Here is a 53666-nt window from a genome sequence, read left to right on the forward strand (position 1 = left end):
GCCGAGACATCGCTGCGGCCCTGGTACTTCTCGCCATACAGCCAGGCCGACAGGCCGGTGAGCAGCACGAACACCGGGGCGCACAGGTGGGCCAGGGTGCGGCTGGCGAACAGCGACGGGTCGGTAGCATCGATGGTCATCGGGTCGCTGACCTGGCGGTGCAGGAAGAAGGTTTCACGCACGTGGTCGAGCAGCATGAACAGGATCACCAGGCCGCGCAGGGCATCGATGCTCTGCAGGCGCTGGGTGAGCTGGGTGGGGAAGGCTGAGGCGCTGGTCATGGAAGGCGGTCGCAGGCAGGAATGATTGTCAAATGAAACGTTATCTTATAACTATTTCATTTGCTGTTGATAGCAGTTTTTGTGTTGCCTGTGCCCGCGAAGAGGCCGGGACAGGCGGCTCAAATCAGAAGGTGTAATCCACGGTAGCGAAATACGACCGTGGCGCCCCCATCACCCACTGCTCGCCACTGAACACCGACGCCACATATTCCCGGTCGAACAGGTTGTTCACCTGCAACCCCAGGCGTACATCCGGCAACACCTGCCAGCCGATGTCGGCATCGACCACGGTATACCCCGGCGCACGCTGGCTATTGGCCGTGTCGGCATAACGCTCATCTACATACCGTGCGCCAATCCCGGCATCCACCTGCTGGCCGAAGCCCTTGCTCAGCCACAGGTTGGCCGTGCGCCGCGGCACATTGGCCGGGCGGTTGCCGGCGCGGTCCTGGGCCACGCCATCGACCACCTCGGCGAAATCATCGTACTTCGCCCGCACCAGCGAAGCATTGGCCGATACCTGCCACTGCTGCCCCAGGGCCAGTTCCAGCGACGCCTCCAGGCCGTCGGAGGTCTGCTGCCCGGCCTGTTGCGCCTCGTGGGTGAGCGGGTCATCCACCAGCAGCTTCTTCTTGACGGTATGGAACGCCGCCAGCGTCCACTCGCCACGGCCCTCCCAGAAGCGCTGCTTGAGGCCCAGTTCGGTCTGCTTTGCCTCGGTCAGGTCATAGTGCATCTGTGACGGGCTGAGGCTGACCAGGTTGTCAACGCCATCCTCGCTGGTGGAGTACTGGCCATAAAGCGACAGGTCGTTGGTGACTGCAAACACCAGCCCGGCGCGCCAGTTGCCGCCCTGCAGGCTGCGGTCACTGCGACTGCCGTCGACCAGGTTGTCGAGGTCGATGTGGTTCTGGTCGCGGCGCACGCCGGTGACCAGCGACAGGCGTTCGCTGAGCTGCAGGCGGTTCTCGGCGAACAGGGCGAAGGTGTGGGTGCTGGACAGCGTCTGCGGGCGGGTTGGCGAGTCGCTGTGGAACCAGCCTGGGGTCGGCTGCCATGGGTCGATAGAGTCGCCGCCCACGTCGTTGTACGGCCGGTTGCTGTCGATGTTGAAACGCACCTTGTTGTACTCGACACCGACCAGCGTCTTGCTGGCAAGGCCGAACAGGCTGTGGTCGAAGGTGAAGGTCTGGCGGTCGCCGATCTGCTCCTGGTTGTGCTTGATCTCCAGGTAGCTCTGGCGCTCCAGCAGTGCGCGGTCAGCGTCCCAGCTGTAGTTCTCGGCATTGCGCCAGTGGCGACGGCTCTTGATGTAGTAGAGCTGGTTGCTGGCGCTGAGGTGGTCGTTGATCGTCCAGCCCGTGGTGAAGCGGGTCCACTCGTCGTGGTAGCGCTGCTCGTCATTCTGGACGTTGTAGTTCTTCTTGCGCAGGCTGCTGCGGTAATGGCCGTCGATCAGCGGCGTGCCGTAGTAGTTGGCGGGCTGGGCGTCGCCGCGCTCGTGGGCGAGGGTGAAGCTCAGGTCGTCGCTGGCGTCGAAGCGCAGCGCGGCACTGAGCGCCAGGCTGCGCGAGTCGGTGCGGTCGACCCAGCCGTTGCCGGCCTGCTGGTTCAAGGTCAGGCGATAGCTCAGGCGTTCGCTGAGGCTGCCGCCGCTGTCCAGGCCCAGTTGCTGGCGGTCCCAGGAGCCGTAGCCCAGGCGCAGGCGGTTGTGGATGTCGCCAGCGAAGGGTTTTTTCGGGATCACGTTGATCACTGCGCCGGTCGCGCCTTCGCCATAGAGCACCGAAGCCGGGCCGCGGATGACGTCGATCTGCTCGACCATCCACGGGTCGACCGGGAAGGTCTGGGTACCGGCCCCGGTGTACAGGCGCGCGCCGTCGAACAGGGTCATCACCGAGCCATGGCCGGTGAAGCCGCGCGCCGACAGGCCGGTGCCGCCATCGCCGGGGTTGCCGATGAAGGTGATGCCGGGCGAGCGGGTCACGGCGTCCTGCACGGTGAGGTTGTTGCGCTGCTCGATCTGTTCGGCCGTGAGGCTGCTGGTGCTGGCCGGGGTTTCCAGAGCACTGAGGTTCAGCCGTGAACCGGCCTCGCTGGGCGTAGCCAGGTCGACGCGCTGTGGGTCACGGGTATCGGTGATGGCCGTGGAAGGGAGGTTCAGCACAGGTTCGTCGGCCAGGGCTGGCAGGGAAACGGCCAGGCAGGCCGCCAGGGGGTGAAGCTTGATGAATCGGGACATGTCGTTCCACTACTGCAGGAATGAATGGATCCCGGTGGAAAACACGCAAAGGCGCACCGCGTACGCAGGCGCACGCGGATACCGGCCTGCGCCCGCCCACCGCGGGTTGCCAAGTGACGCTTCAGGCCGGTCTCCGGGCTTGCGAGGGTCGTGAGGCCTTCACCTTCCCATGCTGGCGCACAGTGGTGTGTCGAAGGCATCGCTCGCTTACCGTTGCGGGGGCAGCGCCGGACTTGTCGTGAACCACGACGCACCGGCTTCCCGTTTCACCCTGCGCACGGCGGCGCAGGACACCTGAAACTGGCGCGCATCTGACCATCGAATGGCCGGCGCGTCAAATGCGCGTGTCAGCGCCCGCGGCGGCGCGACACCCGCGCTTCGATGTTCTTGCGCCCGATCAGCAGGGGGGGCTTTTCCACCACCGGCTCATCGGCCAGCCACTTGTACATTACCAGGCAGTCGACCAACCCCAGGCGGGCATGGCGATAGGCTTTGGGCAGGCGGCCAACGGTCTCGAAGCCGAGCTTGGTCCACAGCGCCACCGCCACTTCGTTGCTCGCCACCACTGAGTTGAACTGCAACGCCAGGAAGCCTTCCTGGCGCGCCAGCTTCTGCGAGTGCTCGCACATCAGCCGGGCCACGCCACGGCCACGGGCGGCCGCGCAGACCATGTAGCCGCAGTTGCCGACATGGGCGCCAGGGCCGGCGGCGTTGGCCTTGAGGTAGTAGGAGCCGAGCAGCTCGCCATCGGCCTCGGCCACCAGGGTGTGCAGAGGCAGTTGCAGCCACAGCTGGCGCGCCTGCTCGACGTCCAGTTCGGGGTCGAAGGCGTAGGTTTCGCGGGCCTGGACGATGGCCTGGAAGGTCGGCCAGAAGCGCTCGAAGTCGTCGGGCGTCATGGGGCGGATGTGGATCATGGCGGTTCCTGCAGTGGCTAGGCCGCCAAGTCTGGGTGGCGCGGCGCCGTCGCGCAAGGGCGGCGACGCCGTTGGGCTTCAGCCGTTGGCCTTGCCCACCGCATCCATGGCGCGGGCCGAGTAGACTAGCGCGGCCCCGGCATTCATCGCCACGGCCACACCCAGTGCCTCGGCGATCTCTTCACGGGTGGCGCCGTGCTTGACGGCTTGCTGTGAGTGCACGGCGATGCAGCCGTCGCAGCGGGTGGTGACGGCCACGGCCAGGGAAATCAGCTCGCGGGTCTTGGCGTCCAGGTGGTTGGTCTTGGCACCCGCGCCGCTGGCGGTCATGTAGCCGGCTACGGTGTCGGGGGACAGTTGCTTGAGATCGCCGATGCCGGCCATCAACTGCTTACGGTAGGCGTCCCAGTCCATCATGCTCATCGTCTTCACCTTGGCAAGGTTGCGGGAGGAGCTTTCAGGCTAGTCGAATTTGCGCCTGCCGCCGGTTGCCGGCGACAGGTTGCAGGGGCAGCATCAGATGTAGACGAACACCAGCACCAGGGCCGCGACCACCAGCCACTTCTCCAGGTAGTAGCGCATGCGATTGCGCTTCTTCAGCGCCTTGCCGCGCTCGCGGATCTTGTAGATGCGCGTGAACAGGCGGTTGATGCCGCCGGTCTTGTCGCCGGCGTCGTTGGGCGCTGCGGCGGCGGCCATGACGTTGCGGCTGAACCAGCGGTTGAACGCGGTGGCCCAGCGGTACTTCAGCGGGCGCTCGATGTCGCAGAACAGGATGATGCGGTTGTGCTCGGTGGTGTTGGCCGCGTAGTGGATGTAGGTCTCGTCGAAGACCACGCCCTCGCCATCACGCCAGGAGTACTTCTCGCCGTCCACGTCGATGTAGCAACCGTCATCGTTTGGCGTGTCCAGGCCAAGGTGGAAGCGGTACGAACCTGCGTACGGGTCACGGTGGCGGACCAGCTTGGCACCCGGTGGCAGGGTGGCGAACATCGCCGCCTTGACCGTGCCGATACCTTGCAGCAGCTCGGTGGTGCGTGGGCACAGGGTCATCGCCGACGGGTGGCTTTCGCCGTACCACTTAAGGTAAAAGCGCTTCCAGCCGGTCTTGAAGAACGAATTGAAACCGACGTCATCATAATTGTCGGACTTCTTGATCTCGCCCACGTGCAGCAGCTGCTGGCCTTCGGCACGAATCTCCTGCCAGTGGTCCATGAGCGGCTGCAGTTCGGGGAACGCCTCGACCGGCAGGTAGGGCTTGGCCGGGTGCTTGGAGAACAGGTACAGGAAGCTGTTGACCGGGGCCAGGAAGCTGGAGTGGTCGCCCAGCTGGCGGGTCAGCTTGTGGCGCACCCGACCGCGCAGGTGAACATAGGCGATCGAGAGGACGAAGATCAGTACGAGTGCAATTTTCATGGACGGTTACTTGTCGAAAAATGGCCATGCGCCATGGCATAAGCTCGCCAGCATAAACAATCATGGGGGTAGTTTGTACTTATTGTTACGAAAGCGCGGGGCGACTTAGGTGTAATGTCCTACAGTCTTGCGCAAACGATTCATGCCAAGGAGCTCACATGGTTCAGGTTGATCGCCCCAGCGGCGCCCCCTTCAAAAGGTTGTTCTTCGCCTTGCCTGTCAGCGACGCCCAGCGCCGTGCGATCAGCCAGTGGCGGCGCGGCCTGGAGCTGCGCAGCGGCAAGCCGGTACCGAGCGAAAACTTCCACCTGACCTTGCTGTTTCTCGGTGATGTGGATGCGGCGCAGGTGCCGGCCATCTGCGCGGCGGTGGACAACCTGGCGCGGCCGGGCGCGCCGTTGCGCCTGCTGCTGGACCAGCTGAAGACCTGGCAGCGTGCCAATGTGCTGGTGCTGGAGCCGCAGGAAACGCCCGCCGCCTTGCGCCAGCTGGTCTATGGCCTGCAGCAGGCGTTGCTGCCGATGGGCTTCGAAGAACAGGCCCGTGAGTACCGCCCGCACCTGACCCTGTCACGGGACTTTCGCGGCCAGGCCCCGGAGGCGGCCGCGGCGCCCGAATTCCATCTCAGCGCCAGGCATTTCGCCTTGTACGAGTCGCGCAAGGGCCGTTACTGGCCGCTGGCGCAGTGGTCGTTGGCGCAATAGCACGGCTAGTTTCCAGGAGGTGAGGCGATCTCTGCAGGAGCGGGTTTGCAAGTCAGACCGGCAGGCTCTGGTAGGGCTGTTCATCCCCTGGGCTGCGGGCAAACTGGCGCTTGTACTCGCGGCTGAACTGTGAGGTGCTCTGGTACCCCACCCGATGCGCCGTCTGCGCCACTCCCAGCCCTTCACCGATCAGCATCTGCTGCGCCTTGAGCAGGCGCAGGCGCTTGAGGTACTGCATCGGCGCCATGTCGGTGCAGCGTTTGAAGTGTTCGTGGAAGGTCGACACGCTCATGTTGGCGCAGGCGGCCAGGGACTCGACACTCAGCGGCTCGGTGTAATGTTCGCGCAAGTGCATGAGCGCCGCGCCGATACGGGCGAAGTGCCCCTGTTGCTCCACCAGCGCCCGCAGCACCCCGGCCTGGGGGCCGCGCAGGGCGGTATACAACACCTCGCGGATGCGCGCCGGGCCCAGCACCTTGGCGTCGACAGGGTCCTGCAGGCAGTGCAGCAGGCGCTCCACGCACTCACGCATCGGCGCATCGAGCGCCGCCGAGGTCATCGATTGTGGCGTCTGCGCCTGTACTGCCGGGTCGGGCGCCAGGTCCATGCTCTGCACCAGTTCGCCCAGCACACTGCGGTCGATGTCCACCGCCACGCCCAGTAGCGGTTGGTCGGCGGTGGCAAAGGTTTCGCACATGAACGGCACCGACAGCGCCTGCACCAGGTAATGGCCGGCACCGTATTCCAGGGTACGCGGGCCCAGGCGCGCCAGTTTGCTGCCCTGGGCCAGGATCATCAGGCTCGGCTCATAGATCTGCGGGCTGCTGGCCACGTAGTGGTCCCAGCTCAGCACCTGCACCTGGGGCAGGTGCGTGGGCACGAAGCCCGGGCGGGTGGCCAGGCTGCGGATCAGCGAACATAGATGGGTGTTGGCGTCGACGTGGCGGGTCAGTTGCATGATGAACCAGGGCAGAGAATCAGACAGTTTCATGATCGCAGATTGGCTGGCCAGCGCCAGATGGCCGCTGACAGGTTCGGAGAATCAGGCATGGATGCCGGAGAATCAGCCGTGGGCCGGGAGGAGGATGGCGAGCAGAATGCGCGCCCTGAATCGTTTCACTTCCCTGTGAGGTCCTGCATGTACACCGCCATCGGTTACGCCGCCCAAACCCCGACCAGCCCTTTGGCCCCCATGACCTTCGAGCGCCGCGCACCGCGCCCGGACGATGTCGCCATCGACATCCTCTACTGTGGCGTGTGCCATTCCGACATCCACCAGGCGCGCAACGAGTGGGGCATCGCCGTTTACCCGCTGATGCCTGGCCACGAGATCATCGGCCGGGTCACCGCCGTGGGTGACAAGGTCACCTCGCACAAGGTCGGCGACCTGGTCGGCGTCGGTTGCATGGTCGACTCCTGCCGCCACTGCGAGGCCTGCGCCAAGGACCTGGAGCAATACTGCCTGCAAGGCCCGACCATGACCTACGCCACCCCGGACCGGGTCGACGGCAGCAACACCATGGGCGGCTATTCAAGCAGCATCGTGGTCAGCGAGCACTTCGTGGTGCGCATTCCGGTTGGCATGGACCTGCCCAGCGCGGCGCCGATCCTCTGCGCGGGCATCACCACCTACTCGCCGCTCAAGCACCATGGCGTCGGCCCCGGCCACAAGATCGGCATCCTCGGCATGGGCGGGCTAGGCCACATGGGCATCAAGCTGGCCAAGGCCCTGGGCGCCGAGGTGACTCTGTTCACCCGTTCCCAGGCCAAGGCCGAAGAAGCCCGCCGCCAGGGCGCCGACCACGTGATCGTGTCCACCGACGCCGAGCAGATGCGTGCCGCCGCCGGCCGTTTCGACTTCCTGCTCGACACCATCCCGGTGCAGCACGACCTCAACCCGTACCTGGAGACCCTGAAGTTCGACGGCGTGCACATCCTGGTTGGCCTGATCGAACCAATCGACCCTGCCGTGCATGCGGCCAACCTGGTGATGAAGCGGCGGGTGCTGGCCGGTTCGCTGATCGGCGGTATCGCCGAAACCCAGGAAGTGCTGGACTTCTGTGCCGCGCACGACATCCGTTGCGACATCGAAATGCTCGACATCCGCAACATCAACCAGGCCTATGAGCGCATGATCGCGGGTGATGTGAAGTACCGCTTCGTGATCGACATGGCAACCCTGCAGGGCTGAACCTGGCGATAGCCTGGCCTGGCCCTTCGCGGTTGTGAGGGCCAGGTTTGACGCGTACCATGCGGGCAATCCTTCCAATAACAAACCCGTGCCTCAGCGCGGCCGATACTTGGCCCCTGACGCGCGTCCTTTCGCCTTGCCTGCGGAGAACAGATTCCAACCCATGAACGGACCCATCCCCACCCACCTGCCCCCGACCGCAGGTGGCGGCAGCTGGCTGAGCGTGATCGCCCTGGCCCTGGCGGCCTTCATCTTCAACACCACCGAGTTCGTCCCGGTGGCGCTGCTCAGTGACATCGGCAGCAGCTTCGACATGACCACCGCGCAGGTCGGCCTGATGCTGACCATCTATGCCTGGGTGGTGGCGCTGGCTTCGCTGCCGATGATGCTGCTCACCCGCAACATCGAGCGCCGTCGCCTGCTGCTGTTCGTGTTCCTGGTGTTCATCCTCAGCCACCTGCTGTCGTGGTTGTCGCAGAGCTTTGCCATGCTGCTGGTCAGCCGCATCGGTATCGCCCTGGCCCACGCCGTGTTCTGGGCCATCACCGCGTCGCTGGCGGTGCGCGTGGCACCGCCAGGCCAGCAGGCCAAGGCGCTGGGGTTGCTGGCGACGGGCACGACCCTGGCGATGGTGCTGGGTATCCCGTTGGGGCGCGTGGTGGGCGAGGCGCTGGGCTGGCGCATCACGTTCCTCAGCATTGCCGGGGTAGCGCTGGTGACCATGCTGTGCCTGATGAAGTCGCTGCCGTTGCTGCCGAGCCAGAACTCCGGCTCGCTGCGTAGCCTGCCGATCCTGTTCAAGCGCCCGGCCCTGGTGATTACCTACCTGTTGGTAACTCTGGTGATCACCGCGCAATTCACCGCCTACAGCTATATCGAGCCATTCGCCCTGCATGTGGCGCAGATCGGTGGCGAGCGCACCACGCTGTTGCTGCTGCTGTTCGGTGGCGCTGGCGTGTTCGGTTCGCTGCTGTTCAGCCGTTACAGTGAGCGCTTCCCCCATGGCTTCCTGGTGGGTTCGATCGGCGTGTTGGCGGCTTGCCTGCTGTTGCTGCTGCCGTTGTCGGGCAATTTCTACGTGTTCGCAGCGTTGAGCATGTTCTGGGGCGTGGCGATCCTCAGTTTCAGCCTGTCGCTGCAGTCCAAGACCTTGAAGCTGGCCTCCGACGCCACCGACGTGGCCATGGCGCTGTTCTCTGGCATCTACAATATCGGCATCGGTGGCGGGGCGTTGCTGGGCAGTATCGTCAGCAGCCAGATGGGCGTGGCGGATATCGGTATGGTGGGCGGTAGCGTTGCGGTGGTCGGGTTGGCCCTGGCAGTGGCCAGTACCCGGCGGTTCCGGGAGGCACTGAACCACTGATAACCTGCACCGGCCTCTTCGCAGGCTTGTCCGCGAAGAGGCCGGTGTAGACAGAACGAGATTCAGTTCAATACCGCAGCCCAGGCCGATACCAGCAGCAACCCGGCCAGTCCCCGGTTGAACCACAGCAACCGCCCTGGCGCCTGCAACCAGCGCGCACTGCCTGCCCCAAGCATCGCCCACACCCCCATGCACGGCACGGCAATCAGCAGAAACACCAATGCCAACTGCCACACCGGCAGCGTCGGCGCGGCAAATACGCCAATGACGGCCACCGCCATCATCCACACCTTCGGGTTCACTACCTGCAACGACGCCGCGCTGACCGCGCCGAACGGCTTGCCGCCTGTGGTATCCAGCGGCTCGCCAGCACTGCGCAGCATGCGCCAGGCCAGCCAGCTCAACCACAGCACTCCGGCCCAGCTCATCGCCTGCTGGGCCCACGGATGGCGCACCAGCGCTTCACCCAGCCCCAGGCCGACCAGCCACACGATTGCCGCCGCCGCACCGCAGGCTGCCAGCATCGGCGCCAGGCTCGCGCGCAGACCTTGCCGGGCGCCGTGGGCGAGGATCAGCAGGTTGGTCGGCCCCGGGCTGATGCTCGAGACCAGGGCGAAGAGAATGAAGGGCAACAACGATTGCGACATGGGAACGGCTCCGAATGATCAGGCCCCCATGGTCGCCATTGGCAGTCGGTCAGTCTGGAAGGTTTGAGCAACGGCGGCGGTAATCGGCCGGGGTCAGCTGATAAGCACGCCGGAACCAGCGCCCCAGGTGGCTCTGGTCGGCAAAACCCAGGGCCATGGCCACCTCGGCGGGGGTCTGACCGAGCGCGAGCAGGCGACGAGCGCGGGACAGTCGCAGCTGGATCAGGTAGGCATGCGGTGCCAGGCCGAAGGCAGCCTTGAAGGCCCGGGTCAGGCGGAAGCGGTCGACCCCGCAGGCTTGGGCAACCTGCTCCAGGCTGATGTCCTGGTCGAAATGGGCATGCAGGAAATCACGCGCCCTCTGTGCGGTCAGTGGCAGGCGTGGGTCGGGGTTGAGGCGCTTGCGCCAGTGCAGGTGGCTGGTCAGGGTGGCCAGCAGCGCGTCCATGGCGGTCTGGCGCACGATACGCAGCGCCTGGCCATGCACCGCCTGGAACGCCAGGGCGGTGGCGTGGGCCAGGTGTAGGTCGTGGCACAAGGTGTCGGCGAAGCTTGGCAAGCTGTCGCCGGGTGCCTGCTCGAACAGCGCCCGCAGCTCGCTGTCCAGCCAATTCGGTTCAAGGTACAGGGTCGAATAGGTGAAGCCCTCGGCGGTCGGCGCGTGGCCGTCGTGAAGGTCACCGGGTTCGAGCAGGAACACCTGGCCTGCGGTGCTCTGGTGGCGTACCCGGCGGCAGTTGAACTGCTGCACGCCCTGTTCGGTGAAGCCGACCAGAAAACTGTCGTGCCAGTGCGGGTCGTAGGCGTGGCCGACAAAATGCGCACGAACCGACTCGATGCCGGTGTCGGCGTCTTGCTTGAGGTCGATCCAGTTGCTCATGGCGCTGCGCTGCTGACGGCTAGGGCAGTTCACCTTACTCCAGATGCGCCAGCCGGTTTAGAACAATTGTGCAGGCTGCAGCGCGGCAAAACGCTCGCGCAGCCACAGGTGCAGTTGCGTTACTGCAGGCGACAGCTGCTTGCGGTGCGGGCACACCAGCGTCACCGGCGTGGCTTCGCCCTGATGGTCCGGCAGCAGGATTTCCAGCTCACCGGCGGCGATGTTGGCGCTGACGTCCAGCCACGACTTGTAGACGATGCCTTCGCCCTCCAGCGCCCAGCGCCGCACCACGTCGGCATCGTCGCTGACCAGCGGCCCGCGTACCTGCACGGTGCGGTTGCCAAGCTGCCACTTGTCGAACACACGATTGTGCTGCAGGTACAGCAGGCAGTCATGCTGCTGCAGGTCATCGGGCGTGCGGGGGCGGCCGTGGCGGGCCAGGTAGCCAGGGGAGGCCACCACCACGCGGCGGTTCCAGGGGGCCAGCGGCAGGGCGATGTAGTTGGCATCCTGGTTGAGGCCATAGCGGATGGCGATATCCACCGGGTCACGGCTGAAGTCCGCCATCTGGTCGGAGAGAAAGAAGCGCAGGCTCAGTGCCGGGTGCTCGCGGCGAAAGGCGCTGAGCCATGGCAGCAACAGGTTGCGGCCGATATCGGAAGGTGCGGACACCTGCAATACCCCGCGCAAGGTGCTGTGGCTGGCGTGCAGCTGTTCATGGCCCTGGCGCAGGGTGTCCAGCACGCGCTGGGCGGTGGGCAGGTACAGCTCGCCCTCGGCGGTCAGGCGCAGGCTGCGGGTGGTGCGGGCGAACAGGCGCACGTCGAGGTCGCGTTCCAGGCGCTTGATCGCGGCGGCCACTTGCCCGGGCAGCAGGTCGGCCTCATGGGCGGCGGCGGTGAAGCTGCCCAAGGCGCTGCTGCGCACGAACAGTTCGAGGTCGGTAAAACGGAGCATTTTCACTCCAGCAGTGAAAGTGTTGCTGCATTCTGCCGCTTTTTCAGGTTTTCAGGAAAGATAAGATGCGCGACAGATCCCGTTTCTTTGATTGGAGTTGCAACATGGATACCGTCTCCCTGGCCAAGCGCCGTTACACCACCAAGGCCTACGATGCCGCTCGCAAGATTCCCCAGGCCACGGTCGATGCGTTGCTCGAACAGCTGCGCCACAGCCCGTCCTCGGTCAACTCGCAGCCTTGGCATTTCATTGTCGCCGACAGCGCCGAAGGCAAGGCCCGCCTGGCCAAGGCTACAGACGGTCGTTTTGCCTACAACTCGCCGAAGATCCTTGATGCTTCACATGTGATCGTATTCTGCACCCGCACCGAGATGACCGAGGCGCACCTGAATGCAGTGCTTGACCAGGAACAGGCTGATGGCCGCTTCCGCGACGAGCAGGCACGGGCAGGGCAGAACCAGAGCCGTCGCGGCTATGTGGACCTGCACCGTTTCGATCAGAAAGACCTGCAGCACTGGATGGAGAAACAGACCTACCTGGCCTTGGGTACCGCGCTGCTCGGTGCAGCGGCCCATGGCCTGGATGCCACGCCGATCGAAGGGTTCGACAGCAAGGTGATGGATACCGAACTGGGGCTGCGTGAGCAGGGCTACAGCAGCGTCGTGATATTGAGCCTGGGGTATCGTAGCGAGGCGGATTTCAATGCAGGGCTGAGCAAGTCGCGTCTGCCGGCTTCGACGGTGTTTACCTTTCTGTAACAGTGTTGGGTGATGGCTGTTCGCCACGGCATTTGCAGCGCCTGTGGGACCGAGCGCCGCTCGATCTCACTGGCGCTGAAAGCCTCGAGGCATGCACATCAGTCCTACCACAATGCCCCCGAGGCCGCCGTCAAAGCCCGTCCAATCACCGCGATCGCCGTGTCCACTTCGGCCTCGCTGGTAAACCGCCCGATACTCATGCGCACACTCTTGCGTGCCCGCGCTTCGTCCAACCCCAGCGCCAACAGCACATGCGAGGCGGCGTTGCTCGCTGAGTTGCACGCTGAGGTAGTCGACAGCGCCAGTTCACTGGCCAAGGCCATGCTGTTGAAGCCGTTGGCTTCGATGCACAGGTTCAGGGTGTGAGGAATCCGCTGCTGGGCGCAGCCATTGAGGCTGACCCCCGGCAATGCCAGCAACCCTTCATGCAGGCGCTTGGCCAAGTGTTCGATACGCTGGTGCTCGCTGTCACCCGGCTCGCCGGCCAGGGCGAAGGCACTGCCCATGCCGACAATCTGGTGCGTCGGCAAGGTACCCGAGCGCAGCCCTTGTTCATGCCCGCCACCGTGGATCTGCGCACGCATCAGCTCACGGGCGCGAGGCCCGACATACAGCGCGCCGATGCCTTTTGGCCCATACACCTTGTGCGCCGAGAACGACATCAGGTCCACCGCCATTGCCTGCAGGTCAATGGCCAGCTTGCCGACCGCCTGGGCCGCATCCACATGCAGCAGGGCGCCATGGGCGCGAACCCGTTCGCCGATGGCTGCGAAATCGGTGACCGTGCCCAGTTCATTGTTGACGGCCATCAGCGACACCAGGCGGGTGTCCGCGCGCAGCGCTGCCTGCACGGCGTAGGGTTGGATCAGGCCGCTGGCGTCCGGCGCCAGACGGGTGATGGCCCAGCCTTGGCGCTCCAGTTCGTTGACTGTATCGAGCACGGCCTTGTGCTCCAGCTGGCTGGTGATCAGGTGGCCCGGCTGGGCCATGCCCTGGGCGATGCCTTTGAGTGCCAGGTTGTTGGACTCGGTGGCGCCCGATGTCCAGACGATGTCGTCGGCCCGTGCGCCGACCCGCTCGGCCACTTGCCGGCGTGCCTGCTGGACCACCTCGCGTGCAGCCTGGCCGTAGGCGTGACCACTGGATGCGGGGTTGCCGAAGTTAACCTGGCGACCGAGGCAGGTGAGCATGGTTTCGATGACCCGGTCATCGACCGGAGTGGTGGCGGCGTAGTCGAAATAGAGCGGGGCGCTAGGCATGGGGCGGGTCCGTGCAATGGTGCCGTGATGTCGGCAATCGTTGCATCAAGCCTAAGCGCTGGGGAGAAAATGATTTTGCCTTTTATGCTGTAGATGTCCGCTCAATGGAGAATATTTTTCTCTATTGATAGATCAATTGGAAATGTAATTTCTCTCAGTGGGCCCTTGGCGAGCCCACTGGGCCAAGAGGGCATCAGGCAGGCTCCAACGCACGTTCTTCTTCGGCCACCACGCGCTCGCACAATTCGATGATCTGCTCGCGCATCCAGCGGTTGGCCGGGTCCTGGTCGGTGCTTTCGTGCCAGTACAGGTGTGTCTCCAGCGCAGGTACCTCCACCGGCAGCGGCTGGAAACGCAGCTGATGACGGCGGGCGAAGCGCTCGGGCACGGTCATGGCCATGTCGGTCTGCTGTAACACCTGCGAAGCCATCAGGTAATGCTGGGAGCGCAGCGCGACCTTGCGTTGCACGCCCATCTTGCCCAGTGCCAGGTCGACGTAGCCCAGGCCGTTGCGGCGGCTGGAGATATGGATGTGGGTCATGCCCAGGTAGTTGTCGAGGGTAAGCTTGCTATCGGCCAACGGGTGGCCCTGGCGCAGCGCGCAGACATAACGGTCCTGCATCAGCTTGACGTGGCGCACTTGCGGGTCGGTGTTCAGCGGCGCATCGACGGCGAAGTCCAGGCGCCCGGCGGCCAGTTCCTTGGTGGTTTCGCGGCGCTTGCACAGGAAGCTTTCGATCAGCACCGCCGGGGCCAGGCGGCGCAGGCGCTGGAACAGTGGCGGCAGGATCACCGCCTCGGTGAGGTCGGTCATGCTGATACGGAAGGTCTTGTTGGCCTGTTGCGGGTTGAAGATGCGGCTTTCCTGCACCGAGGTGCGCAGCAGCGCCAGGGCGTTGCGCACCGGGCCGATGATGTTCTGGGCCATGGGCGTGGGCACCATGCCCTGGGCGGTACGCACGAACAGCGGATCGTTGAAGGTTTCGCGCAGCCGCGACAGGGCATTGGACACTGCGGGCTGGGTGATGCCGACGATCTGCCCGGCGCGGGTCAGGTTGGCTTCGGTGTAGATCGCGTCGAAGACGATGAACAGGTTGAGGTCGACCTTGCTGAGGTTCATGGCGCCGCTCTTTGTTGGAGTTATTGGTCGATCATATATCGGTTATGAATGTTTATACACGCGGAAAATAGACTAGGTAGATTGAGTCAGGCTGCTCTAGGCTCTGCCCATGTACTTCGAACCGTGAAGGTAACCCCGATGGATTTCGCCTATTCGCCCAAGGTCCAGGCACTGCGAGAGCGCGTCAGCGCCTTCATGGATGCTTACGTCTATCCCGCCGAGCCGGTGTTCGAGCGCCAGGTCGCCGAGGGCGACCGCTGGCAACCCACCGCAATCATGGAAGAGCTCAAGGCCAAGGCCCGGGCCGAGGGATTGTGGAACCTGTTCCTCCCGGAATCGGAGTACGGCGCCGGTCTGAGTAACCTTGAGTATGCGCCGCTGGCTGAGATCATGGGCCGTTCGCTGCTGGGCCCGGAGCCGTTCAACTGCTCGGCGCCGGACACCGGCAACATGGAAGTGCTGGTGCGCTACGGCAGCGAGGCGCAGAAGCGTCAGTGGCTGGAGCCGCTGCTGCGGGGTGAGATCCGCTCGGCATTCGCCATGACCGAACCGGACGTGGCTTCTTCGGACGCCACCAACATGGCTGCCACTGCCGTGCGTGACGGTGACGAGTGGGTGATCAACGGTCGCAAGTGGTGGACGTCCGGCGCCTGCGACCCGCGCTGCAAGGTGATGATCTTCATGGGCCTGTCGAACCCCGACGGTCCGCGCCATCAGCAGCATTCGATGGTGCTGGTACCGACCGATGCGCCGGGGGTGAAGATCGTCCGCCCGTTGCCGGTGTTCGGTTATGACGATGCGCCCCACGGCCATGCCGAAGTACTGTTCGAGAATGTGCGGGTGCCTTATGAGAATGTAGTTCTCGGCGAGGGGCGTGGTTTCGAGATCGCCCAGGGCCGCCTTGGTCCAGGCCGTATTCACCATTGCATGCGTTCGATCGGCATGGCCGAACGGGCGCTGGAGTTGATGTGCAAGCGCTCGGTCGAGCGCACGGCCTTCGGCCGGCCCTTGGCGCGCCTGGGTGGTAACGTCGACAAGATCGCCGACTCGCGCATGGAAATCGACATGGCGCGGCTGCTGACGCTGAAGGCGGCGTACATGATGGACACCGTTGGCAACAAGGTCGCACGCAGCGAGATCGCGCAGATCAAGGTGGTGGCGCCGAACGTGGCGTTGAAGGTGATCGACCGGGCGATTCAGATGCATGGTGGGGCAGGGGTGAGTGGTGATTTCCCGCTGGCGTACATGTACGCCATGCAGCGCACCCTGCGCCTGGCCGATGGCCCGGATGAGGTGCACCGGGCGGCCATTGGCAAGTACGAGATCGGCAAGTATGTGCCGGTGGAGATGCTGCGCGGCACAAGGTGAGGCAAGCCGGTACCGGCCTCTTCGCGCCGAGACGCTGCGAAGAGGCTGAAGCTGGATCACTGCGTCTTGAGGTCTACCATCAGATCCTTGGCCGCCTTGGTGGCCAGTACACTCATCAGCTTGCTCATCTCATCTTGGCGCCCCACGCCAGTGTCTGAGCCCCCCATCATCACGCTGGGCACGGGCGCTCGTGCCGCAGCTTCAGCCCAGACGCGGTTGATCTGCACCAGCGCGTCCAGCTTGTTCTGCAAGGCCCCGTCCGCCTTCAGGGAAGCCTCACGGGCATGGGCCTCGGCGTCGGCCGTGATCCGGGTGGCTTCGGCAGTGACCCGGGCCTTGTCGCGCAGCAACTCGGCGGTCTGCTTGTCGATCTCGGCGCGGCGTTTTTCCCGCTCGGCGTTGATCAGGGTGAGCTGTTTCTCTGTTTCGGCCTGAGTGGTGCGCTCGATCTGCTGGCGCAGGCTTTCCTGGCGCTTGGCCTCGACGTCCTTGGCGCCGCGGGCGGAGACCAGCTCCTTTTCTTCCTCTTCCTTGAGCCGGTTCTGCCGCGCCACTGCCAGTTCCGCCAGCGCCTGTTGCACCCGCACCATGCGCTGCTGGTATTGGGGGTTCGGGTCGATATGGGTCACCCGGGCATCGACCACCTCGACGCCGAACAGGCGAAATTGCTGCTGCTTGCGTAATTCCTGGCCGTCCTTGTCGAGCTTTTTCTCGATGACGAAGCGGGTTGCGCTGTTGTCGCCGAAACTGCCTTGCTCGGTGCCGGACTGCAGGATCGCCGTCTGTGCTGGGTAGTTGTCGCGCTGTACGCGGATTTCCTTGCGACTGGTCAGGTACAGACCGTTGCGCAGCTGGTTTTCGAACTCTGCGCCAAAGTGGCTGCGATTACCGGCGTAGTAATCGTCTGCGCTCATCAGCGATGCGGTGGCCTGCAAGGTTTCCTTGATCGCCGGCAACAAGGCGCGTTGCAGGAAGTTGTCCGGCGTGCGGTACTCCTGGGCGATCTTCAGGAAGGCATCGCCCGAAGGCAGGCGGAACTGGGTACTGAATTCGGCCTTGGCGTCGACGTTGCCCAGGAACACGATGGGCAGGTTCTGGATGGTCACCGCGGGCTGCCCGCTGCGGCTGTCGTCCTGGCTGTCCACCTGCAGGGCCGACTGAACCCCGATGGTGCGCCGCCAGGCGGTACTGCGGCCGAACCACTTGGTGGCGTAGCCCACTTCCTCGACCACTTTTTCCTCGCCGAAAATTGTGCGCACGTGGGTCATCTGGCCCGCTTCGTTGTAGAACAACACCGCGTTGAACAGCACAGCGAAGGCGCCTCCTGTGATTACCGGTATTGCAACTGTGGCGATCAGCTTACGACTCACGCGGAATTGGGGGAGGTCAGGTATCGGAAGTTTTTGCATGGGGCACTCCTTCAGGGGGAGTGTGCATGCTGGCCAAGTGTAGCAACGCTATAAAGTCGGGAAACCCAACTTATGCTGTAGGACGTTTCCATTAAGATAATGCGGAAAATTCTTCAGGTGCTTTCTGAAAGATAAGTTCACTGACTTTGTAGGAAACTTCTAATTTTCCGTTTCAAGCACTAAAGGCCCTTGAGCAGCTGTTAGGTTTCAAACCTCACAAATGCACAGTGAGTATTGCCGATGCGGGTCAATCTGGATGGCAGGGGCCAGGCGGTCGATGGTGATGTCACGACCACGGGGGCCGTTTGCATTGCCACGGGTACCGGGTACACGTCTGATGGGCGCGAGGTACTCAGGGAAGGTGACCCCACTACGGAGTGTCCGCTTTGTGGGCAGGAGGGGATGGTCGCCGAAGGGGTGGAGTTCTTCATCTCTTCCGGCAGGCGGGTGGCGATGGATGGCGCACTGGTCGTCTGTGCCTGTTCGCCTGGCAGCAACCGAGTGGTTGCACCGCTGAATCAGGCGCCGCCTTCGAGGTATGGCAGGCCAGCTATTCAAGTGTCCGAGGCTCACATCGAGCACTTTGCGCAATCGGCGATGACATCCATGCCCGGCTCGCTGGAGCCGGGATTCTATGTGGTGCCCCGGCAAATGTCGTTCGCGCAGGTGCTGCTGCAGTTGCAGGCGCACGACGGCACGCTGCCGATCTCACGCCTGCAGCGGCTCAACCCCACCTTCGAGCAAGGGTTCAAGGCCGGGGAGATTTTCGTTATCGGCGATCCCGACAATGGCACTGCCTGCACCCGCGAGGAGGCCCAGTTGATGGCAGCCGCAGAGCATGCGCGGCGGGCACTGGCGGCGCTGGATTTTGCCGAGTCGGATTTCATGATGCAGCATCAGGCCGAGATAGCGGGGTTGCTCGGCGATGCCAGCCAATCGATGGGGGTGGGCAAGGACATGCTCGATCAAGGGCTAAAGCAAGTCAGCGGAACATTGACCAAGATCGAGCAACTGCATCAACGCGAATTCTTGCGCCATGGCAATCTGAACAGCCCGGGTTTCTATGCTGAGCGGCGGCAGTTGTTGCAGCAGCTCGACGGGCAGCTGAAAGCGGCATTTCTCAACAAAAAGCTCAATCTTGGAAGCTATGAGAAATTGAAGAAGAGTTTGAACATCTCAACCAAAAGCCTTGTGCATCATTGGTCGAAAGCGGGCGGCCCGGGGCAGATACCGGGGTATGCCACGCATCTGGATAAGGTGGCGAAGCTTGGCAAGTATCTCAAGTATGGCGGGCATGCAGCTATCGGGTTAGGCGGAGCTTCGTCTTATCTGAAAGTACAGGAAGTGTGTAGCGCTGGTGAAAGCGATGCTTGCAGGAAGGTCCGTTTTACTGAAGCTGGTAGCTTTGGCGGCGGCTTGGGAGGTGGCATGCTTGGGGTCTGGGCTGGAGGCGGCGCCTCATACGCGCTATGTGGTGCCTTCGCGGTCGGTTCAGCTGGGTTTGGTGCTCCGTTATGCGGGATTCTTCTGGTGGGAGCTGGGTCTGTGGGGGGCGCTATCGGAGTCGGAGCATTGGGAGAAAGGGCGGGAGAAATGCTCTATCAGGTGACCGATGATTGATTTTGAAAACTGGTCGCCATTCTTGAAGCTGGCCTTCATGATTGTTCCTTTTTTCATCGGAATGCTGGGTGTTGCCATTAATTTGCAAGTTGCACTTTCCAAGGATTTTAATGTGGCTTTGTCTTCTATTACGAGCAATCCGTACCTTGAGCAGATGAAAGTGGTTTGGTGTGCGGGGAATCTCAAGTCGCGTTTTCTGCTGATGAGCACAGTTGGAAGTTTGGTGACTTTTCCTGGGCTGCATTTGCGAAGAGGGTGGTTAGATGAGTCGGAACTCAAGGGGTTTCCGACTGCTTTGAGAAGAAAACTTAAATTCGCATTTTGGCTATCCCTGCTTGGCTTATTTTGGTTGGTGGTCGCTTATATTGTAGTTATCTTATGATTCTTCTTCAGACCCGCAACTGCGGGTCTTCCTCCTTTTTCGCTGCCTCGTCTTTCCCGCCCGATACCTGTTCCAACGCCGTACCGTCCACCAGCACCTTCTCCCCCCGCGTCTTGATCAACGAAACCACCACCCCACCCAGCAATAACCCGAACGTCACCCCCAACGACAGCAACGCCGGCACCTTGCCCACCATGCCGTGGTAGAAGATCTTGCAACCAATGAAGATCAACACCAGCGCCAGCGCATACTTGAGATAGACGAACCGGTGCATCAGCGCCGACAGGGCAAAGTAAAGCGAGCGCAAACCCAGGATGGCGAAGATATTCGAGGTGTAGACGATGAACGGGTCCTGGGTGATGGCGAAGATCGCCGGCACGCTGTCAACGGCGAACACCAGGTCGGCCAGTTCGATCAGCACCAAGGCCAGGAACAGCGGTGTGGCATAACGCAGGGCCTTGCTTTCGCCGGGCGGCGTCAGGCGCACGAAAAAGTGCGAGCCATGAATCTGGTCGGTCACACGCATGTGCCGGCGGACGAATTTCAAGATCGGGTTGTTGGCCAGGTCGGGGTGGCTGTCCTCCTTCGACAGGGCCATCTTCACCCCGGTAAACAGCAGGAAGGTGCCGAAGATGTAAAGCACCCAGGCAAAGTTCTGCACCAGCGCCGCCCCCACGCCGATCATGATCGCACGCAGGAACACTACGCCAAGAATGCCCCAGAACAACACGCGGTGCTGGTAGCGGCGGGGGATGGCGAAGAAGCCGAAGATCATCGCCATGACGAACACGTTGTCCATCGACAGCGACTGTTCGACCAGGAAGCCGGTGTAGAACTCCAGCGCCGACTGTGCGCCCAGCTCATGCCAGACCCACAGGCCGAACAGCACGCCGACGCTGAAATACCCCGAATACAGCAACAGGCTCTCGCGCATTTCGATTTCGCGATCCTGGCGGTGCAGCACGCCCAGGTCGAGGACCAGCAAACCGATGACGATGGCCATGAACACCAGCCACAACCATGTGCTGGTGCCAAGAAACGGGGAGGTGAGGAATGTCTGCAGAGCTGTCATGAGCCCCTCCTTGAATGTCGACGTTGCCATGTGAGCGCAACAGTGATCCGACATCACGGCTCGGCAGCCGTCAGAGGGGCCCGGTATCACATGAGCTTGAGCCTAGACCCGTTTGCCAGTGATGCCGAATGGTGAGCTGTTACATTTCTTTGCCTGTCAATAGACCCAGACTTCCACCCGCCGGTTACGCAAGCGCCCTTGTTCCCTGTCGTTGCCGGCGATCGGCAGCTCGTCGCCCATACCGGTCACTTCCAGTACTTCGACGCCAGCCCGTGCCAGCTCGCGACGAACCGCCTGGGCCCGCAGCCGCGACAGCAGGGCCGCGCGACCGGGTGTTTCCTTGGGGTCGCCAAAGCCCACCAGCACCGCCTTGCTCTGCAGCTTGCCGGTCTGGCGCAGGTACTCGGTGACCCGCTGCACATCGCGCAGGGCTTTGTTGTCGAGGCTGGCACTGCCTTCCTGGAAGCGGAAATTGACGCTCAAGCGTTGCGCCTGCTGGGCCAGGCTGCGATAGCGCGGCGGCATGTCGGCCTGCGCCGCTACCGGTTGCGCCTTGACTTGCTGCGAGACGAAGCCCTGTTCGGCGACGATGGCCTGGCCGGCCGCGGTCTGGGCGAAATCGGCCAGCGCTCGGGCCTGGGGGTTGGTATTGGCTGGCAGGTAGAAGTACAGCCGCCGCGACAGCGGGTAGTCCTCGCTGGCGACCAGTGGGCGGTCAGGCAGCATGGCCGGTGCATCGCCCTCGGCCACTGCCAGGACCTTGGCCCCGTGCACCGCTGCCAGGCTGCTGAAACCGATGGCGTGACGATCCGCGCCGACCCGTTCGGCCAGTGCTTCGCTGGACTCGAAGCGCTGCGCCTGCCTGGCCAGCTCGCCATGGTGCGGTTCCAAAACCAGTGCCTTGAAGGTTTCATAGGTCCCGGAGCGATCATCGCGGGCGTACAGGTGAATAGCGCCACCTGCCACGCCCAGTTGCTCCCATCGCTGGATCTGCCCGGAGAAGATCTGCGCCAGTTGCTGGGTGGTCAGTTGTGGCAGCGGGTTGTCGGGGTGAACGATGACCGCCACGCCATCCAGGCCGATGACCTGTTCGGCGCTGGCCGAGCGCAGGTCGCCTAGGGCCTTGAGTTGGTGCACTTCGGCATCGCTGACGGGGCGCGAGGCCGCCGCCATGTCTGCCCGGCCCTGGCCGAGGGCGGCAAAACCGGTGCTCGAGCCGTGGGCGGCAATGTCGATACGCAATGGCTGGCCTTGCGCATCGCGGGCCTTGATCACGGTTTCGTTGGCCACCGCGCCTGGCAGTTGCTCGATGTCCGTCGCCTGCTGCGCGCGCAGCTGCGCTTGCACCAATGCCGGCAGCAACGCCGCGCCAATGGTGTTGGAGCCCTGCACACGCAATGGCGCAGGTTCGGCCTGGGCCGTCAGCGTCAGCAGGGGAAGCAACAGGAGGAGCAGGCGGGGCATGCCGGGCAACCTTTGGCATAGAGTTGCCCGGCAGATTACGACGGTGGTGTGACCGAAATGTGACAGTCAGGCGGCATCCAGTGCATCGACAATGGCCTGGCCGACCGCCTGGGTCGAGCGGCTGCCACCCATGTCAGGTGTGGTCGCACCGCTGGCGATGACGGCTTCGATGGCTTGCAGGATGTCATCGTGTGCCGCCTGGTAACGGGCGTCAGCCGTTTCCTTGCCGAGGAACTCGAGCATCAGCGCGCCCGACCAGATCATGCCGATCGGGTTGGCGATGTTCTTGCCGAAGATGTCCGGCGCCGAGCCATGCACCGGCTCGAACAACGACGGGAACTTGCGCTCGGGGTTGAGGTTGGCCGACGGCGCGATGCCGATGGTGCCGGTACAGGCCGGCCCTAGGTCGGAGAGGATGTCGCCGAACAGGTTGGACGCCACCACCACGTCGAAGCGCTCCGGTTGCAGCACGAAGCGTGCGCAGAGGATGTCGATGTGCTGCTTGTCCCAGGTGATCTCCGGGTAGTGCGCGGCCACGGCGGCGGTGCGCTCGTCCCAGTAGGGCATGCTCACGGCCATGCCGTTGGACTTGGTGGCCGAGGTCACGTGCTGGCGCGGGCGATTGTGGGCGAGCTCGAACGCGTATTCGAGGATGCGGTCGACGCCACGGCGGGTGAACACCGATTCCTGCAGGACGAACTCGTTGGCCGTGCCTTCGAACATGCGCCCACCCAGCGACGAGTATTCGCCTTCGGTGTTTTCCCGCACCACCACGAAGTCGATGTCGCCAGGCTGCTTGCCGGCCAGCGGGCAGGGCACGCCGGGGAACAGGCGCACCGGGCGGATGTTCACGTACTGGTCGAAGTCGCGGCGGAACTTGAGCAGCGAGCCCCACAGGGAAATGTGGTCGGGCACCTTGTCGGGCCAGCCGACCGCACCGAAGTACAAGGCGTCGAAGCCCTTGAGCTGGTCGAACCAGTCGTCCGGCATCATCTGGCCATGGGCCAGGTAGTAGTCGCAGCTGGCCCATTCGAAAAACTCGAACTGCAGGTCCAGGCCATGCTTGCGGGCGGCGGCTTCGAGCACGCGGATCCCTTCCGGGAGCACTTCATTGCCGATGCCGTCGCCGGGGATGGCGGCGATCTTGAAAGTCTTGGTCTTGGTCATGGCCACACCTTGTGTCTGGGGAACTGATGTGGGCCATGCTATAAGGGTTCCTTGCATAGATAATCAGCCATTCCATGCATTCTTGGTGCACATATCGTGAATAATCTGCCAAACCTCGACGACCTCGATATCTTTCTTCAGGTAGCCCGCCGTGCGAGCTTTGCGGCGGTGGCCGAGGCCCGTGGCATGTCGGCCGCCTTCGTCAGCAAGCGCATCCGCCTGCTCGAAGCGGACCTCGGCGTGCGCCTGCTGCACCGCACCACCCGGCGGGTGACGGTGAGCGAGGAGGGCGAGCGGGTCTATCAATGGGCACAGCAGATCTTCGAGGCACTGCAGCGCATGGGCGATGACCTGGACGCCGGCCAGCGTGAGCCGGCCGGGCAGTTGCGCATCGCCAGTAGCCTGGGTCTGGGGCGGCGGATGGTCGCCCCGGCATTGTCGGCGCTGGCAGCGCGCTACCCACGGCTGGACATCCGCCTGGACGTGCATGACCGCTTGGTGGACCTGGTGGCCGAGGGTGTCGATCTGGATATCCGCGTGGGTGACCAGATTGCCCCGAACCTGATCGCCAAGCGCCTGGCGCGCAACTGGCGGGTGTTGTGTGCGGCACCGGACTATCTTGCCCGTCGCGGCGTGCCGAAGAGCCTGGCGGATCTGGCCAGCCATGACTGCCTGGTGATCAAGGAGCGCGACCACCCCTTTGGGCTCTGGCACCTTGAAGGACCCGCAGGCGAGGAGAGTGTGCGCGTCACCGGCGCGTTGTCGAGCAACCATGGCGAAGTGGTGCACCAGTGGTGCCTGGACGGGCGCGGCATCGTGCTGCGGTCGTGGTGGGATGTGCACGACAGCCTGGCGGATGGCCGGCTGGTGCAGGTGCTGGAAGGGTATCGGCAGAGTGCCGATATCTGGGCGGTGTATACCGCGCCGCTGGCGGGGTCGGCCAAGGTGCGGGTGGCGGTCGAGTTTTTCCGGGAGTATTTCGCGGAACGGTTCCGATTGCCTGAGTGATAGCAGAGGAGGGCGTTGCCCTCCTTTCGCGACACAAGGCCGCTCCTACACGGTAACGCGATCTCCTGCAGGCGCGGCCTTGTGTCGCGAAAGGGCCGCGCAGCGGCCCCAGCTTTTTTAATGAGCCCCGGCCGACTTGCTCAGGTCACTCTCCGCCCATTCGGTATAGATGCAGGCATCCGCCACCGCCCAGCGCACTTTTACGGTATCCCCCGGCTGCATCGGCATCCCGGCAGCAGACAGCGCTTTCACCGTCAGCTCGGTACCACCCGCCGTCACCACATGGCAGGTCTGGCTCTCACCCAGGAACAGCACCTCACCGACCTTGGCGCTGACCTCGTTCCAGCCCGCGGGCAATGGCTCGCGCGCGGCTTGCTCGGCGGTCAGGGCCAGGGCTTTTTCCGGCCGCACCATGATCAGCGCATCCTGCGCGGCAGCGAGGCCCGGGGTCAGGCGAATTGCCACCGGCTGGCCTTCGAAGCTGCCCGCGCCGTTGCTGCTGGCCTTGATGCGCAGGAAGTTGGAGTTGCCCAGGAACGACGCGACAAAGGCATTCGGCGGGTTCTGATAAAGGTCATAGCCGGTACCCAGGCCAACGATCTTGCCATGGCTGAAGATGGCGATGCGCTGGGACAGGCGCATGGCTTCTTCCTGGTCGTGGGTCACGTAGACGATGGTGATGCCCAGCCGGCGGTGCAGCTGGCGCAGTTCGTCCTGCAGGTCTTCACGCAGCTTCTTGTCCAGCGCACCGAGCGGTTCGTCCATCAGCAGGATGCGTGGCTCGTACACCAGTGCCCGGGCAATCGCCACGCGCTGCTGCTGGCCACCGGACATCTGCGACGGCTTGCGGTGGGCGAACTTCTCCAGCTGCACCAGCTTGAGCATGGCATCGACGCGCTTGCTGGTCTCGGTGGCGCTGAGCTTGCGGATGGCTAGCGGGAAGCCGATGTTGTCACGCACGTTCAAGTGCGGGAACAGCGAGTAGCGCTGGAACACCATGCCGATGTCACGCTTGTGTGGCGGCACGTTGACCAGCGACTGGCCCTCGACCAGGATCTCGCCGCTGCTCGGCGTTTCGAAGCCGGCCAGCATCGACAGTGTGGTGGACTTGCCCGAGCCGCTGGAGCCGAGGAAGGTCAGGAATTCACCGTCCTGGATCTCCAGGTCGAGGTTGTCGACGGCGGTGAAGTCGCCGTAGTGCTTGTTCAGGCCGCGCAGGCTGACCAGGGTCTTGCCGTGGGCGTTGTCTTTGATGACTGCACTCATTGTTGTTTTCTCCGCACGCTCAGGCGTTGACTTCGGTGCGCCGGCGCAAGGCGGCGGCAATGAACATGACAAGCAGCGACAGGCCGATCAGCAGGGTCGAGGCCACGGCGATCACCGGGCTCAGGTCCTGGCGCAGGGTGGTCCACATCTTCACCGGCAGGGTCTGCAGGTCGGGGCTGGCCATCATCACGCTCAGCACCACTTCATCCCACGACACCAGGAAGGCGAACAGGCCACCGGCGATCATGCCCGGGCGAATCGCCGGGAAGGTCACCTTGAAGATCGCCTGCAGGCGCGAAGCACCGCAGATCACCGCGGCATCCTCGATCGACTGGTCGAACAGCTTCAGCGAGTTGATGATCGAGATGATGGTGAAGGGCAGGGCGACGATCACATGGCTGACCACGAAGGCGAACAGCGTGCCGGTGTAGCCAAGCTTGAGAAACAGCGCGTACACCGCCACGGCGATGATCACCAGCGGTACGATCATCGGCATGGTGAACAGCCCGTAGAGCATTTCACGGCCGGGGAAGCGGCCACGCACCAGGGCGAAGGCGGTGGGCAGGCCCAGCAGCACGGCAGCGAGGGTGGTCAGCACGGCGACCTTGAGGCTGGCCAGTGCGGCGTCCATCCACTCCGGGTTGGAGAAGAACTGGCCGTACCACTTGAAGGTCCAGCCCGGTGGCGGGAACACCAGCCACTGCGACGAGCCGAACGACAGCAGCACGATGAACACCACCGGTAGCAGCAGGAAGGCCGCGATGACCCCGGTGGTCAGGTACAGGCCCGTACGCAGCGGGCGGCCCATGGCATTGGGAGACAGGAGCATGGCGGTTTACCTCGCGTTGCCAACCGGGGATTCCGGCTGCAGCTTCAGGTACAGGTAGAAGAGCACCAGGGTGATCACCACCAGCAGTGCGGCGGCGGCGCTGGCCAGGCCCCAGTTGAGGAACGACTGCACCTGCTGGATGATGAATTCAGGCAGCATCATGTTCTGCGCACCGCCGAGCAAGGCCGGGGTGACGTAGTAACCGAGCGACATCACGAACACCATCAATGCCCCGGAGAACAGCCCTGAGCGGCACAGCGGCAGGAACACCTTCCAGAAGTTGGTCCACGGGCTGGCGCCGCAGATCGAGCCGGCCTGCAGCACCATCGGGTCGATGGCGTGCATGGTCGCCTGCAGCGGCAGCACGATGAACGGGATCATGATGTAGCTCATGCCGATCACCACGCCGGTGAGGTTGTGCACCATCTCCAGCGGGGTATCGATGATGCCCATGGCCATCAACGCCTTGTTGATCACCCCCGAGCTCTGCAGCAGCACCAGCCACGAGTAGGTGCGCGCCAGCAGGCTGGTCCACATCGACAGCAGCACGATGTTCAGCAGCCAGCGGCCCCAGCCCTTGGGCACCAGGGTGATCGCCCAGGCCAGCGGGAAGCCCAGCAGCACGCTGATCAGGGTAACCACGCCGGCCACCGAGAAGGTGTTGAACAGTACCCGTGCATAGGCCGAGTTGGCGAACAGCTGCTCGTAGTTGCCCAGCCCTGGCGTTGGCTCCAGCACTCCGCGCAGCAGCAGGCCGACCAGCGGGGCGAAGAAGAACAGGCCGAGGAACAGCAGCGCCGGCAGCAGGTTGCGGCTGCCTTTCCAGCGCTGGCTCAGGCTGACGCGGCGAGGGGCCGTTCCCGGGGCGCCGGCGCCCGTGGGGGCACCTTGCGCGTTATGCAGGGCATTGATGGCGACTTTCATTTGACCAACCACTCATTCCAGCGGGCTGCGATGGCCTGGCCGTTTTTGGCCCAGTAGGCGAAGTCCAGGGTGACCTGGTCCTGGGCATAGGCGGTCGGCAGGTTCGGGGCGAGGTCTTTGTCGAGCTTGGCCACGCTGTCGACGTTCACCGGCGCGTAGGCGGTCTTGTTGGCGAACGCGGCCTGGCCTTCGGCGCTGCTGGCATTGGCCAGGAACTTCATGGCCGCGTCCTTGTTCTTCGAGCCTTTCGGGATGACCAGGAAGTCGGCCATGACCAGGTTCTGCTTCCAGCTCACGCCCACTGGCGCACCGTCTTGCTGCAAGGCATAGACGCGGCCGTTCCAGAACTGGCCGAGCGAGGCTTCACCGGAGGCCAGCAGCTGCTGCGACTGGGCGCCACCGCCCCACCAGACGATGTCTTTCTTGATGGTGTCGAGCTTCTTGAAGGCGCGGTCCAGGTCCAGCGGGTAGAGGTCCTTGGGCGCTACGCCGTCGGCCAGCAGGGCCAGTTCCAGCACGCCGGGGCTCGGCCATTTGTACAGGGCGCGTTTGCCTGGGTAGGTCTTGGTGTCGAACAGCGCAGTCCAGTCGACCGGCTTGTTGGCACCGAGCTTGCCTTCGTTGTAGCCGAGCACGAAGGAGAAGAAGAACGAGCCGACGCCGTGGTCGGAGACGAAACGGGGGTCGATCTTGTCGCGCTTGATCTGGTTGAAATCGAGGGGTTCGAGCAGGCCTTCGCTGGCGGCACGCAGGGCGAAGTCGGCTTCGACGTCGACCACGTCCCATTGCACGTTGCCACTCTCGACCATGGCCTTGAGCTTGCCGTAGTCGGTCGGGCCGTCCTGGACGACCTTGATGTCGGTGCTTTTTGTGAAGGGTATGGCCCATGCTTCTTTCTGGGCGTCCTGGGTGGTACCACCCCAGCTGACGAAGTTCAGGCTGTCAGCGGCCTGGGTGGCCTGACATGCCAGGGTCAGCAGGCTGGCGGACAGCACTGCGGTTACACGTTTGCTCAACAGCATGGTTTACGCCCTCGTTGCTTTTGTTATTCGAGGCGGGGCTTCTGGTGCGCCCGCCAACAGTGTTCGGGGAGCAGCTAAAACAAAGTGTCTTGTGGCCGTTTGTAATTGTAGGTGCCGGCCTGCAGATTCAAGGTCTACGGGATATCATATTATGGTATTCCAAACTTTTGGCAAGAGGAATGAGGCTACCGGCCATCACTCCGTCCTCCTCAGGCCGCCGCAGCTCTTGCAGGAGCGGCCTTGTGTCGCGAAAGGGCCGCAGAGCGGCCCCAGGATTTCAGCGTAAACACATAAATTGCCGGGGCCGCTTCGCGGCCCTTTCGCGACACAAGGCCGCTCCTACAGGGGGCCGCTTCGCGGCCCTTTCGCGACACAAGGCCGCTCCTACAGGGGGCCGTGTCAGCCCAACATGCTGGGCTCGAATGGAATGCTCTGCACCACCTCAAGCTCATACCCGGCCAGCCCCGCGTACTTCAGCGGCGGCCCCAGATGACGCAGCTTGCCCACGCCCAGGTCCTGCAGAATCTGCGCCCCGGTACCCACCTCCGAGTACACCTTCGATTGCCCACGCTGATACGGCCGCACTGGCTGGGTCAGCTGCGGCACGCGTTCGAGCAACGCCTGTGAAGACTCGTGGTTGGCGAGGATCACCACCACCCCGGCACCTTCCTCGGCCACCTTCTGCAGCGCCGCCCACAGCGTCCAGTTGGCAGGGCCGGCGTACTCGGCACCGACCAGGTCACGCAGCGGGTCGATCACATGCACCCGCACCAGGGTCGGCTGCTCACGGCGGATATCGCCCATGACCATGGCCATGTGCACGCCGCCTTCGATGCGGTCCTCGTAGGTCACCAGGCGGAATGTGCCATGCACGGTCGGCAGTTCGCGTTCGCCGATGCGCTTGATGGTCTGCTCGTTGCTCAGGCGGTAGTGAATCAGGTCGGCGATGGTGCCGATCTTGATGCCGTGCAGTGCGGCGAACACTTCCAGGTCCGGGCGGCGGGCCATGGTGCCGTCATCGTTGAGCACCTCGACGATCACCGAGGCCGGGGTGAAACCGGCCAGGCGGGCCAGGTCGCAACCGGCTTCGGTGTGCCCGGCGCGGGTCAGCACGCCGCCTTCGCGGGCGCGCAGGGGGAAGATGTGGCCAGGCTGCACCAGGTCTTCGGGACGGGCATCGGGCGCCATGGCAGCGGCCACGGTGCGCGCCCGGTCGGCGGCGGAAATGCCGGTGGTGACCCCGGTGGCCGCTTCGATCGACACGGTGAAGGCAGTGCTGAACACGCTGCCGTTGGCCGGTACCATCTGCTCCAGGCCCAGGCGCTGGCAATGATCGTCGGTCAGGGTCAGGCAGATCAGGCCGCGTGCTTCGCGGGCCATGAAGTTGATGGCCTGGGCGTCACAGCGCTCGGCCGCGATCAGCAGGTCGCCTTCGTTTTCCCGGTCCTCGTCGTCCACCAGCAGGACCATCTTGCCTTGCCGGTAGTCCTCGAGGAGTTCCTCGATGGTGTTGAAAGCCATGTTGCACGCTCACTGTGGTGGGGTGATTTTTATGGTATACCATCATACACAAATATCGTTGTAACAGGAGAGCAGCGGATGAAGGCCTATTGGATCGCCCACGTCGACGTGACCGACCCCGAGCAGTATCAGCAATACACCCAGCGCGCTCCCGCTGCCTTCAAGGCATTCGGCGGCCGCTTCCTGGCCCGCGGCGGGCGCAGCGAGGCGATGGAAGGGCGGCCCACTCCACAGCGTAGCGTGGTGATCGAGTTCGATTCGTATGAGCAGGCAGTGGCCTGTTATCGGTCGGAGCTGTACCAGGAGGCGTGCAGCCATCGCCAAGGGGTGGCCAAGGCTGAGGTGATTATCGTCGAAGGGTTTGAACCTTAAGAACGATCGCCGCTAGCGCGGCGCATCGCGAGCTGCGCTCGCTCCTACAGAATTGCGCTGTACCTGTAGGAGCGTAGCTCGCGATGAGGCCGGACCTGCTTATGGCATGCCAGGCAGTTCATGCGGCCGCAAGTCGAACACCAGCACCTCGGCATCCACCCCGTTGCCTAGTTCAAGCACCTGTTCTTGCCGTACCCGCACTCCATCCCCTTCATTCAGCACCTGGCCATTGAGCTCAATACTCCCGCGAGCCACATGCACATAGGCATGGCGGTTCGCCGGCAAGGTCAGCGTCGCGCGCTCCGCGCCATCGAACAGCCCGGCATACACCCGCGCGTTCTGCCGCACCTGCAATGACCCTTCTGCACCATCTGGCGAGATGATCAGGCGCAACCTGCCGCGTTTTTCTTCGGCGCTGAAGTGCTGCTGCTGATAACGCGGCGTCGCCCCTTTGACGTTGGGCACGATCCAGATCTGCAGGAAGTGCACCGGCTGCGCCTGGCTGTGGTTGAACTCGCTGTGTGCTACACCATGACCGGCGCTCATCAGCTGCACATCACCCGGGCGGATCACCGAACCGGTACCCAAGGTGTCCTTGTGCTCCAGCGCGCCTTCGAGCACGTAGGAGAAGATTTCCATATCGCGGTGCGGGTGCTCGCCAAAGCCCTTGCCAGGGATGACACGGTCGTCGTTGATCACCAGCAGGTCAGAGAAACCCTGCTCCTCGGGGTTGCGGTAGTGGCCGAAAGAGAAGGTGTGGAAGGATTTCAGCCAGCCATGGAAGGCCAGGCCGCGGTCTTGGGCGTTACGGACGGTGAGCATGGGAAATTCTCCTTGAAATGCCGAGGCTGAAAGGGCTGCCGGCTGTTGATGGGAGAATCTTACTGTCAGTCTGCGTTTAGAAAAATTAGCCTGATTGAGTATTAGTGTCTCGTTTAGAGTGACGAATGTAAGACGGTTCTGACAGATATTCCTTCAGTGCTTGTAGGTCTGCTCTTGATTCCAGCAAGCGCGGTTTCACGGGATTTTCTGCTGTTAGCTTCCGGGTTTCTCCAACCTCAGGAAGCGAACCCATGCGAAGCGTAACGATCGATGGTAAAGGTCAGGCAGTCGACGGGGACAAGACCACTACAGGCGCGATCTGTCTGGCGACCGGAGCCGGCTATACCAGCGAAGGGCGCATGGTGCTGCGCTGTGGCGATCCGACCACGGCCTGTCCGATGTGTGGCAAAGAAGGTACCGTGGTCGAGGGCAACGAGGGCTTCATTTCAGATGGTAAACCTGTCGCGGTGGATGGTTCGCTGGTGGCGTGCGGTTGCCCGAGCGGCAGTAACCGGGTCATGGCCAACAGTGGAACTGGCCCAGCGGCACGCACCTCGGCGACACAGCAGGCGAGCCAGGCAGCAACATCAGGTCAAGCTGGCTTAATTTCGCCCATCAAAACTCCGCTAGCAGAAATGAGACCGCAGTCTGCCACCTGCAAACACCCGGACATGATGGAGCAGGTGGCCAGCTACATCGCCGAAGAGATGAACCGCAACATCACACATCCATCCGTAGTGAAAATGAAGAAGCTGACCAATTTTGACGCGATAGAGGAACATGCAAAATTTCAAAAGCTCCCTTGGTACGCGCGTCTGTTACCACCTGACTTTCAAGCAGTGATGGTTGGAAACACTGCTGCCGCGATGGCGCTTTGGGCAGAGCGGGTTGGTCAGGACAGGCCATGGGACCATAAGAAGCCCATCAGGCAACAGTTCGGTGGGGTTTGGCATAAGCAAGGCGAAGTCGACTACTTCTACGACATCTGGTCAAACATCCACTACGGCTATGTAGGACGGGCTGGTGGCCTGTCTGAAAGCGCGCTTTTGGACGGTGCTGGGCTTGAGCAGATTGCATCAGACACCCTTCGGAAGGTTCAGGAGTGGGATGAACATGATGGGCCTCGTCGCTACGCAGACATCGACGGGATGCGGGCTTGGGATGATATAGGCGATCGTGTCTCTATCAGTATTGGCATCAAACTGTACCAGCAGCAACCACACGGTGGGATTACGGCAAAGGTGCTCATGGATGAGGTATTAGCATTACCACTGTCAAACTGGGGAGGGAGCGTTCGTGATCATGTCTGTAACTAAACCGAAACGGCATTTCTGGCGCTGGGTATTCGCGATAATGCTCTCCCCAATCGTCTTTTGGTATGTCGCTACACCCTGGGTAAGTTTTCATTTTTCTGATAAGGGCCAGGGGCGTCTTGGCTACATCTTGAATGTTCAAGATGCCATTTCAAAAGGTGAGATCTACCCGGGTGAAACCACCGGCGGCGCCGGGCATATCTTCCCGAACGACCAATTTTTCATGCAGCTCGATTGGAACAACCATGGAAAGTGGCACTGCATTCGGGTCAAACCCAAGTGGCCGAGGGTCCATATCTACATTGGGGCGGACGGTGCCATAGATAGCCGCACCGATGGCAGATTCATTGAAGCCTGCGGGCCATTTCCGCAATAAAAGCAAAAGACCCGCCTAAGCGGGTCTTCTGGTCATCGACTCACTGCAGATGCACTTTAAGTTCGGTACCCGCCTGCCGCATCGCCGCCTTTACAGCCGGCACCTGACTCAGCGGGTTGAGCAGGCCATAGTCATGGATCATGCCGTTGTAGCGCACCGAGGTAACGGTCACGCCCGCCGCATTCAGCTTGCGTGCATAGGCCTCACCTTCATCGCGCAGCACATCGAACTCGGCCGTCTGTACCAGCGCTGGCGGCAGGCCCTTGAGCTGTTCGCTGCTGGCGCGCAGCGGCGAGGCGTAGATCTGCTCCCGTGCCTTGGCATCGGTGGTGTAGTTGTCCCAGAACCACTTCATCATCCCGGTGGTGAGGAAGTGCCCCTCGGCGAACTGCTTGTACGACGCCGTCTCGAAGCTGGCATCGGTCACCGGCCACAGCAGCAGCTGGAAGCGCAGTGCCGGGGTGCCGGCCTCTTTGGCCTTGAGCGCGACCACCGCCGCCATGTTGCCGCCAACACTGTTGCCGGCCACGGCCAGGCGCTTGCCGTCGACACCGATTTCCTTGCCGTGTTCGGCCACCCACTGGGTCGCGGCGTAGGCCTGGTTGATCGCCGTCGGGTAGTGCGACTCAGGCGACGGGGTGTAGTCCACATAGACCGCCACCGCGCCGGAGCCGACCACCAGGTCGCGGATCAGCCGCTGGTGGGTCGGGAAGTCGCCCAGCACCCAGCCGCCGCCGTGGAAGAACATGAACACCGGCAGCTCACCTTTGACATTGGCCGGGCGCACCACCTGCAGCTTGATCGACTGGCCGTTGGCCTGGATGGTGCGTTGCGCGACCTCGATGCCGGACAGGTCGACGTTCACCGAAGCCTGGGCACCGGTCAGCACGGCGCGGGCGTCTTTCGGGCTGAGCTGTTCGAGCGGTTTGCCGCCACCTTGCTCCAGCGCTTCGAGGAAGGCCTGGGTGTGCTGTTCGACGCCTGGGCTGCCAGCGGCGAACGCGCTGGACACGGACAGGGCGAGGAGGGAAGCGGTGAGGGTCTTGTGGACAATGTTCATGAGCGAATCCTTTTCTGTGTAAGTGCTGGTAATGGGCGTCTTGCCTGGCCTTCAGGGCCATCGCTGCGACCTGTGTGTAGATTAAGGAGATGCACTGACGGGAAAAAGCCGCTATAAAGCGTTTTACTGTCACCAAGAGCGAGACAATGAACCCCTACGAAGACATGCGTATCTTCGCCCAGGTCATGGAAGCCGGCAGTTTCACCGCCGCTGCCGACCGCCTGGGCATGTCCAAGCAATCGGTCAGCCGCCGCCTGATGCAGCTTGAAGAGCGCCTCGGCGTTCGCCTGCTCAACCGCTCCACCCGGCGCCTGGATGCCACGCCACTGGGCCAGCACTACTACCAGTCGGCGCTGCGCCTGCTGGGCGAGGTGCAACAGGTGGAACACGACATCAGCGGCCAGGCCCAGGCCCTGCGCGGCACCTTGCGCCTGAGTGCGCCGCTGTCGTTCGCCATGGCCCACCTGGGCTGCCTGCTGACCGCGTTTCTGCAATTGCATCCGCAGGTGGATGTGGAGGTGGACCTCAGCGACCGCGCCGTGGACCTGATCGGCGAGGGCTATGATCTGGCGCTGCGTATTGGTGCGCTGGAGGATTCCAGCCTGATTGCCCGGCGTATTGCCGATGTCGAGCGGGTGTATTGCGCAAGCCCGGCGTACCTTGAAGCACATGGCGTACCGACAAAACCTGAAGAACTGGCCGCGCATGATTGCCTGCCCTACGGGCATTCGCGGCAGGTGCAGTGGCAGTTCCGCCAGGGCGGCAAGGCGCAGGCGATTCAGGTGTCCGGGCGGATGCGCGCGAACAACGGCGAGTTGCTCAGGGATGCGGCGATTGCCGGCATGGGGGTGACTTATCTGCCGACCTTTATCGTCGGGCAGGCGCTGGCGGACGGGCGCCTGGTGACGGTGCTGGATGAGTGGGTGCCGCCGGCGTTGCAGTTGTCGGCGGTGTATCCGCAGCACCGGCAGGTGGCGCGGCCGGTGCAGGGCTTCGTGAGCTTCCTGCGCGAGCGGTTGTTGCAGTTGTAATGCCGGGGCTGCTTTGCAGCCCTTTCGCGACACAAGGCCGCTCCTACAGGGGATCGCATACCTCTGTAGGAGCGGCCTTGTGTCGTGAAAGGGCCGCACAGCGGCCCCAGAGATTTCAGACCATTAACTGCTCCACCCCGACCAGCCCGCCATCGAACTCATCCATGGCATCCAGCACCGCCGCCTGGAAGTACGCCAGCGACGCCCGGTCGAACAGCAACTGCAGAGCTGGCAATTCGTCGCTCCCGACATTCACCACGATCACATTGAGCCGCGCTGCCGACGTCTGCGCCACGGCCCCGACCGCAAACGCCTGCGGACGCAGATCGACCCCGCACAACTTGGCCATCACTGCACTGCAATACTCCCCCGACAACTGCAACCAGGCATGGCTGTCCTGACGTGGCAGCAGATAGTTGCGCCGGGCATCCTGCACCCACGCAGCCTCTTCGGCGGCTACCCGTGCGCCCTGGTCGGCAACGCTGCCCAGCAACAGATACTCGCTGGCCGACAGGCGTGCCACCCAGCCCCCGTCATCCTGTTGCAAGGCCTGGTTGGGCAGCGCTGGCAAACGGTAGCCACGCTCCTCCAGATACGCCGCACTGTCACCGCCGCGAAACCCGACCCGCGCCAGTCCGGTCAGGTCGGTCAACGCACAGCAGTGCACCCGAGCGGCCCGTGGGCTGCGTGGATTGAAGGCTTCAGCTTTCAGGCTGGTCATGGTTCAGAGCTCCTGGCGCAGGTTGTCGGGGTCATGGAAGGGCAGTTGCACCACCTTGGCATTGACCATCACGCCGCCTTCCACGCGGATCGGGATGTGCATGCCAGGCGTCGCCTGATGGGCGCCGGCGTAGGCCAGGCCAATGATCTGCCCCAGGGTCTGCGAGTACTCGCAGGAGGTTACGTTGCCGCTGATGTCCGGGCCGTCCAGCACCAGGTGGCCCTCCAGCGGCTGCGGGCTGCCCTTGGGCAGGGTGAAACCGACCAGCTTGCGCTTGAGCGGCTGTGCTTCGAGGATCTCGATCGAACGCTTGCCGACGAAGAACGGCTTCTTGCGGCCAATCGCCCACTGCATGTCGATCTCTGCCGGGTGGGTCATGCCGTCGGTGTCCTGGCTGATGATCACGTGGCCTTTTTCCAGGCGCAGCAGGCGCTGGGTCTCGACGCCGAACGGGCGGATGCCCAGCCCGGCACCGGCCTGCATCAGCGCGTCCCACAGGCGTTCGGCGTGGCGCGCCGGCACATGCACTTCATAACCCAGCTCGCCGACGAAGCCGACCCGCAGGATGCGCGCCGGGATCCCGGCCACCGTGCCCAGGCGCACGCCCAGATAAGGGAAGGCGTCGGCCGACAGCTCGACATCGTCACAGACCTTGGCCAGCACCTGGCGCGACAGCGGCCCGGCCAGGTTGACCGCGGCCAGGGCCGCGGTGACGTTGGTGATGTCCACGTCCAGGCGCCATTGCGCGTTCCACTTGAGCATCTGCTGGTAGATGCGGTCGACGCCGCTGGTGGTGGCGGTGACGTAGAAGTGCTGCTCGGCCAGGCGCGCGCAGACGCCGTCGTCGATCACCACGCCGTGCTCGTTGGTCATCAGCGCATAGCGGGTGCGGCCGATGGCCAGCTTGGCGAAGCCGAAGGTGTACAGGCGCTCCAGCAGTTCGGCAGCGTCGGGGCCGCGCACATCCAGGCCGCCGAGGGTGGAAACGTCGATCAGGCCGACTTTCTCGCGCACATGGCGAGCTTCCTCCTGCATGCAGCGCTCGCGTTCTTCCGGCTTGCCGTAGAAGGCCGGGCGCTGCCAGATGCCGGCCGGCATCATCTTCGCGCCGGCTTGCAGGTGACGGCGGTGCATCGGCGTCTGCCGGTACGGGTCGAACGCACGACCTGCGACATGCGCCAGCTTCTCCGCCTGGAACGGCGGGCGGGCGGTGGTCACCCCGGTCTCGCTGATGCTGCGCCCGGTGGCCTGGGCCACCAGGCGTGCAGTGGGCAGCGCCGAGTGACGGCCCTGGGACGGGCCCATGCCGACCGTGGAGAAGCGCTTGACCAGCTGCACGTCGCGGTAGCCGCTGCGGGTGGCGTTGACGATATCGCGCACCTGCAGGTCTTCGTCGAAGTCGACGAAGTCCTTGCCCTTGGGGTGCGGAAAGATCGGCCAGGGGAAGTTGACCTTGGCCTCGGCAACGTAGGCCGCCGGTGTTGCTGCTTGCAGGCCCAGTGCCGCCAGGGCTTCGGCGGCGCCGCGGCTGGCGTCGGTGAGCACGTTGTCCAGGCGGTGGCGGCCGTTCACCGAGCCAGCGATGTCCAGGCCGGCGGGCAGGTGGCTGATGGCGAACTCGTCACGGTTGACGTCATAGGCCAGCTTGCCGCCGGCCTGGCATAGCAACTGATATACCGGCATGTAACCGGCGGACATGCACAGCAGGTCACAGGCCACGCGCAGACCCTGGTCGCCGACCTTGCCCTGGCCGGTGATCGGGCGAATGTCCGCGCCCGAGACGTGACGCATGCCGGCTTCGTGCAGGGCTTCATAGACGGTGCTGCCCAGGTGCAGGGGAATGTCGCGACGCTTCAGTTCGCTGGCCAGCGCGGCATCGGCGGGTGCGGCGCGCATGTCGACCAGGGCGGCGACAGCCACGCCTTGCTCCTGCAGGTCGAGGGCGGCCAGGTAGCCGTCATCGTGGCCGGTGAGAATCACCGCGCGTTGCCCTGGCTTGACCGCATACAGCTTCATCAGCCGCTGCGCGGCGCTGGTCAGCATCACCCCGGGCAGGTCGTTGTTGCGAAATACCACTGGCTGGTCGAACGACCCGGCGGCCACCAGGCAGCGCGTGGCGCGTACCTTGTACAGGCGCTTGTGGCGGATCACCGGCAGGTAGTTGTCGGTAAACCAGCCGTTGCAGGTGGCCTCGCACAGCACCTGGATGTTCGGGTGGCCTTCGACGGCGGCGAGCAGTTTCTGGCGCAGGCTGGCGGCGCGGGTGCCGGCGATGTCGAAGCGGGCATAGGTCAGCGAGCCGCCGAGCACCGGCTGTTGCTCGATCAGCAGCACCTTGGCCCCGGCATTGGCGGCGTCCAGCGCGGCGCGCAGGCCGGCCGGGCCGGCACCGATCACGGCCAGGTCGACAAACAGATAGGCCTTGTCGTAGTACTTCGGCCTGAAGCCGAGGTCGAGCACGCCGAGGCCGGCCTTCTTGCGGATCAGCGGCTCCCACACCTTCCACATGCCCTTGGGCTTGTAGAACGAGCGGTAGTAGAAACCCACCGGCATGAAGCGCGAGAACTTGCCCAGGTAAGCGTCGCGGTCGTGCTCCAGGCTGCCGTTGAAGTTCTGCCCGGTCACCACCTGGCCGTCGCGGGCCGGTTCCATGTCGGCCAGCACGTTGGGCTCTTCGGGTAATTGGACCAGGGTGTTGGCATCCTGCCCGGCCATGCTCAGCGGGCCACGCGGGCGGTGGTACTTGAACGAGCGCGACAGCAGCCAGCGGCCATTGCCGAGCAGGGCACTGGCGAGGGTGTCACCGGCATAGCCCGGGCAGGCCTGGCCGTCGAATTCGAATCGCAGGGGCCGCTCGCGGTCGATCAGCAGGCCCATGGGCGCGGGGAGGCGAGTGAGGCTGTTCATCCGGCGATCTCCGGGGTGGCGGCGGGGGTGAAGTCGACGCGACGGTCGAACAGGGCTTTCGGGTCGAAGGTGCGCAGCACCTGGTCACTGACGGTATGGCGCTCGGCCAGGAACCAGTAGCTCGAGGCGTTGTGCAGCCACCACTCAATGACCACGCCGGCCAGGTTGTCGCTGTTGAACACATAGTCGGCCCACTCGGCGTCACTGCAACTGGCCGGGTCGGGCATGTGCTTGAACTCGCCGCCGTAGGTGAACTCGCTGATGTTGCGCGGGCCGTTCAAGGGGCAGGTCAGGATCTTCATCGTCGTGTGCTCCTAGTGGCTGGCCGCGGTGGCGCCCATTTCGTTGACTTGCTGGAAGCGGCTGAAGCGCTCCAGGGCGAATGGCGCGATCATGTCCGGCACCTTGCCGCCGCTGGCGACCAGCTCGGCCATGGTCTTGCCGCAGATCGGTGTGGCCTTGAAGCCCCAGGTGCCCCAGCCGGCATCAAGGTAGTAGTTGTCGACCGGCGACAGGCCCATGATCGGGCTGTAGTCCGGGGTCATGTCGGTGATCCCGGCCCACTGACGCATCAGCTTGGCGTTGGCCATGAACGGGAACATCTCGATGGCGTGGGCCAGCAGGCTTTCCTTGAGGTCGAGGGTGGAGCGGGTGTTGTACAGCGGGTACGGGTCGGAGCCACCACCGAAGACGATCTCGCCACGGCTGGTCTGCTGCACGTAGCAGTGCAGCGCCGAAGAGCTCACCAGCGGGTCGAGGAACGGCTTGAACGGCTGGGTGACCATGGCCTGCAGCGGGTAGGTGTGGATCGGCGCACGGATGTCGGCCTTGGCCAACAGCTGCGAACTGGCCCCGGCCACCGCCTGCACCACGCAGCCGCACTGCACGGTGCCGCGGTTGGTCTTGACCGCTTCGATGCGGCCATTGCGGATCAGCAGGTCCTGCACTTCGGTGAGCTGATGGATTTCCACGCCACGCTTGGCGGCCTGCTTGGCGTAGCCCCAGGCCACCGCGTCGTGGCGTGCGGTGGCGCCGTCGATGTGCCAGAGGCCAGCCAGCACCGGCAGGTGGCCGGGGTCGAGGTTCAGGCTCGGCACCAGCTCGCGGATCTGCTGGCGGTCGATCATTTCGCTGCGCCCACCGAAGTGCTTGTTGACCTCGGCGCGCTGGCGGAAGGCGCGCACGGTGGCGTCAGTGTGCGCCAGGGTCAGCTGGCCACGCTCGGAGTACATGATGTTGAAATCGAACTCGTTGGACAGGTTCTGGAACATCCGCACCGATTCTGCGTAGAAGCGCACGCCCTCGGAGGTCAGGTAGTTGGAGCGGATCACGGCGGTGTTGCGCGCCGTGTTGCCGCCGCCCAGGTAGGCCTTCTCCAGCACGGCAACGTTGGTCACGCCGTGGTACTTGGCCAGGTAGTAGGCGATGGCCAGGCCGTGGCCGCCGCCGCCGATGATCACCACGTCATAGCGCGGCTTGAGTTCGCACGGTGGCGGCAGGTCGACCTCAACCGGGTAGTCGGCGCTCAGGCCGTATTTCAGCAGGGCGAAAGGCATGGGGTGCGCTCCTGGTGGGCGGCCTGTTGTTGCAGGTCGAGGGCGAGCAGGGTGTTTTTCATCAGGTAGGCGATGGTCATCGGGCCGACGCCGCCGGGCACCGGGGTGATGGCGGCGACCTGGGGCAGCGCGGCGGCGAAGTCGACGTCGCCGACCAGGCGGCTATGGCCGCCTTCCTCGAGGCGGTTGATACCGACATCGATCACCACCGCGCCGGGCTTGAGCCACTCGGCACCGATCAGCCGTGGCTTGCCGACGGCCGCGACGACGATGTCGGCCTGGCGACACAGCGCCGGCAAGTCGCGACTACGTGAATGCACCACGGTCACCGTGCAGTCGGCCTGCAGCAGCAGCGCGGCCATGGGTTTGCCGACTATGTTCGAGCGGCCGACCACCACCGCATGCTTGCCGCGCAACTCGCCGCAGGCATCGCGCAGCAGGCGCATGCAGCCGCTGGGGGTGCAGGGCGTGAGCACATCGCGCCCCTGGGCCAGGCCGCCGACGTTTTCGCTGTGGAAACCGTCCACGTCCTTCAGCGGGCTGATCGCCTGGAGAATGCGGTGTTCGTCGACATGCTTGGGCAGCGGCAACTGCACGAGGATGCCGTTGACTTCGCTGTCACGGTTGAGCCGGTCGATCAGGGTCAGCAGTTGCGCCTGGGTGGTGTCGGCCGGCAGGCGATGTTCCAGCGAGCGGATGCCCACTTCCTCGGCGCGCAGCACCTTGTTGCGCACATAGACCTGGCTGGCCGCGTCGGCCCCGACCAGAACCACCGCCAGGCCCGGCTGCACGCCGCCCTGACGCAGGGTCTGCACCTGCTCGCGGACCTCGGCCAGCACCCGCGCCGCGGTGGCCTTGCCGTCGATCAGCTTGATGCTGGGGATGGCGTTCATTTGAAGATCACCGTGCGGTCGTGGTTGAGGAACACCCGGTGTTCGAGGTGGTATTTGACGGCGCGGGACAGGGCGATGGTCTCGGTGTCGCGGCCGATCGCCACCAGGTCGTCGGGGGCGTAGGCGTGGTCCACGCGCTGCACTTCCTGTTCGATGATCGGGCCCTCGTCGAGGTCGCTGGTGACGTAGTGGGCAGTGGCACCGATCAACTTGACCCCGCGCTGATAGGCCTGGTGGTACGGCTTGGCACCCTTGAAACCGGGCAGGAACGAGTGGTGGATGTTGATCGCCCGGCCCGACAGCTGGCGGCACAGGTCGTCGGAGAGGATCTGCATGTAGCGCGCCAGCACCACCAGCTCGGTGCCGGTGTCTTCGACGATGCGCATCAGCGCGGCTTCCTGCTCGGCCTTGGTCTCCTTGGTCACCGGCAGGTAGACGAAGCGGATGCCCTGGCGCTCGGCCATCGGCCGCAGGTCGAGGTGATTGGAGACCACGGCGGTGATCTGCATGTCCAGTTCGCCCTTGGCGTGGCGGTAGAGCAGGTCGGCCAGGCAGTGGTCGAACTTGCTGACCATCAGCAGCACGCGCAGTGGCCGAGCGCTGCTGTGCAGGCTCCAGTCCATGTCGAAACGCTGGGCGACATCGGCGAAGCCCGCTTCCAGCTGTGGCGTATCACCGCTGACGCCGGTGTTGTAGCGGAACACCGCACGCATGAAGAAGCGGCCATTGTCCTCGTCGTCGAACTGCGCCATCTCGCTGATGTAGCAACCGTGCTCGGCCAGGTAGGTGGTCACCGCCGCGACGATGCCGGACACGGCCGGGCAACTGACGCGCAGGATGAAGTGATCGGGAGCGGGGTGCATGTCGGATAGGCCTCGTGATGGAGTGGGGCAGGTCGGGCACAAGGGCAAAAGAGGCTTCGCGGCGGGCGAAGTGGTGTTTCTTGATGGGAATATAAATTTCCCTTGGGCGATTTATAGGCGATGCAAGGGGTCGTGGTCCAGCGGTTTGTGAAATTTTTTATCCTGTCAGGAAAGTTCTTCTGAAGCGTTTACTGAGACCGGGCCGGTGAAGCTATGCTTGCTCCATGAGCACCCCACCTCCTCTTCGCCAACCGTGCCCCCCTGGCGCCTGTGACTGCGGCCGCGAACACCTGGCCGAACACCCGCCAGCGGCCCAGCGCATCCTTCTGCTCACCCGCCAGGAAGAAAAGCGCCTGCTCGAGCGCCTGGAGAACCTCAAGGACCTGGAAGACCTGCAGCGCCTGCAGCAACGGTTGTATGAGAACCTCGGCATCCGCGTGCACATCAGCCCCGGCTTCAACGAAGTGCGCACCATGCGGGGTATCGTCATCGAACTCGACGACCAGCCCGGGCTGTGCCGCAAGACCCGCCAGTCGATCCCGGCCGCGATCCGCCGGGGCCTGGAGCGTAATCCGCAGGTGGCGTTCCGCTTGCTCGACGCGCATGACTTGCTCAGAGACGCGTGAGGCTAATTTTTCCGCAGCGCCCTACGTCTACCTGAGAACCTCCCTGCGCCTAGCGTGCAGTGGCAGCCATCACTCAAGGAGACAGGCAATGACTTCCGTATTCGACCGCGACGATATCCAGTTCCAGGTAGTGGTCAACCACGAAGAGCAATACTCCATCTGGCCAGACTACAAGGCCATCCCTGAAGGCTGGCGCGCCGTGGGCAAGAGCGGCCTGAAGAAGGACTGCCTGGCCTACATCGACGAAGTCTGGACCGACATGCGCCCCTTGAGCCTGCGCCAGCAGATGGCCGCAGCTGCCGCCCAGTGACCTCGCTCAACCTGCTGTGCCTGCCGTATTCCGGGGCCAGTGCCATGGTCTACAGCCGCTGGCGGCGCAAGCTGCCGGCCTGGCTGCAGGTGCGCCCGGTCGAGTTGCCTGGGCGCGGCGCGCGCATGGCCGAGCCGCTGCAGACCGACATGCAGGCGCTGGCCCGGCAGCTGGCCTACGAGCAACGCCTGGCCGCCAACGCGCCTTATGCCTTGCTCGGCCATAGCCTGGGCGCACTGCTGGCCTTCGAACTGGCCCACGAACTGCGCGTGCTGGGCTGTCCGCCGCCGCTGGCACTGTTCGCCTGCGGCACTGCGGCGCCCACCCGGCGCGAAGATTACGACGGCAACAACTGGCGCGACCCCAAGACCGATGAGCAGCTCAAGTCCGAACTGCGCGAGCTCAATGGCACGCCGGAGGAGGTGCTGGCCAATGCCGAGCTGATGAGCCTGACCTTGCCGACCTTGCGCGCCGACTTCCTGCTCTGCGGCCGTTATCGCTACCGTCAACGGCCTGCCTTGCAGTGCCCGCTGCACGTGCTCGGTGGCGAAGCGGACCGGGCCAGTGCTGAGCAACTGCAGGCCTGGCGCAACGAAACCCTCGGTGCGTTCTCGCTGCAGATGTTCCCCGGCGGCCACTTCTTCATCCACGAGCATGAGGACCGGGTGCTCGGTGCGCTGACGCAGGCCCTTGAAGCGCATCGGCTTTCTGCCTGATTGACGGCGCCGTCTGCCTGGGTGAGGCTAGGCCTTTTCCCAGGCAAGGGGCAGACAATGCTGATCGAACATCCCAAGGCGACGCTGCTGGTCGTCGACATCCAGGAAAAGCTCATCGGCGCCATGAGCGACTCACAGGGCACCCGCGCCCGAGCGCGCTGGTTGCTCGCCGCCTGCAACGACCTGGAACTGCCGATCGTGATCTCCGAGCAGTATCCCAAAGGCCTGGGCCACACCTTGGCGGAACTGATCGCAGTGGCGCCGGCGGCCGAGGTGGTGGAAAAGACCCATTTCTCCTGCGTGGCCGCCGAGTGCCTGCCGGCCAGCCTGATGGCCCGTGAGCAGGTGATCGTCTGTGGCATGGAAACCCACGTCTGTGTGCTGCAGACCGTGCTCGGCCTGCTGGCCTTGGGCAAGCAGGTGTTCGTGGTCGAAGATGCCTGCGACAGCCGCACCCTGGCCAACAAGGCCGCGGGCCTGGCGCGCATGCGCCAGGCCGGGGCGCAGGTGGTGACCCGGGAAATGGTGCTGTTCGAGCTCATGGGCAGCGCCAGCCACCCGCAATTCCGCCACATCAGCAAGGCCTACATGGTCGGTGAACAGCCCTGAACGGCCGGCTGTTGGCGGCAGGGCTGATGGCCTTGGCGCTGCTGCAAGGCTGCGCTGGGCGCCGCGAGGAAGAGCCCGAGGCCGACCCGGCCAAGGTACGTGCCCAGCTGTTGCGCCTGCTGCCGGCCCAGGCCAAGGACCGTGAAGGCTGGGCCAAGGATATCCAGGTGGCGTTCGAGGCCCAGCGCATCACGCCGAGCAAGCGCAACCTTTGCGCGGTGCTGGCGGTGACCGAGCAGGAGTCGACTTTCAACGCCGACCCGCAGGTGCCCAACCTGGGCCGTATCGCCCGTGAGGAAATCGACCGCCGTGCGGCGCGCCTGCACATTCCCGGGCTGCTGGTCGACGGCGCCCTGAAGACCCCGTCTGGCAATGGCCAGAGCTATCAGCAGCGCCTGCTGGCGGTGCGCAGCGAGAAGCAACTGAGCGCGCTGTACGACGAGTTCATCGCCCGATTGCCGATGGGCAAGACGCTGCTCGGCGGCTTGAACCCGGTGCATACCGGCGGGCCGATGCAGGTCAGCATCGAGTTCGCGGAAAAGCACGCCAAGGATTATCCCTACGCCTACGACGGCACCATTCGCCAGGAGGTCTTCAGCCGCCGTGGGGGGATGTACTTCGGTATTGCCCACCTGCTCGGCTACCCAGTGCATTACGAGCGGCAGCTGTACCGCTTTGCCGATTTCAACGCGGGTTGGTACGCCAGCCGCAATGCCGCGTTCCAGGCGGCCTTGAGCAAAGTGACGGGGACGGACCTGGCGCTGGATGGCGACTTGATCGCCCCGGGCTCGATCATGCCTGGCAGCACTGAGCTGGCGGCGCGCAAGCTGGGCGTGAAGTTGGGCCTGCGCAACCCGCAGATCCGCAGCCAGCTTGAGCTGGGTGACAGCCTGGCGTTCGAGGATAGCAAGCTGTACAGCGGGGTGTTCGCCCTGGCCGATGCGAAGGGCAAACCGGTGCCGCGAGCGATGTTGCCGGGGATCGAGCTCAAGAGCCCGAAGATTACCCGCAAGCTGACCACCGCCTGGTTTGCCGGGCGGGTGGATGAGCGTTATGAGCGGTGCATGAACCGGTAGATTGCCTGTGCCGGCCTCTTCGCGGGACAGGCGAAATCACTTTTCGCTCAAAGCCCCGACCACCTGCTCGACGCTGGCCTTGAGCCCAGCCACCGCATCTTCGGGATCGCTCTCCACCACCAGCAACCTTACCCCGGCCGCCTCGATCACCTTGGCCAGCGCCGCATCCGGCTGCCGATGGTCCAGCACCAGCGCCACATCCTGCCTCTTGAGGTTCTCACCCAGTGCCTTCAGCGCCGCCTCGTCCCACTGGCCATCCGCCGGCAACGGCTGCTCCACCGCATCCAGGTTCAACCCGCTGGCCAGATACCCCAGGCGCTCTGACAGGCTGACCACACTCAGGTTGTCGACCTTGGCCAGCTGCGTCTGGCTGCTGGCGGTCAGCGCCAGCAGCTGGCGCTTGAGCCCTGCCAGGTTGCCCTGGATCCGCGCCTTGTCGGCGGGTGCCAGGCGCTCCAGGTCATTGGCCAGCACATCGGCCATGCGCCCCAGGTTGGTCGGGTTCAGCCAGGGGTAGGCGCCATAGGCGTCATCGCCACTCACGGCGATGCCTGGCAGCGCGCCATCCACCGGCCGCGCCGCGTCGATCTCGACGATGCGGATGTTGCTGCGCCGTGCCATCGGATACAGCGGGTCGTCACGCCAGATCGAGCGCACGCCGATCACCGCGTCGGCCTGCTGAGCGGCCTTGGCCAGTGCAGCGCCACCCCGGCTGCTGAAGTACGACGGTTGGCGGCTGGCCGGCAGGTTGGCCGGCGCGGCGCGGGTGAGCTGCACGGCGGTACCGTCGAGCAGGGCGCTGGCCAGGCTGTGGGTCACCGGCAGGGTGGCCAGCACTTGCGTGGCCGACGCGAACGCGGGCAGGCCGGCGAGGGCGACGGCCAGGGTCAGGTGTTTCAGGTTCATGCCGGGTTTCCTTGCAGGCGAGGGACGAGGGCGCGAGCCAGCGCGGCGAGGGCGAAGCAGATGCCGGCGACCAGGATGATCGCCGCGCCCGAGGGCACCGGCAGGTCGAGGACGATCGGCAGAAGGATGCCGAGCAGCGTGCTCAGGGTGGCGATCAGCACCGAGACGAAGAAAAACCCCTGCAGCGACTGGCTGACCAGGCGCGCTGCCGCCGCCGGGATGACCAGCAGGGCACCGACCAGTATCGCCCCGATCACCTTCACCGAGGCCACCGTGACCAGGGTCACCAGCACCACGAACAGATAGTCCAGGGTCTTCACCGCCACCCCGCGCACGGCAGCCAGTTGCGGGTTGAAGCTGGCCAGCATGATGCGGTTGTACAGCGGCAGGGCCAGGGCCAGCACCAGCACTGCGACGATGCCCAGCACCACCAGGTCCTGGGCACTGACGGTGAGCACCGAGCCGAACAGCACATTCTCGAGGATATGCACGTTGATCTTGCCGGCCAGCATCAACAGCAAGCTGGCGCCGAGGGCCAGCGACACCGACAGGAACACGCCAATCAGTGTGTCCGGGGACAGCCCGGTGCGGTTACGCAGAAAGTTGAGCAGGATGCCGAACAGCAGGCAGTAGCCGAACAGGCTGCCATAGGGGCCGGTATACGGCTCGCCGAGCAGGATGCCGATGGCAACCCCGGTCAGCGCGGCATGGCCGACCGCCTCGGAGAAGAAGGCAAAGCGCTTGACCACCACCAGGGTGCCGAGGCCGCCCAGCACCGGGCCGATCATCAGGCCGGCCAGCAAGGCATTGATCACGAAACCGTAGGTCAGCGCCTCCGGCAGGTAGCCAGCGCCAGCCCATTGCTGGACCAGCTGGCGGAATGCTTCGAAGCTCATCAGGCAAGGCTCTCGCTGCGGGGGTGGACGGAGAACAGGCCGAGCAGGCGCTCCGGGGTCAGGGCCAGGGCGGGCGGGGCGTCGAACAGCACCTGGCGGCTCAGGCCGGTGACCCGGTCGGCCAGGCGCAGCACGGCTTCCAGGTCGTGTTCGATCCACAGCACGGTGGTGCCGGCCTGACGCCAGCTTTGCAGCAGTTGCTCGAACACCTGGATACCGGCTTCATCCAGCGCCGACATCGGCTCGTCGAGCACCAGCAGTTGCGGTTCGGGAATCAGGCCCTGAGCCAGCAGCACGCGCTGGCGTTCGCCACCGGACAGCGCGCCCATGCGCCGTTTGCGTTTGTCGAGCATGCCGACCCGCGCCAGCGCCGCATCGATCGCCGGCTGCACCCGGCGTGACAGGCCAAGGAGCGCCGGGCGCCGCTGGCACATGGCAGCCATGAAGTCGTCCACGGTCATCGGCAGCCCGCGATCGAACTCCAGCGCCTGCGGTACATAGCCGATCACCTGCTGCGTGCCTGGCCAGTGCAGGGTCAACTGGCCCTGATGCGGCATCTGCCCGAGCAGGGTCTTGATCAGCGAGCTCTTGCCGCCGCCATTGGGGCCGACGATGGCATGCACGCTGCCCGCGGCAACGCTGAACCGCACCTGTTCGAGAATGCGCGTGCGGCCCAGGGTCAGGTCGATGTTGGCGAACTCGATGCGCGGCCCGCCGGGCGCCGTGAGGTTGGCGGCGGCGGTCATGCGCGGTTGTCCTGGATGGCGCGGACCACGGTGTCGAGGTTGCGCTTCATCTCCACTTCGTATTTGTCCCTGGTGTATTCGCCGTAGGAAATGTGCGTCAGCGGATACAGGCGCACGCCGGATTCGCGCTGGATGGTCTCGACATAGGCGGAGGGGAAGTCCATTTCCGAGAAGATCACTTTCACGTCCAGCGCCTTGAGCTGGTCGATGGTCTTTTTCAGCTGTGCCGGGCTCGGTTCGATGCCGTGGGCGGGCTCGACCACGGCGGTCACTTCCAGGCCGAAATCGCGCACCAGGTAGTCGTAGGCAGCGTGGATGGTGGCCACGCGGAAGGTGGCGCCGGGCGCCTCGGTGACCTTGGCCAATGCCTCGGCACGCAGGGCGCGCAGGCGCTTGGCGTAGGCGCGTGCGTTCTGCGTGTAGAGCTTGGCGTTGTCCGGGTCGAGCTTGCCCAGCTCGCGGGCGATGTTGTTGACCTGGGCGATGGTGGTGCTGATCGACAGGAAGGTATGCGGGTTGACCACCTTGCCGGCGCCGCGGGCGGCAATCCCGGTGGCCGCCAGCAAGGGTACGTTCTGGTTGGCTTCGATGGTCTTGATGGCGGGCTTTTCGCTGGCGGCGATCATGCGGTCGGCGAAGTCGTCATGGCCGACGCCATTGAGCACCACCACGTCCAGTGTGCCGATGCGCTTGATGTCCTCGGCGCGGGGTTCGTAGGCATGGGGGTTGAAGCCTGCGGGAATCAGCGGCACCACTTCGGCCTTGTCGCCGACGATATTGCTCACGTAGCTGTAGTAAGGGTGCAGGGTGATGCCGATGCGCAGGGGCTTGTCGCTGTCGGCCAAGGCCAGCACCGGCAGGGCGCAGGCCAGGAGCAGGGCGAGGGTTTTGCGGAACATGGGGAGTCCTTGGGTTCAGTGGCGGTGTTCGCGGGTGACCCCGGCGTCGTAGTGGCTGACCACCTGCTGCCAGCCGGCGGCGGCCAGCGCGGCCTGGCCGAGGTCGTCGGGGAGCACGGCGGCGCTGTCGCGGCGCAGCCAGACATCGACCTCGGCGCTGTCGGCAGCGGGCAGCATCATCAGGAAGCTGCCCGCCACCTGCGGCGCCAGGCTGCGGCCCAGATAGGCACCGTTCGCTAGCCACTGCCACTGGTGGCTGCCACGGCTCTGGCTGCCGGCGTCGACCACGAACGGCGGCAGGCCTTCCTCGGCCAGGGCTTCGATGCTTGGCGGTGCTGCACGTTCTTCGCGCAGCAACTGGATCTCGTCGAACGCCACGCGCAGGTCGGTATAGATACCTTGCTCGGCAGCGGTCAGGTCGCGGCGGGCGTCGATCTGATGGCTGGCGATGGCCTGCTCGTCCTCGCGTTCGCCGCGCAGCAGGACCACGCTGGCGGCGAGGGCGACGATCAACAGGCTGATCAGCAGTACGTACAGCGTTTCGTGCCCGGCACCGGCCGGGCGCACCACCTGGGTATGGCTCATGGCTGGGCTGCTCATGGTTGCGCGATGTCGGCGTGATCAATTTCCACGACATGGCCCGGGCCTGCGTCGAACAGCACGTAGAACTCGCCGTCGGGGCGTTTGAAGGTCAGGCTCGAGTCGTCACCGAGCTTGCCGCCGACCAGCACCTGCTCGTCGTAGCCGATCACGTCGAGAGTCACCCCTGGCGCGCCGCTGCCATCGGAAAAGCCGCCGGTGCATTTCACCTGTCCGCCCGCCACTGCTTCGCACTCGCACATCGGGTTGTGGGCCAGGGCCGGGCCTGCGGCCAGTACCAGCAAGGGCAGGGCGAGCTTGCGCATCAGCTGTTTCATGGTTTGCCTCCTTGTTTTTCGAGCCAGGCCACAGTGGCTGGCGACGCCTTGGCCAACGGGACGGAGGCCTGGTGCAGGCTGCCGTCCCAGCCTTCGACGGTGATCCAGATCTGCGCATCGACGCGGGTGCGCGGCGGTATCGGCAGGTTGGTGACCATGCGGTACGGCGCACCGAAGAAAATCGTGCCGGCCGCGCGCAGGCTGCGCGGCTTGCCGATGCGCAAGTAGACCGCCTTGACGTCATTCACGCAGGCCTTGCACAGTGCCGCGTTGAACAGCTTGAAGTGGCCGGCGGGGCCATCGGCGCGTGGGGCCTCGTTGCGCAGTTCGGCGAGGTCGAGGCGGTAGGGGCCGACCTGAATGGCGCTGATCGGGTTAGCACCGAGCCCGGCGTCGCCGCGCAACAGCCTGACGTCGGCGAAGTACTTGGGCATGAAGCCCAGGGGAATGAGGATCAACAGGATGTTCAGGTGGAAGCGCCACTTCAGCCACCATTGCTTGAGCGGGCGTGCGGGCAGGGCTTGGACCTGGCTCATGGGCGGGCCTCCAGGGTGGTTTCGCGGCTTGCGCTGCGCGGTGCGCGTTCGCTGCGCTTGAGCGCTGCGGCGGTGGCCTGGGCGGTACGTTTGGTCCAGATCAGCAGGCCACTGAACACCATCAGGGTCAGGATCAGGCCGAAGAAGAACCAGATCAGCTTGATCGGCAGGCCGCCGAAGTCGCCGGTGTGCAGCGGGCGCATGGATTCGGTGACGAATTCCAGGGCCGAGCGGTCGCTGAGCAGGAACTGGCTGTCGACCTGGCGGGTATACGGGTTGACCGAGGCGCTCTGGAACATCAGCGGGTACCAGCCACGCCCGCCCATTTCGATGTGGCTATAGGCGGTGGCGGGCAGCGAGATGGAGGTGATGTCCAGGTTCGGGATGGCCAGGCCGGCAATGCGTGCAGCCTCGTCCAGGTCGATGCGTGGGGCCGGGCTGCCATCGACGGTCTGCGGCACCTGTTCGCGGGCAATCACCGGCACGATCGGCTCGCTGGAAAGGGTGATGTGGTTGTCGGACAGGATCGCCCGGATCAGGAACCAGATGCTGGTGATGGCAATGACCGCGATGAACCAGATCGACCAGACCCCGGCCAGGCGGTGCAGGTCTCCCCAGAAGATGCGCGCGCCGTGGCCGGTGCGTACCGGTTTGAAGAAGCCTTTCCAGAACTTCTTGTACACCACCAGGCCGGTGACCAGCGACGCCAGCATCGGCAGCCCGAGCAGCGAAACCATGTACCAGCCCCAGCTGAAGCCATGGGTGAACGGCACCAGCCACCAGCCATGCAGGGCGCGGGTGAAGGCTTCGAAGTTGAAGTCCGGCATCTTGCCCTGGATGGCCCCGGTGTACGGGTTGACGTAGAGCATCGGGCTGGCGCCATCGGCGTAGGTGACCCGTGCCGTGAGCGCGAAATGCGAGCCGTCCGGCTGGCTGAGCGAATTGACGGCCATGTCCGGTTCGGCCTTGTGCAGGGCATTGAGCACTTGCTGAAAGCTCAGGCGTTGGGCGTTGTCGTCGGGCTTGCTGGCACGCACGTCGGGGTTGGCCAGCCAGACGATCTCCTGGCTGACCACGGCCAGCATGCCGGTGAAGCAGACGATCAGCACGAAGAACCAGATCGGCAGGGCGAGCCAGCTGTGGACCAGGAACCACAGCTTGGACTTGGATTTTTTCGGTGATTTGGCCATCGGTCCGTCTTCTGAAAAGGTAGGCGAGTACAGGCCCAACCAAAGGGGGCTGCTCTAGAAAGGACGAATGAGAATGAAAATCCTGCTGGATTAAGTGCAAGCAAATGTTTCAGAGGGCACAAATGCCGACAGGGCGCTCATGGCGCCCTGTCGCGGCGTGTGCAGCGCGAATCAGGCGCTGGTCAGGGCCACGGCGGGTTGTGCCTTGCCCTGCTGGCGTGCCAAGTCGTGGTACAGCGCCTGGCCGATCTCTGCGGCACGGGAGGGCAGTACCGACAGCAAGGTGTCGCTGAGGCCGTGGCTGTTCTCGCAGAAGCCTTGCAGGTAGACCGACGCCTGCAGGTCCGGGCTGGCCAGAACCCGGTAGTTGCGGTCGACGCTGAAGTCTTCCACGTAGTTGGCCAGCGGTGCCAGCAGGTCGCGGTGCGAGCGGCGTTCGTAGCCGGTGGCGAGGATCACCGCGTCGTAGCGGTGGGTTTGCTGCTGGCCGGTGGCCAGGTCGCGCAGGGTCAGTTCGATGCCGTCGCGGGTGGCCACCACGGCTTCCACCTGGCGGCGGCACAGCACGTTGTGGCGGAACTGGTGGGCGACCTTCTGCCGGTAGAGGATGCCGTAGATGCGCTCGATCAGGTCGAGGTCGACCACCGAGTAGTTGGTGTTGTGGTACTCGCCGAGCAGTTTGGCGCGCTGGTCGGCCGGCTCGTTGTAGACCAGGTCGGTGTAGTCAGGCGAGAAGATCTCGTTGACGAACGGGCTGTCATCGGCCGGCTTGAGGGCAGAACCGCGCAGCACCATGTCGACCTTGACCGACGGATAGCTGTCGTTGAGGTCGATGAACGCCTCGGCGGCGCTCTGGCCTGAACCGATCACGGCGATGCGCATCGGTTTGCCGGCCGTGCACGGCAGTTTGTTCAGGCTGCTCAGGTACTGGGAGTGGTGGAAGACCCGCGGATCATCCTTGAACGCACCGAATTTTTCCGGGATCTTCGGTGTGCCGCCGCTACCGACCACCACCGCGCGCGTGCGCCGGCTGAACTCCCGGCCTTGCCCATCGCGCGAGACCAGGCGCAGGTGCTCGACGCGCCCGGCCTTCACTTCAGGCTCGATGCGCAGCACTTCTTCGCCGTACACCGCCTGGTCGGCGAAATGCTCGGCGGCCCAGCGCAGGTAGTCGTTGTACTCCAGGCGGCAAGGGTAGAAGGTACCGAGGTTGATGAAGTCGGCCAGGCGCTGCTTCTGGTGCAGGTAGTTGACGAAGCTGTACGGGCTGGTCGGGTTGCGCAGCGAGACCAGGTCCTTGAGGAACGAGATCTGCAGCTCGCTCTGGGTGGCCAGGGTTTCGCCGTGCCAGCGGTATTCCTTCTGCTTGTCGATGAACAGCGCATCAAGGGCGTGGCCCTGGCTCTGGGCGAGTTCTTCCAGGGCGATGGCCAGGGCCAGGTTGGACGGGCCGAAGCCCACGCCGATCAGGTCCTTGATAGTTTCCGGGTGTGCAGGCTGGCTCATGGCTGCGATTCCATAATGGGTCGAATGTGGGCGCATGCCGGGGCTCCGGCGCCTGCGCTTGTACATTGGGTGGAACGAGCCAGGGGAAGGGGAATTTACTGCCCGGGAGCGTGCCTGCTGCCAACCGGGCCTAAAGGTTTTTGCCCGCTGGCCGATACGCAGGTCAACTCAAGGACCCTTTGCAAGGCAGGGAGAAAAACATGGTAGGCATTACGGCAGTCAGCATCAGCAACACTTCGGCCCAGGCGGCCAGCGCTTCGCAGGTCAGCGACACTGAAAAGACCGAGTCGGGCAGCTCGACGCTGCAGGTCGACACTTCGAAACTGCGCGGCGACGGCCAGGCCAAAGGCGCCGAGGGTGCAGAAGGCAGCAGTGGAAGTGGGGAGCCGGCACACATCACGCAATTGCGCGAGATGATCAAGAAACTGCAGAAGCAACTGGCGGACGAGCAGAAACAACTGGCCATCCTGATGGCACAGAAAACCGACGAAACCACCAAACTGGCAGCCGTCACGGGCAAGCAAGCCAGCATCGCCACCATCAGCGGTGAAATCATGGAGGCTACCGCGCAGTTGCTGGAAGCGCTGCAGAAGACCGGTGGCAACAGTGCTGGCGGGATGGTCGATACTCAGGCCTGAGATCAACCGTGAAGCTGGCGCGATCCCTGTGGGGGCCGCGCTTGTCGTGGCGACGAACCGCGGCTCCCACCAGTCTGTGCTGGCCTCAGGTTACTCCGACGCCAGGCGGCCCTTGCCGTGCTTGTCCGACTTGTACTGCATGGCCACGGCCGGTGCCGGCTTGGCCGCGCCGGTTTCCAGCCACTGACGCATGCGCGTGGCGTCGGCGAAGTGGGTGTACTTGCCGAAAGCGTCGAGGATCACCATGGCCACCGGGCGGTTGTCCATCTTGGTCAGCAGCACCAGGCAGTGGCCGGCCTCGTTGGTAAAGCCGGTCTTGGTCAGCGAGATATCCCAGTTGCTCTTGTTCACCAGGTGGTCGGTGTTGCGGAAGCCCAAGGTGTAGTTGGGCTTG

At 64.2% G+C, this 53666-nt stretch carries 56 protein-coding genes and 1 riboswitch (2 of these 57 cut by a window edge); of the genes, 18 read left to right on the plus strand and 38 right to left on the minus strand.

Annotation, left to right across the window (positions count from 1 at the left end; genetic code table 11):
- The 5 genes from ACIPZ8_RS02040 to lpxO all read right to left on the minus strand — a co-directional run.
- On the minus strand, positions 1-281 hold the beginning of the coding sequence (locus ACIPZ8_RS02040; RefSeq protein ID WP_400719336.1) for a DUF1624 domain-containing protein. Its footprint begins 886 nt before the window's first position; the window shows 281 of its 1167 coding nt (coding positions 1-281); its start codon is at positions 279-281; the stop codon falls past the left edge of the window.
- A 124-nt stretch (positions 282-405) separates the two neighbouring features.
- Positions 406-2523 carry a TonB-dependent receptor gene (locus ACIPZ8_RS02045; protein WP_400719337.1) on the minus strand — a complete coding sequence of 706 codons (2118 nt, stop codon included), beginning with the start codon at positions 2521-2523 and terminating at the stop codon, positions 406-408.
- Positions 2524-2629: 106 nt separating this feature from the next.
- A riboswitch (cobalamin riboswitch) is annotated at positions 2630-2836 on the minus strand.
- Positions 2837-2870: 34 nt separating this feature from the next.
- The gene (locus ACIPZ8_RS02050; protein ID WP_400719338.1) at positions 2871-3440 is read right to left on the minus strand and encodes a GNAT family N-acetyltransferase; all 570 of its coding nucleotides are present in this window, start codon (positions 3438-3440) and stop codon (positions 2871-2873) included.
- Positions 3441-3518: 78 nt separating this feature from the next.
- Positions 3519-3863: a carboxymuconolactone decarboxylase family protein gene (locus ACIPZ8_RS02055; RefSeq protein WP_027919898.1), complete on the minus strand. Its 345-nt coding sequence runs from the start codon at positions 3861-3863 to the stop codon at positions 3519-3521.
- 93 nt (positions 3864-3956) lie between these two features.
- Entirely contained in the window at positions 3957-4856 is a 900-nt protein-coding gene (lpxO, locus tag ACIPZ8_RS02060) for a lipid A hydroxylase LpxO (protein ID WP_099813441.1), read from the minus strand.
- Between the two features lie 158 nt (positions 4857-5014).
- Between lpxO and thpR the strand changes: the two genes are divergently transcribed.
- A complete protein-coding gene (gene thpR, locus ACIPZ8_RS02065; protein WP_400719339.1) occupies positions 5015-5560 on the plus strand; it encodes an RNA 2',3'-cyclic phosphodiesterase in 546 nt (181 codons plus the stop codon).
- A gap of 52 nt (positions 5561-5612) precedes the next feature.
- On the opposite strand, the gene ACIPZ8_RS02070 is transcribed toward thpR, so the two are convergent.
- Positions 5613-6518 carry an AraC family transcriptional regulator N-terminal domain-containing protein gene (locus ACIPZ8_RS02070; protein WP_400719737.1) on the minus strand — a complete coding sequence of 302 codons (906 nt, stop codon included), beginning with the start codon at positions 6516-6518 and terminating at the stop codon, positions 5613-5615.
- A gap of 180 nt (positions 6519-6698) precedes the next feature.
- Between ACIPZ8_RS02070 and calA the strand changes: the two genes are divergently transcribed.
- Together calA and ACIPZ8_RS02080 are read left to right on the plus strand one after the other, a co-directional pair.
- Positions 6699-7751, plus strand: coding sequence for a vanillin reductase (gene calA, locus ACIPZ8_RS02075; protein WP_400719340.1), 1053 nt, complete (start codon positions 6699-6701; stop codon positions 7749-7751).
- A 163-nt stretch (positions 7752-7914) separates the two neighbouring features.
- A complete protein-coding gene (locus tag ACIPZ8_RS02080) occupies positions 7915-9114 on the plus strand; it encodes a sugar transporter (RefSeq protein WP_400719341.1) in 1200 nt (399 codons plus the stop codon).
- Between the two features lie 62 nt (positions 9115-9176).
- On the opposite strand, the gene ACIPZ8_RS02085 is transcribed toward ACIPZ8_RS02080, so the two are convergent.
- Genes ACIPZ8_RS02085 through ACIPZ8_RS02095 form a run of 3 tightly spaced genes read right to left on the minus strand, consistent with a single transcriptional unit; the run spans position 9177 to position 11598 of the window.
- Positions 9177-9761 carry a LysE family translocator gene (locus tag ACIPZ8_RS02085; protein WP_400719342.1) on the minus strand — a complete coding sequence of 195 codons (585 nt, stop codon included), beginning with the start codon at positions 9759-9761 and terminating at the stop codon, positions 9177-9179.
- Between the two features lie 49 nt (positions 9762-9810).
- Positions 9811-10641 (minus strand): AraC family ligand binding domain-containing protein, encoded by an 831-nt coding sequence (locus ACIPZ8_RS02090; protein WP_400719343.1) that lies wholly within the window; start codon positions 10639-10641, stop codon positions 9811-9813.
- A gap of 57 nt (positions 10642-10698) precedes the next feature.
- Positions 10699-11598 carry a LysR substrate-binding domain-containing protein gene (locus ACIPZ8_RS02095; protein ID WP_400719344.1) on the minus strand — a complete coding sequence of 300 codons (900 nt, stop codon included), beginning with the start codon at positions 11596-11598 and terminating at the stop codon, positions 10699-10701.
- Between the two features lie 104 nt (positions 11599-11702).
- Between ACIPZ8_RS02095 and nfsB the strand changes: the two genes are divergently transcribed.
- The gene (nfsB, locus tag ACIPZ8_RS02100) at positions 11703-12356 is read left to right on the plus strand and encodes an oxygen-insensitive NAD(P)H nitroreductase (protein ID WP_400719345.1); all 654 of its coding nucleotides are present in this window, start codon (positions 11703-11705) and stop codon (positions 12354-12356) included.
- A 104-nt stretch (positions 12357-12460) separates the two neighbouring features.
- Here the strand turns inward: nfsB and ACIPZ8_RS02105 are convergent, their stop codons facing one another.
- Positions 12461-13615 carry a cysteine desulfurase family protein gene (locus ACIPZ8_RS02105; RefSeq protein ID WP_400719346.1) on the minus strand — a complete coding sequence of 385 codons (1155 nt, stop codon included), beginning with the start codon at positions 13613-13615 and terminating at the stop codon, positions 12461-12463.
- Between the two features lie 193 nt (positions 13616-13808).
- Positions 13809-14735 carry a LysR family transcriptional regulator gene (locus ACIPZ8_RS02110; RefSeq protein WP_400719347.1) on the minus strand — a complete coding sequence of 309 codons (927 nt, stop codon included), beginning with the start codon at positions 14733-14735 and terminating at the stop codon, positions 13809-13811.
- 138 nt (positions 14736-14873) lie between these two features.
- On the opposite strand from ACIPZ8_RS02110, the gene ACIPZ8_RS02115 reads away from it, so the two are divergent.
- Entirely contained in the window at positions 14874-16103 is a 1230-nt protein-coding gene (locus ACIPZ8_RS02115; protein WP_400719348.1) for an acyl-CoA dehydrogenase, read from the plus strand.
- Between the two features lie 56 nt (positions 16104-16159).
- Here the strand turns inward: ACIPZ8_RS02115 and ACIPZ8_RS02120 are convergent, their stop codons facing one another.
- Complete coding sequence (locus tag ACIPZ8_RS02120; protein ID WP_400719349.1) at positions 16160-17512, minus strand: SPFH domain-containing protein; 1353 nt, start codon at positions 17510-17512, stop codon at positions 16160-16162.
- Positions 17513-17752: 240 nt separating this feature from the next.
- Here ACIPZ8_RS02120 and ACIPZ8_RS02125 point away from each other — a divergent pair, with 240 nt between their 5' ends.
- Positions 17753-19132, plus strand: a complete 1380-nt coding sequence (locus ACIPZ8_RS02125; protein ID WP_400719350.1) for a PAAR domain-containing protein — start codon at positions 17753-17755, stop codon at positions 19130-19132.
- Positions 19125-19514, plus strand: a complete 390-nt coding sequence (locus ACIPZ8_RS02130; RefSeq protein WP_400719351.1) for a hypothetical protein — start codon at positions 19125-19127, stop codon at positions 19512-19514. The genes ACIPZ8_RS02125 and ACIPZ8_RS02130 overlap by 8 nt, the downstream gene beginning before the upstream one ends.
- A 7-nt stretch (positions 19515-19521) precedes the next feature.
- Here ACIPZ8_RS02130 and ACIPZ8_RS02135 read toward each other — a convergent pair whose 3' ends face one another.
- The 3 genes from ACIPZ8_RS02135 to ACIPZ8_RS02145 all read right to left on the minus strand — a co-directional run bounded on the left by ACIPZ8_RS02135 (position 19522) and on the right by ACIPZ8_RS02145 (position 23217).
- Positions 19522-20586: a TerC family protein gene (locus tag ACIPZ8_RS02135; protein WP_400719352.1), complete on the minus strand. Its 1065-nt coding sequence runs from the start codon at positions 20584-20586 to the stop codon at positions 19522-19524.
- Between the two features lie 156 nt (positions 20587-20742).
- Positions 20743-22050, minus strand: a complete 1308-nt coding sequence (locus tag ACIPZ8_RS02140) for a substrate-binding domain-containing protein (RefSeq protein ID WP_400719353.1) — start codon at positions 22048-22050, stop codon at positions 20743-20745.
- A 66-nt stretch (positions 22051-22116) separates the two neighbouring features.
- Entirely contained in the window at positions 22117-23217 is a 1101-nt protein-coding gene (locus tag ACIPZ8_RS02145; protein WP_400719354.1) for a tartrate dehydrogenase, read from the minus strand.
- 96 nt (positions 23218-23313) lie between these two features.
- Here ACIPZ8_RS02145 and ACIPZ8_RS02150 point away from each other — a divergent pair, with 96 nt between their 5' ends.
- On the plus strand, positions 23314-24225 hold the full coding sequence (locus ACIPZ8_RS02150; RefSeq protein WP_400719355.1) for a LysR substrate-binding domain-containing protein: 912 nt from the start codon (positions 23314-23316) through the stop codon (positions 24223-24225).
- 117 nt (positions 24226-24342) lie between these two features.
- Here the strand turns inward: ACIPZ8_RS02150 and ACIPZ8_RS02155 are convergent, their stop codons facing one another.
- The 5 genes from ACIPZ8_RS02155 to ribBA form a co-directional block, all read right to left on the minus strand.
- Positions 24343-25491, minus strand: coding sequence for an ABC transporter ATP-binding protein (locus ACIPZ8_RS02155; RefSeq protein ID WP_400719356.1), 1149 nt, complete (start codon positions 25489-25491; stop codon positions 24343-24345).
- A gap of 19 nt (positions 25492-25510) precedes the next feature.
- Positions 25511-26320 carry an ABC transporter permease gene (locus tag ACIPZ8_RS02160; RefSeq protein WP_400719357.1) on the minus strand — a complete coding sequence of 270 codons (810 nt, stop codon included), beginning with the start codon at positions 26318-26320 and terminating at the stop codon, positions 25511-25513.
- Between the two features lie 6 nt (positions 26321-26326).
- On the minus strand, positions 26327-27244 hold the full coding sequence (locus tag ACIPZ8_RS02165; RefSeq protein WP_400719358.1) for an ABC transporter permease: 918 nt from the start codon (positions 27242-27244) through the stop codon (positions 26327-26329).
- Positions 27241-28266 (minus strand): polyamine ABC transporter substrate-binding protein, encoded by a 1026-nt coding sequence (locus tag ACIPZ8_RS02170; protein WP_400719359.1) that lies wholly within the window; start codon positions 28264-28266, stop codon positions 27241-27243. The genes ACIPZ8_RS02165 and ACIPZ8_RS02170 overlap by 4 nt, the downstream gene beginning before the upstream one ends.
- Positions 28267-28665: 399 nt before the next feature.
- Positions 28666-29787, minus strand: coding sequence for a bifunctional 3,4-dihydroxy-2-butanone-4-phosphate synthase/GTP cyclohydrolase II (ribBA, locus tag ACIPZ8_RS02175; RefSeq protein ID WP_400719360.1), 1122 nt, complete (start codon positions 29785-29787; stop codon positions 28666-28668).
- 78 nt (positions 29788-29865) lie between these two features.
- Between ribBA and ACIPZ8_RS02180 the strand changes: the two genes are divergently transcribed.
- On the plus strand, positions 29866-30159 hold the full coding sequence (locus tag ACIPZ8_RS02180) for a DUF1330 domain-containing protein (protein WP_105948725.1): 294 nt from the start codon (positions 29866-29868) through the stop codon (positions 30157-30159).
- Positions 30160-30258: 99 nt separating this feature from the next.
- On the opposite strand, the gene ACIPZ8_RS02185 is transcribed toward ACIPZ8_RS02180, so the two are convergent.
- Positions 30259-30981: a pirin family protein gene (locus tag ACIPZ8_RS02185; protein ID WP_400719361.1), complete on the minus strand. Its 723-nt coding sequence runs from the start codon at positions 30979-30981 to the stop codon at positions 30259-30261.
- 251 nt (positions 30982-31232) lie between these two features.
- Between ACIPZ8_RS02185 and ACIPZ8_RS02190 the strand changes: the two genes are divergently transcribed.
- Positions 31233-32297, plus strand: a complete 1065-nt coding sequence (locus ACIPZ8_RS02190) for a polymorphic toxin type 44 domain-containing protein (RefSeq protein WP_400719362.1) — start codon at positions 31233-31235, stop codon at positions 32295-32297.
- The gene (locus ACIPZ8_RS02195; RefSeq protein ID WP_400719363.1) at positions 32284-32670 is read left to right on the plus strand and encodes a hypothetical protein; all 387 of its coding nucleotides are present in this window, start codon (positions 32284-32286) and stop codon (positions 32668-32670) included. Before ACIPZ8_RS02190 ends, ACIPZ8_RS02195 begins: the two co-directional genes overlap by 14 nt.
- Before the next feature lie 40 nt (positions 32671-32710).
- Here the strand turns inward: ACIPZ8_RS02195 and ACIPZ8_RS02200 are convergent, their stop codons facing one another.
- Positions 32711-33730, minus strand: a complete 1020-nt coding sequence (locus tag ACIPZ8_RS02200) for an alpha/beta hydrolase (RefSeq protein ID WP_400719364.1) — start codon at positions 33728-33730, stop codon at positions 32711-32713.
- 146 nt (positions 33731-33876) lie between these two features.
- Here ACIPZ8_RS02200 and ACIPZ8_RS02205 point away from each other — a divergent pair, with 146 nt between their 5' ends.
- Positions 33877-34761 (plus strand): LysR family transcriptional regulator, encoded by an 885-nt coding sequence (locus ACIPZ8_RS02205; RefSeq protein WP_400719365.1) that lies wholly within the window; start codon positions 33877-33879, stop codon positions 34759-34761.
- Between the two features lie 115 nt (positions 34762-34876).
- On the opposite strand, the gene ACIPZ8_RS02210 is transcribed toward ACIPZ8_RS02205, so the two are convergent.
- Genes ACIPZ8_RS02210 through purU form a run of 6 tightly spaced genes read right to left on the minus strand, consistent with a single transcriptional unit; the run spans position 34877 to position 41701 of the window.
- Entirely contained in the window at positions 34877-35482 is a 606-nt protein-coding gene (locus ACIPZ8_RS02210) for a sarcosine oxidase (RefSeq protein WP_400719366.1), read from the minus strand.
- Between the two features lie 3 nt (positions 35483-35485).
- Positions 35486-38389, minus strand: a complete 2904-nt coding sequence (locus ACIPZ8_RS02215) for a 2Fe-2S iron-sulfur cluster-binding protein (protein ID WP_400719367.1) — start codon at positions 38387-38389, stop codon at positions 35486-35488.
- Positions 38386-38691 (minus strand): sarcosine oxidase subunit delta, encoded by a 306-nt coding sequence (locus ACIPZ8_RS02220; protein ID WP_400719368.1) that lies wholly within the window; start codon positions 38689-38691, stop codon positions 38386-38388. The genes ACIPZ8_RS02215 and ACIPZ8_RS02220 overlap by 4 nt, the downstream gene beginning before the upstream one ends.
- A gap of 12 nt (positions 38692-38703) precedes the next feature.
- Positions 38704-39945: an FAD-dependent oxidoreductase gene (locus ACIPZ8_RS02225; RefSeq protein WP_400719369.1), complete on the minus strand. Its 1242-nt coding sequence runs from the start codon at positions 39943-39945 to the stop codon at positions 38704-38706.
- The gene (folD, locus tag ACIPZ8_RS02230; protein ID WP_400719370.1) at positions 39927-40838 is read right to left on the minus strand and encodes a bifunctional methylenetetrahydrofolate dehydrogenase/methenyltetrahydrofolate cyclohydrolase FolD; all 912 of its coding nucleotides are present in this window, start codon (positions 40836-40838) and stop codon (positions 39927-39929) included. The genes ACIPZ8_RS02225 and folD overlap by 19 nt, the downstream gene beginning before the upstream one ends.
- Positions 40835-41701: a formyltetrahydrofolate deformylase gene (purU, locus tag ACIPZ8_RS02235; protein ID WP_085674145.1), complete on the minus strand. Its 867-nt coding sequence runs from the start codon at positions 41699-41701 to the stop codon at positions 40835-40837. The genes folD and purU overlap by 4 nt, the downstream gene beginning before the upstream one ends.
- Before the next feature lie 224 nt (positions 41702-41925).
- Here purU and ACIPZ8_RS02240 point away from each other — a divergent pair, with 224 nt between their 5' ends.
- The 5 genes from ACIPZ8_RS02240 to ACIPZ8_RS02260 all read left to right on the plus strand — a co-directional run bounded on the left by ACIPZ8_RS02240 (position 41926) and on the right by ACIPZ8_RS02260 (position 45038).
- The gene (locus ACIPZ8_RS02240) at positions 41926-42327 is read left to right on the plus strand and encodes a hypothetical protein (protein ID WP_159409868.1); all 402 of its coding nucleotides are present in this window, start codon (positions 41926-41928) and stop codon (positions 42325-42327) included.
- 88 nt (positions 42328-42415) lie between these two features.
- Entirely contained in the window at positions 42416-42637 is a 222-nt protein-coding gene (locus ACIPZ8_RS02245; protein ID WP_054887100.1) for an MbtH family protein, read from the plus strand.
- On the plus strand, positions 42634-43353 hold the full coding sequence (locus tag ACIPZ8_RS02250) for a thioesterase II family protein (RefSeq protein WP_400719371.1): 720 nt from the start codon (positions 42634-42636) through the stop codon (positions 43351-43353). Before ACIPZ8_RS02245 ends, ACIPZ8_RS02250 begins: the two co-directional genes overlap by 4 nt.
- 57 nt (positions 43354-43410) lie before the next feature.
- Positions 43411-43962, plus strand: coding sequence for a hydrolase (locus ACIPZ8_RS02255; RefSeq protein WP_400719372.1), 552 nt, complete (start codon positions 43411-43413; stop codon positions 43960-43962).
- 26 nt (positions 43963-43988) lie between these two features.
- On the plus strand, positions 43989-45038 hold the full coding sequence (locus tag ACIPZ8_RS02260; RefSeq protein ID WP_400719373.1) for a DUF1615 domain-containing protein: 1050 nt from the start codon (positions 43989-43991) through the stop codon (positions 45036-45038).
- A 36-nt stretch (positions 45039-45074) separates the two neighbouring features.
- On the opposite strand, the gene ACIPZ8_RS02265 is transcribed toward ACIPZ8_RS02260, so the two are convergent.
- The 9 genes from ACIPZ8_RS02265 to ACIPZ8_RS02305 form a co-directional block, all read right to left on the minus strand.
- On the minus strand, positions 45075-45944 hold the full coding sequence (locus ACIPZ8_RS02265) for a metal ABC transporter solute-binding protein, Zn/Mn family (RefSeq protein ID WP_400719374.1): 870 nt from the start codon (positions 45942-45944) through the stop codon (positions 45075-45077).
- A complete protein-coding gene (locus ACIPZ8_RS02270; protein ID WP_400719375.1) occupies positions 45941-46840 on the minus strand; it encodes a metal ABC transporter permease in 900 nt (299 codons plus the stop codon). Before ACIPZ8_RS02270 ends, ACIPZ8_RS02265 begins: the two co-directional genes overlap by 4 nt.
- On the minus strand, positions 46840-47586 hold the full coding sequence (locus ACIPZ8_RS02275) for a metal ABC transporter ATP-binding protein (RefSeq protein ID WP_400719376.1): 747 nt from the start codon (positions 47584-47586) through the stop codon (positions 46840-46842). Before ACIPZ8_RS02275 ends, ACIPZ8_RS02270 begins: the two co-directional genes overlap by 1 nt.
- Positions 47583-48485, minus strand: coding sequence for a metal ABC transporter substrate-binding protein (locus ACIPZ8_RS02280; RefSeq protein WP_400719377.1), 903 nt, complete (start codon positions 48483-48485; stop codon positions 47583-47585). The genes ACIPZ8_RS02275 and ACIPZ8_RS02280 overlap by 4 nt, the downstream gene beginning before the upstream one ends.
- 15 nt (positions 48486-48500) lie before the next feature.
- Positions 48501-49070 (minus strand): DUF6162 family protein, encoded by a 570-nt coding sequence (locus tag ACIPZ8_RS02285; protein ID WP_400719378.1) that lies wholly within the window; start codon positions 49068-49070, stop codon positions 48501-48503.
- Between the two features lie 11 nt (positions 49071-49081).
- The gene (locus tag ACIPZ8_RS02290; protein ID WP_400719379.1) at positions 49082-49402 is read right to left on the minus strand and encodes a hypothetical protein; all 321 of its coding nucleotides are present in this window, start codon (positions 49400-49402) and stop codon (positions 49082-49084) included.
- Positions 49399-49938: a thiamine pyrophosphate-binding protein gene (locus ACIPZ8_RS02295; RefSeq protein ID WP_400719380.1), complete on the minus strand. Its 540-nt coding sequence runs from the start codon at positions 49936-49938 to the stop codon at positions 49399-49401. Before ACIPZ8_RS02295 ends, ACIPZ8_RS02290 begins: the two co-directional genes overlap by 4 nt.
- Positions 49935-51128, minus strand: coding sequence for a PepSY-associated TM helix domain-containing protein (locus tag ACIPZ8_RS02300; protein WP_400719381.1), 1194 nt, complete (start codon positions 51126-51128; stop codon positions 49935-49937). The genes ACIPZ8_RS02295 and ACIPZ8_RS02300 overlap by 4 nt, the downstream gene beginning before the upstream one ends.
- Before the next feature lie 171 nt (positions 51129-51299).
- The gene (locus ACIPZ8_RS02305; RefSeq protein ID WP_400719382.1) at positions 51300-52634 is read right to left on the minus strand and encodes a lysine N(6)-hydroxylase/L-ornithine N(5)-oxygenase family protein; all 1335 of its coding nucleotides are present in this window, start codon (positions 52632-52634) and stop codon (positions 51300-51302) included.
- A 200-nt stretch (positions 52635-52834) separates the two neighbouring features.
- Here ACIPZ8_RS02305 and ACIPZ8_RS02310 point away from each other — a divergent pair, with 200 nt between their 5' ends.
- Positions 52835-53272 (plus strand): hypothetical protein, encoded by a 438-nt coding sequence (locus ACIPZ8_RS02310; protein ID WP_400719383.1) that lies wholly within the window; start codon positions 52835-52837, stop codon positions 53270-53272.
- Positions 53273-53362: 90 nt separating this feature from the next.
- Here ACIPZ8_RS02310 and pbpG read toward each other — a convergent pair whose 3' ends face one another.
- On the minus strand, positions 53363-53666 hold the end of the coding sequence (pbpG, locus tag ACIPZ8_RS02315) for a D-alanyl-D-alanine endopeptidase (protein ID WP_400719384.1). 623 nt of this gene lie beyond the right edge of the window; 304 of the gene's 927 nt are visible here — the last part of the coding sequence; its start codon lies beyond the right edge, outside the window; the stop codon is at positions 53363-53365.

This window comes from Pseudomonas sp. NPDC089422, assembly GCF_044749405.1.
In the GTDB taxonomy this organism is placed as follows: domain Bacteria; phylum Pseudomonadota; class Gammaproteobacteria; order Pseudomonadales; family Pseudomonadaceae; genus Aquipseudomonas.

Bases quoted from the DNA above. Each gene is read 5' to 3' on its own strand.
- ACIPZ8_RS02045 (WP_400719337.1), bottom strand. From the start codon at position 2,523: ATGTCCCGATTCATCAAGCTTCACCCCCTGGCGGCCTGCCTGGCCGTT.
- ACIPZ8_RS02050 (WP_400719338.1), bottom strand. From the start codon at position 3,440: ATGATCCACATCCGCCCCATGACGCCCGACGACTTCGAGCGCTTCTGG.
- ACIPZ8_RS02055 (WP_027919898.1), bottom strand. From the start codon at position 3,863: ATGAGCATGATGGACTGGGACGCCTACCGTAAGCAGTTGATGGCCGGC.
- lpxO (WP_099813441.1), bottom strand. From the start codon at position 4,856: ATGAAAATTGCACTCGTACTGATCTTCGTCCTCTCGATCGCCTATGTT.
- thpR (WP_400719339.1), top strand. From the start codon at position 5,015: ATGGTTCAGGTTGATCGCCCCAGCGGCGCCCCCTTCAAAAGGTTGTTC.
- ACIPZ8_RS02070 (WP_400719737.1), bottom strand. From the start codon at position 6,518: ATGCAACTGACCCGCCACGTCGACGCCAACACCCATCTATGTTCGCTG.
- calA (WP_400719340.1), top strand. From the start codon at position 6,699: ATGTACACCGCCATCGGTTACGCCGCCCAAACCCCGACCAGCCCTTTG.
- ACIPZ8_RS02080 (WP_400719341.1), top strand. From the start codon at position 7,915: ATGAACGGACCCATCCCCACCCACCTGCCCCCGACCGCAGGTGGCGGC.
- ACIPZ8_RS02085 (WP_400719342.1), bottom strand. From the start codon at position 9,761: ATGTCGCAATCGTTGTTGCCCTTCATTCTCTTCGCCCTGGTCTCGAGC.
- ACIPZ8_RS02090 (WP_400719343.1), bottom strand. From the start codon at position 10,641: ATGAGCAACTGGATCGACCTCAAGCAAGACGCCGACACCGGCATCGAG.
- ACIPZ8_RS02095 (WP_400719344.1), bottom strand. From the start codon at position 11,598: ATGCTCCGTTTTACCGACCTCGAACTGTTCGTGCGCAGCAGCGCCTTG.
- nfsB (WP_400719345.1), top strand. From the start codon at position 11,703: ATGGATACCGTCTCCCTGGCCAAGCGCCGTTACACCACCAAGGCCTAC.
- ACIPZ8_RS02105 (WP_400719346.1), bottom strand. From the start codon at position 13,615: ATGCCTAGCGCCCCGCTCTATTTCGACTACGCCGCCACCACTCCGGTC.
- ACIPZ8_RS02110 (WP_400719347.1), bottom strand. From the start codon at position 14,735: ATGAACCTCAGCAAGGTCGACCTCAACCTGTTCATCGTCTTCGACGCG.
- ACIPZ8_RS02115 (WP_400719348.1), top strand. From the start codon at position 14,874: ATGGATTTCGCCTATTCGCCCAAGGTCCAGGCACTGCGAGAGCGCGTC.
- ACIPZ8_RS02120 (WP_400719349.1), bottom strand. From the start codon at position 17,512: ATGCAAAAACTTCCGATACCTGACCTCCCCCAATTCCGCGTGAGTCGT.
- ACIPZ8_RS02125 (WP_400719350.1), top strand. From the start codon at position 17,753: ATGCGGGTCAATCTGGATGGCAGGGGCCAGGCGGTCGATGGTGATGTC.
- ACIPZ8_RS02130 (WP_400719351.1), top strand. From the start codon at position 19,125: ATGATTGATTTTGAAAACTGGTCGCCATTCTTGAAGCTGGCCTTCATG.
- ACIPZ8_RS02135 (WP_400719352.1), bottom strand. From the start codon at position 20,586: ATGACAGCTCTGCAGACATTCCTCACCTCCCCGTTTCTTGGCACCAGC.
- ACIPZ8_RS02140 (WP_400719353.1), bottom strand. From the start codon at position 22,050: ATGCCCCGCCTGCTCCTCCTGTTGCTTCCCCTGCTGACGCTGACGGCC.
- ACIPZ8_RS02145 (WP_400719354.1), bottom strand. From the start codon at position 23,217: ATGACCAAGACCAAGACTTTCAAGATCGCCGCCATCCCCGGCGACGGC.
- ACIPZ8_RS02155 (WP_400719356.1), bottom strand. From the start codon at position 25,491: ATGAGTGCAGTCATCAAAGACAACGCCCACGGCAAGACCCTGGTCAGC.
- ACIPZ8_RS02160 (WP_400719357.1), bottom strand. From the start codon at position 26,320: ATGCTCCTGTCTCCCAATGCCATGGGCCGCCCGCTGCGTACGGGCCTG.
- ACIPZ8_RS02165 (WP_400719358.1), bottom strand. From the start codon at position 27,244: ATGAAAGTCGCCATCAATGCCCTGCATAACGCGCAAGGTGCCCCCACG.
- ACIPZ8_RS02170 (WP_400719359.1), bottom strand. From the start codon at position 28,266: ATGCTGTTGAGCAAACGTGTAACCGCAGTGCTGTCCGCCAGCCTGCTG.
- ribBA (WP_400719360.1), bottom strand. From the start codon at position 29,787: ATGGCTTTCAACACCATCGAGGAACTCCTCGAGGACTACCGGCAAGGC.
- ACIPZ8_RS02180 (WP_105948725.1), top strand. From the start codon at position 29,866: ATGAAGGCCTATTGGATCGCCCACGTCGACGTGACCGACCCCGAGCAG.
- ACIPZ8_RS02185 (WP_400719361.1), bottom strand. From the start codon at position 30,981: ATGCTCACCGTCCGTAACGCCCAAGACCGCGGCCTGGCCTTCCATGGC.
- ACIPZ8_RS02190 (WP_400719362.1), top strand. From the start codon at position 31,233: ATGCGAAGCGTAACGATCGATGGTAAAGGTCAGGCAGTCGACGGGGAC.
- ACIPZ8_RS02195 (WP_400719363.1), top strand. From the start codon at position 32,284: ATGTCTGTAACTAAACCGAAACGGCATTTCTGGCGCTGGGTATTCGCG.
- ACIPZ8_RS02200 (WP_400719364.1), bottom strand. From the start codon at position 33,730: ATGAACATTGTCCACAAGACCCTCACCGCTTCCCTCCTCGCCCTGTCC.
- ACIPZ8_RS02205 (WP_400719365.1), top strand. From the start codon at position 33,877: ATGAACCCCTACGAAGACATGCGTATCTTCGCCCAGGTCATGGAAGCC.
- ACIPZ8_RS02210 (WP_400719366.1), bottom strand. From the start codon at position 35,482: ATGACCAGCCTGAAAGCTGAAGCCTTCAATCCACGCAGCCCACGGGCC.
- ACIPZ8_RS02215 (WP_400719367.1), bottom strand. From the start codon at position 38,389: ATGAACAGCCTCACTCGCCTCCCCGCGCCCATGGGCCTGCTGATCGAC.
- ACIPZ8_RS02220 (WP_400719368.1), bottom strand. From the start codon at position 38,691: ATGAAGATCCTGACCTGCCCCTTGAACGGCCCGCGCAACATCAGCGAG.
- ACIPZ8_RS02225 (WP_400719369.1), bottom strand. From the start codon at position 39,945: ATGCCTTTCGCCCTGCTGAAATACGGCCTGAGCGCCGACTACCCGGTT.
- folD (WP_400719370.1), bottom strand. From the start codon at position 40,838: ATGAACGCCATCCCCAGCATCAAGCTGATCGACGGCAAGGCCACCGCG.
- purU (WP_085674145.1), bottom strand. From the start codon at position 41,701: ATGCACCCCGCTCCCGATCACTTCATCCTGCGCGTCAGTTGCCCGGCC.
- ACIPZ8_RS02240 (WP_159409868.1), top strand. From the start codon at position 41,926: ATGAGCACCCCACCTCCTCTTCGCCAACCGTGCCCCCCTGGCGCCTGT.
- ACIPZ8_RS02245 (WP_054887100.1), top strand. From the start codon at position 42,416: ATGACTTCCGTATTCGACCGCGACGATATCCAGTTCCAGGTAGTGGTC.
- ACIPZ8_RS02255 (WP_400719372.1), top strand. From the start codon at position 43,411: ATGCTGATCGAACATCCCAAGGCGACGCTGCTGGTCGTCGACATCCAG.
- ACIPZ8_RS02260 (WP_400719373.1), top strand. From the start codon at position 43,989: ATGGCCTTGGCGCTGCTGCAAGGCTGCGCTGGGCGCCGCGAGGAAGAG.
- ACIPZ8_RS02265 (WP_400719374.1), bottom strand. From the start codon at position 45,944: ATGAACCTGAAACACCTGACCCTGGCCGTCGCCCTCGCCGGCCTGCCC.
- ACIPZ8_RS02270 (WP_400719375.1), bottom strand. From the start codon at position 46,840: ATGAGCTTCGAAGCATTCCGCCAGCTGGTCCAGCAATGGGCTGGCGCT.
- ACIPZ8_RS02275 (WP_400719376.1), bottom strand. From the start codon at position 47,586: ATGACCGCCGCCGCCAACCTCACGGCGCCCGGCGGGCCGCGCATCGAG.
- ACIPZ8_RS02280 (WP_400719377.1), bottom strand. From the start codon at position 48,485: ATGTTCCGCAAAACCCTCGCCCTGCTCCTGGCCTGCGCCCTGCCGGTG.
- ACIPZ8_RS02285 (WP_400719378.1), bottom strand. From the start codon at position 49,070: ATGAGCCATACCCAGGTGGTGCGCCCGGCCGGTGCCGGGCACGAAACG.
- ACIPZ8_RS02290 (WP_400719379.1), bottom strand. From the start codon at position 49,402: ATGAAACAGCTGATGCGCAAGCTCGCCCTGCCCTTGCTGGTACTGGCC.
- ACIPZ8_RS02295 (WP_400719380.1), bottom strand. From the start codon at position 49,938: ATGAGCCAGGTCCAAGCCCTGCCCGCACGCCCGCTCAAGCAATGGTGG.
- ACIPZ8_RS02300 (WP_400719381.1), bottom strand. From the start codon at position 51,128: ATGGCCAAATCACCGAAAAAATCCAAGTCCAAGCTGTGGTTCCTGGTC.
- ACIPZ8_RS02305 (WP_400719382.1), bottom strand. From the start codon at position 52,634: ATGAGCCAGCCTGCACACCCGGAAACTATCAAGGACCTGATCGGCGTG.
- ACIPZ8_RS02310 (WP_400719383.1), top strand. From the start codon at position 52,835: ATGGTAGGCATTACGGCAGTCAGCATCAGCAACACTTCGGCCCAGGCG.